The sequence below is a fragment of the Citrobacter sp. wls829 genome (genome assembly GCF_005280825.1).
Lineage (GTDB): Bacteria > Pseudomonadota > Gammaproteobacteria > Enterobacterales > Enterobacteriaceae > Citrobacter > Citrobacter gillenii.
Window position 1 is genome coordinate 1 of the sequence record NZ_SZWP01000054.1, and the last position, 57,671, is coordinate 57,671.

53 protein-coding genes and 3 tRNA genes (1 of these 56 running past the window's edge) are annotated in these 57,671 nt (G+C 52.8%); 19 read left to right on the forward strand and 37 right to left on the reverse strand.

The window, feature by feature from the left end; all coding sequences use genetic code 11:
* Positions 1 to 76 precede the first annotated feature (76 nt).
* The 14 genes from FDW88_RS08850 to cydA form a co-directional block, all read right to left on the reverse strand.
* Positions 77 to 152 (reverse strand) — tRNA-Lys (locus FDW88_RS08850).
* 49 nt (positions 153 to 201) lie between these two features.
* Positions 202 to 277, reverse strand: a tRNA-Lys gene (locus FDW88_RS08855).
* Between the two features lie 50 nt (positions 278 to 327).
* Positions 328 to 403 (reverse strand) — tRNA-Lys (locus tag FDW88_RS08860).
* A gap of 165 nt (positions 404 to 568) precedes the next feature.
* Positions 569 to 1,357 (reverse strand): cell division protein CpoB, encoded by a 789-nt coding sequence (gene cpoB / locus FDW88_RS08865; protein WP_096757816.1) that lies wholly within the window; start codon positions 1,355 to 1,357, stop codon positions 569 to 571.
* A 9-nt stretch (positions 1,358 to 1,366) separates the two neighbouring features.
* Positions 1,367 to 1,885, reverse strand: coding sequence for a peptidoglycan-associated lipoprotein Pal (gene pal / locus FDW88_RS08870; protein ID WP_006685431.1), 519 nt, complete (start codon positions 1,883 to 1,885; stop codon positions 1,367 to 1,369).
* Positions 1,886 to 1,919: 34 nt separating this feature from the next.
* Positions 1,920 to 3,212: a Tol-Pal system beta propeller repeat protein TolB gene (gene tolB / locus FDW88_RS08875; protein WP_096757817.1), complete on the reverse strand. Its 1,293-nt coding sequence runs from the start codon at positions 3,210 to 3,212 to the stop codon at positions 1,920 to 1,922.
* A gap of 130 nt (positions 3,213 to 3,342) precedes the next feature.
* Positions 3,343 to 4,611, reverse strand: coding sequence for a cell envelope integrity protein TolA (gene tolA / locus FDW88_RS08880; protein WP_137362408.1), 1,269 nt, complete (start codon positions 4,609 to 4,611; stop codon positions 3,343 to 3,345).
* 64 nt (positions 4,612 to 4,675) lie between these two features.
* Positions 4,676 to 5,104 carry a colicin uptake protein TolR gene (gene tolR / locus FDW88_RS08885; protein WP_005125437.1) on the reverse strand — a complete coding sequence of 143 codons (429 nt, stop codon included), beginning with the start codon at positions 5,102 to 5,104 and terminating at the stop codon, positions 4,676 to 4,678.
* Positions 5,105 to 5,107: 3 nt separating this feature from the next.
* A complete protein-coding gene (gene tolQ / locus FDW88_RS08890; protein WP_096757819.1) occupies positions 5,108 to 5,800 on the reverse strand; it encodes a Tol-Pal system protein TolQ in 693 nt (230 codons plus the stop codon).
* The gene (gene ybgC / locus FDW88_RS08895) at positions 5,797 to 6,201 is read right to left on the reverse strand and encodes a tol-pal system-associated acyl-CoA thioesterase (protein ID WP_045441116.1); all 405 of its coding nucleotides are present in this window, start codon (positions 6,199 to 6,201) and stop codon (positions 5,797 to 5,799) included. The genes tolQ and ybgC overlap by 4 nt, the downstream gene beginning before the upstream one ends.
* 275 nt (positions 6,202 to 6,476) lie before the next feature.
* Positions 6,477 to 6,770, reverse strand: coding sequence for a cyd operon protein YbgE (ybgE, locus tag FDW88_RS08900; protein ID WP_096757820.1), 294 nt, complete (start codon positions 6,768 to 6,770; stop codon positions 6,477 to 6,479).
* Positions 6,770 to 6,883 carry a cytochrome bd-I oxidase subunit CydX gene (gene cydX / locus FDW88_RS08905; RefSeq protein WP_096757821.1) on the reverse strand — a complete coding sequence of 38 codons (114 nt, stop codon included), beginning with the start codon at positions 6,881 to 6,883 and terminating at the stop codon, positions 6,770 to 6,772. Before cydX ends, ybgE begins: the two co-directional genes overlap by 1 nt.
* A 14-nt stretch (positions 6,884 to 6,897) precedes the next feature.
* Positions 6,898 to 8,037, reverse strand: coding sequence for a cytochrome d ubiquinol oxidase subunit II (cydB, locus tag FDW88_RS08910; protein ID WP_115259034.1), 1,140 nt, complete (start codon positions 8,035 to 8,037; stop codon positions 6,898 to 6,900).
* 15 nt (positions 8,038 to 8,052) lie between these two features.
* Positions 8,053 to 9,621: a cytochrome ubiquinol oxidase subunit I gene (gene cydA, locus FDW88_RS08915; protein ID WP_096757823.1), complete on the reverse strand. Its 1,569-nt coding sequence runs from the start codon at positions 9,619 to 9,621 to the stop codon at positions 8,053 to 8,055.
* A 1,226-nt stretch (positions 9,622 to 10,847) separates the two neighbouring features.
* Between cydA and glmS the strand changes: the two genes are divergently transcribed.
* The 10 genes from glmS (at position 10,848) to cobO (ending at position 22,095) form a co-directional block, all read left to right on the forward strand.
* Positions 10,848 to 11,297: a methylaspartate mutase subunit S gene (gene glmS, locus FDW88_RS08920; protein ID WP_096757824.1), complete on the forward strand. Its 450-nt coding sequence runs from the start codon at positions 10,848 to 10,850 to the stop codon at positions 11,295 to 11,297.
* The gene (gene glmL, locus FDW88_RS08925) at positions 11,297 to 12,685 is read left to right on the forward strand and encodes a methylaspartate mutase accessory protein GlmL (RefSeq protein WP_115259035.1); all 1,389 of its coding nucleotides are present in this window, start codon (positions 11,297 to 11,299) and stop codon (positions 12,683 to 12,685) included. Before glmS ends, glmL begins: the two co-directional genes overlap by 1 nt.
* 18 nt (positions 12,686 to 12,703) lie before the next feature.
* Positions 12,704 to 14,149 carry a methylaspartate mutase subunit E gene (locus tag FDW88_RS08930; RefSeq protein ID WP_137362409.1) on the forward strand — a complete coding sequence of 482 codons (1,446 nt, stop codon included), beginning with the start codon at positions 12,704 to 12,706 and terminating at the stop codon, positions 14,147 to 14,149.
* Positions 14,149 to 15,390, forward strand: a complete 1,242-nt coding sequence (locus FDW88_RS08935) for a methylaspartate ammonia-lyase (protein WP_117342261.1) — start codon at positions 14,149 to 14,151, stop codon at positions 15,388 to 15,390. Before FDW88_RS08930 ends, FDW88_RS08935 begins: the two co-directional genes overlap by 1 nt.
* A gap of 3 nt (positions 15,391 to 15,393) precedes the next feature.
* Positions 15,394 to 16,764: an acyclic terpene utilization AtuA family protein gene (locus tag FDW88_RS08940; RefSeq protein ID WP_096757828.1), complete on the forward strand. Its 1,371-nt coding sequence runs from the start codon at positions 15,394 to 15,396 to the stop codon at positions 16,762 to 16,764.
* Complete coding sequence (locus FDW88_RS08945; protein ID WP_115259037.1) at positions 16,761 to 17,078, forward strand: DUF4387 domain-containing protein; 318 nt, start codon at positions 16,761 to 16,763, stop codon at positions 17,076 to 17,078. Before FDW88_RS08940 ends, FDW88_RS08945 begins: the two co-directional genes overlap by 4 nt.
* A 168-nt stretch (positions 17,079 to 17,246) precedes the next feature.
* A complete protein-coding gene (locus tag FDW88_RS08950; protein ID WP_137362410.1) occupies positions 17,247 to 18,551 on the forward strand; it encodes a dicarboxylate/amino acid:cation symporter in 1,305 nt (434 codons plus the stop codon).
* Positions 18,552 to 18,705: 154 nt separating this feature from the next.
* Positions 18,706 to 19,707 carry a glutaminase A gene (gene glsA, locus FDW88_RS08955; protein ID WP_137362411.1) on the forward strand — a complete coding sequence of 334 codons (1,002 nt, stop codon included), beginning with the start codon at positions 18,706 to 18,708 and terminating at the stop codon, positions 19,705 to 19,707.
* Between the two features lie 123 nt (positions 19,708 to 19,830).
* Positions 19,831 to 21,483, forward strand: a complete 1,653-nt coding sequence (locus FDW88_RS08960; protein WP_137362412.1) for a class I fumarate hydratase — start codon at positions 19,831 to 19,833, stop codon at positions 21,481 to 21,483.
* Positions 21,484 to 21,492: 9 nt separating this feature from the next.
* Complete coding sequence (gene cobO, locus FDW88_RS08965; protein ID WP_137362413.1) at positions 21,493 to 22,095, forward strand: cob(I)yrinic acid a,c-diamide adenosyltransferase; 603 nt, start codon at positions 21,493 to 21,495, stop codon at positions 22,093 to 22,095.
* Positions 22,096 to 22,137: 42 nt separating this feature from the next.
* Here the strand turns inward: cobO and FDW88_RS08970 are convergent, their stop codons facing one another.
* A complete protein-coding gene (locus FDW88_RS08970; RefSeq protein ID WP_117342257.1) occupies positions 22,138 to 23,040 on the reverse strand; it encodes a LysR substrate-binding domain-containing protein in 903 nt (300 codons plus the stop codon).
* 405 nt (positions 23,041 to 23,445) lie between these two features.
* Between FDW88_RS08970 and cobA the strand changes: the two genes are divergently transcribed.
* On the forward strand, positions 23,446 to 24,234 hold the full coding sequence (cobA, locus tag FDW88_RS08975) for a uroporphyrinogen-III C-methyltransferase (protein WP_135912379.1): 789 nt from the start codon (positions 23,446 to 23,448) through the stop codon (positions 24,232 to 24,234).
* Here cobA and FDW88_RS08980 read toward each other — a convergent pair.
* The 9 genes from FDW88_RS08980 to sdhC form a co-directional block, all read right to left on the reverse strand.
* Positions 24,213 to 25,106 carry a PocR ligand-binding domain-containing protein gene (locus FDW88_RS08980; RefSeq protein WP_137362414.1) on the reverse strand — a complete coding sequence of 298 codons (894 nt, stop codon included), beginning with the start codon at positions 25,104 to 25,106 and terminating at the stop codon, positions 24,213 to 24,215. The genes cobA and FDW88_RS08980 overlap by 22 nt on opposite strands.
* Positions 25,107 to 25,332: 226 nt before the next feature.
* A complete protein-coding gene (gene sucD, locus FDW88_RS08985; RefSeq protein ID WP_115259045.1) occupies positions 25,333 to 26,202 on the reverse strand; it encodes a succinate--CoA ligase subunit alpha in 870 nt (289 codons plus the stop codon).
* The gene (gene sucC / locus FDW88_RS08990; protein WP_096757838.1) at positions 26,202 to 27,368 is read right to left on the reverse strand and encodes an ADP-forming succinate--CoA ligase subunit beta; all 1,167 of its coding nucleotides are present in this window, start codon (positions 27,366 to 27,368) and stop codon (positions 26,202 to 26,204) included. The genes sucD and sucC overlap by 1 nt, the downstream gene beginning before the upstream one ends.
* 91 nt (positions 27,369 to 27,459) lie before the next feature.
* Positions 27,460 to 28,683, reverse strand: coding sequence for a 2-oxoglutarate dehydrogenase complex dihydrolipoyllysine-residue succinyltransferase (gene odhB, locus FDW88_RS08995; RefSeq protein ID WP_117342254.1), 1,224 nt, complete (start codon positions 28,681 to 28,683; stop codon positions 27,460 to 27,462).
* Between the two features lie 14 nt (positions 28,684 to 28,697).
* Positions 28,698 to 31,499 (reverse strand): 2-oxoglutarate dehydrogenase E1 component, encoded by a 2,802-nt coding sequence (sucA, locus tag FDW88_RS09000; protein ID WP_117342253.1) that lies wholly within the window; start codon positions 31,497 to 31,499, stop codon positions 28,698 to 28,700.
* Positions 31,500 to 31,884: 385 nt separating this feature from the next.
* Entirely contained in the window at positions 31,885 to 32,601 is a 717-nt protein-coding gene (gene sdhB / locus FDW88_RS09005; protein WP_115259048.1) for a succinate dehydrogenase iron-sulfur subunit SdhB, read from the reverse strand.
* A 15-nt stretch (positions 32,602 to 32,616) separates the two neighbouring features.
* Entirely contained in the window at positions 32,617 to 34,383 is a 1,767-nt protein-coding gene (sdhA, locus tag FDW88_RS09010; protein WP_115259049.1) for a succinate dehydrogenase flavoprotein subunit, read from the reverse strand.
* Entirely contained in the window at positions 34,383 to 34,730 is a 348-nt protein-coding gene (sdhD, locus tag FDW88_RS09015) for a succinate dehydrogenase membrane anchor subunit (protein ID WP_115259050.1), read from the reverse strand. Before sdhD ends, sdhA begins: the two co-directional genes overlap by 1 nt.
* Entirely contained in the window at positions 34,724 to 35,128 is a 405-nt protein-coding gene (gene sdhC, locus FDW88_RS09020) for a succinate dehydrogenase cytochrome b556 subunit (RefSeq protein WP_161959010.1), read from the reverse strand. The genes sdhD and sdhC overlap by 7 nt, the downstream gene beginning before the upstream one ends.
* A gap of 694 nt (positions 35,129 to 35,822) precedes the next feature.
* Between sdhC and FDW88_RS09025 the strand changes: the two genes are divergently transcribed.
* Together FDW88_RS09025 and FDW88_RS09030 are read left to right on the forward strand one after the other, a co-directional pair.
* On the forward strand, positions 35,823 to 37,106 hold the full coding sequence (locus FDW88_RS09025) for a citrate synthase (RefSeq protein ID WP_096757844.1): 1,284 nt from the start codon (positions 35,823 to 35,825) through the stop codon (positions 37,104 to 37,106).
* Positions 37,107 to 37,280: 174 nt separating this feature from the next.
* Complete coding sequence (locus tag FDW88_RS09030; RefSeq protein ID WP_137362415.1) at positions 37,281 to 38,330, forward strand: AbrB family transcriptional regulator; 1,050 nt, start codon at positions 37,281 to 37,283, stop codon at positions 38,328 to 38,330.
* 9 nt (positions 38,331 to 38,339) lie between these two features.
* On the opposite strand, the gene FDW88_RS09035 is transcribed toward FDW88_RS09030, so the two are convergent.
* The 9 genes from FDW88_RS09035 to ybgI all read right to left on the reverse strand — a co-directional run bounded on the left by FDW88_RS09035 (position 38,340) and on the right by ybgI (position 45,277).
* Positions 38,340 to 38,756 carry a hypothetical protein gene (locus FDW88_RS09035; protein WP_137362416.1) on the reverse strand — a complete coding sequence of 139 codons (417 nt, stop codon included), beginning with the start codon at positions 38,754 to 38,756 and terminating at the stop codon, positions 38,340 to 38,342.
* A gap of 86 nt (positions 38,757 to 38,842) precedes the next feature.
* Positions 38,843 to 39,634 carry an endonuclease VIII gene (gene nei / locus FDW88_RS09040; protein WP_137362417.1) on the reverse strand — a complete coding sequence of 264 codons (792 nt, stop codon included), beginning with the start codon at positions 39,632 to 39,634 and terminating at the stop codon, positions 38,843 to 38,845.
* Positions 39,635 to 39,648: 14 nt separating this feature from the next.
* Complete coding sequence (gene pcp / locus FDW88_RS09045) at positions 39,649 to 40,293, reverse strand: pyroglutamyl-peptidase I (protein WP_137362418.1); 645 nt, start codon at positions 40,291 to 40,293, stop codon at positions 39,649 to 39,651.
* 9 nt (positions 40,294 to 40,302) lie between these two features.
* On the reverse strand, positions 40,303 to 41,298 hold the full coding sequence (locus tag FDW88_RS09050; protein WP_096757849.1) for a DUF979 domain-containing protein: 996 nt from the start codon (positions 41,296 to 41,298) through the stop codon (positions 40,303 to 40,305).
* Positions 41,295 to 42,017 (reverse strand): DUF969 domain-containing protein, encoded by a 723-nt coding sequence (locus tag FDW88_RS09055; RefSeq protein WP_096757850.1) that lies wholly within the window; start codon positions 42,015 to 42,017, stop codon positions 41,295 to 41,297. Before FDW88_RS09055 ends, FDW88_RS09050 begins: the two co-directional genes overlap by 4 nt.
* A gap of 180 nt (positions 42,018 to 42,197) precedes the next feature.
* Positions 42,198 to 42,932, reverse strand: a complete 735-nt coding sequence (pxpA, locus tag FDW88_RS09060) for a 5-oxoprolinase subunit PxpA (RefSeq protein WP_137362419.1) — start codon at positions 42,930 to 42,932, stop codon at positions 42,198 to 42,200.
* Positions 42,922 to 43,854 (reverse strand): 5-oxoprolinase subunit PxpC, encoded by a 933-nt coding sequence (gene pxpC / locus FDW88_RS09065; RefSeq protein ID WP_115259062.1) that lies wholly within the window; start codon positions 43,852 to 43,854, stop codon positions 42,922 to 42,924. Before pxpC ends, pxpA begins: the two co-directional genes overlap by 11 nt.
* Positions 43,848 to 44,504, reverse strand: coding sequence for a 5-oxoprolinase subunit PxpB (gene pxpB / locus FDW88_RS09070; protein WP_137362420.1), 657 nt, complete (start codon positions 44,502 to 44,504; stop codon positions 43,848 to 43,850). Before pxpB ends, pxpC begins: the two co-directional genes overlap by 7 nt.
* Before the next feature lie 29 nt (positions 44,505 to 44,533).
* Positions 44,534 to 45,277, reverse strand: a complete 744-nt coding sequence (gene ybgI / locus FDW88_RS09075) for a radiation resistance protein YbgI (protein ID WP_137362466.1) — start codon at positions 45,275 to 45,277, stop codon at positions 44,534 to 44,536.
* A gap of 288 nt (positions 45,278 to 45,565) precedes the next feature.
* Here ybgI and dtpD point away from each other — a divergent pair, with 288 nt between their 5' ends.
* Positions 45,566 to 47,047, forward strand: coding sequence for a dipeptide permease DtpD (dtpD, locus tag FDW88_RS09080; RefSeq protein ID WP_137362421.1), 1,482 nt, complete (start codon positions 45,566 to 45,568; stop codon positions 47,045 to 47,047).
* A gap of 52 nt (positions 47,048 to 47,099) precedes the next feature.
* Here dtpD and FDW88_RS09085 read toward each other — a convergent pair whose 3' ends face one another.
* The 4 genes from FDW88_RS09085 to FDW88_RS09100 form a co-directional block, all read right to left on the reverse strand.
* Positions 47,100 to 48,026 (reverse strand): Rpn family recombination-promoting nuclease/putative transposase, encoded by a 927-nt coding sequence (locus FDW88_RS09085; RefSeq protein WP_137362422.1) that lies wholly within the window; start codon positions 48,024 to 48,026, stop codon positions 47,100 to 47,102.
* Positions 48,027 to 48,187: 161 nt separating this feature from the next.
* Positions 48,188 to 49,606, reverse strand: a complete 1,419-nt coding sequence (gene phrB / locus FDW88_RS09090; protein ID WP_137362423.1) for a deoxyribodipyrimidine photo-lyase — start codon at positions 49,604 to 49,606, stop codon at positions 48,188 to 48,190.
* A gap of 18 nt (positions 49,607 to 49,624) precedes the next feature.
* Positions 49,625 to 50,194 (reverse strand): DUF1722 domain-containing protein, encoded by a 570-nt coding sequence (locus FDW88_RS09095; protein WP_135912387.1) that lies wholly within the window; start codon positions 50,192 to 50,194, stop codon positions 49,625 to 49,627.
* Positions 50,195 to 50,290: 96 nt separating this feature from the next.
* Positions 50,291 to 50,497 (reverse strand): YbfA family protein, encoded by a 207-nt coding sequence (locus tag FDW88_RS09100; protein WP_096757857.1) that lies wholly within the window; start codon positions 50,495 to 50,497, stop codon positions 50,291 to 50,293.
* A gap of 307 nt (positions 50,498 to 50,804) precedes the next feature.
* Between FDW88_RS09100 and kdpF the strand changes: the two genes are divergently transcribed.
* The 5 genes in view from kdpF to kdpD are tightly spaced (at most 20 nt apart) and all read left to right on the forward strand, a layout consistent with a single transcriptional unit that may run on beyond the window.
* Complete coding sequence (kdpF, locus tag FDW88_RS09105; RefSeq protein ID WP_008456132.1) at positions 50,805 to 50,894, forward strand: K(+)-transporting ATPase subunit F; 90 nt, start codon at positions 50,805 to 50,807, stop codon at positions 50,892 to 50,894.
* On the forward strand, positions 50,894 to 52,573 hold the full coding sequence (gene kdpA / locus FDW88_RS09110) for a potassium-transporting ATPase subunit KdpA (RefSeq protein WP_137362424.1): 1,680 nt from the start codon (positions 50,894 to 50,896) through the stop codon (positions 52,571 to 52,573). Before kdpF ends, kdpA begins: the two co-directional genes overlap by 1 nt.
* A gap of 20 nt (positions 52,574 to 52,593) precedes the next feature.
* Positions 52,594 to 54,642, forward strand: a complete 2,049-nt coding sequence (kdpB, locus tag FDW88_RS09115; protein ID WP_115259068.1) for a potassium-transporting ATPase subunit KdpB — start codon at positions 52,594 to 52,596, stop codon at positions 54,640 to 54,642.
* An 8-nt stretch (positions 54,643 to 54,650) separates the two neighbouring features.
* Positions 54,651 to 55,217, forward strand: coding sequence for a potassium-transporting ATPase subunit KdpC (gene kdpC / locus FDW88_RS09120; RefSeq protein ID WP_115259069.1), 567 nt, complete (start codon positions 54,651 to 54,653; stop codon positions 55,215 to 55,217).
* 10 nt (positions 55,218 to 55,227) lie between these two features.
* On the forward strand, positions 55,228 to 57,671 hold the 5' portion of the coding sequence (kdpD, locus tag FDW88_RS09125) for a two-component system sensor histidine kinase KdpD (protein ID WP_137362425.1). Its footprint extends 241 nt past the window's final position; only the first 2,444 of its 2,685 coding nucleotides appear in the window; its start codon is at positions 55,228 to 55,230; the stop codon falls past the right edge of the window.

Consider the following 57,671-nt stretch of genomic DNA (forward strand, 5'->3'; position numbering starts at 1 on the left):
AACTGCTCTACCAACTGAGCTAACGCCCCCATATGGGGTTTACTGCTTTACTCTTTTCAGGAACCCACCGCGATATTGGTGGGGCGTGCAGGATTCGAACCTGCGACCAATTGATTAAAAGTCAACTGCTCTACCAACTGAGCTAACGCCCCATACGGGTGTTGCCTGAAATATTTTTTACTCGGAACCACCAAAAATAATTGGTGGGGCGTGCAGGATTCGAACCTGCGACCAATTGATTAAAAGTCAACTGCTCTACCAACTGAGCTAACGCCCCACTTTTTTTGCCGCTGATACTACGCTGGATACTGCTTACTGCTAAGTTAGTGGTGGGGCGTGCAGGATTCGAACCTGCGACCAATTGATTAAAAGTCAACTGCTCTACCAACTGAGCTAACGCCCCACTTTTTTTGCCGCTTTCGGGCTGTTTGATATCCCTTGGCAACGGCGGCATATATTACTGATTTCAGATTTTAGCGCAACAAAAATTTCGATGTAAATAACTCAACTGCTTAGGAATCACACGACGCGACCAGAAATAACACGATTTCTGGTCGCATGGTGCGCATTACATCGCGCCGAGGCGTTTTTGCGCTTGTTTCGCGCCATCAGTACCAGGGTATTTAGTGATAACCTGTTGATAAACCGCTTTGGCTTTTTCTTTATCACCTTTGTCCTGCATGATGACGCCAACTTTGTACATCGCGTCTGCAGCCTTCGGTGATTTCGGGAAGTTTTTAACTACCGATGCAAAATAGAACGCCGCATCATCTTTTTTACCCTTGTTGTAATTCAACTGTCCCAGCCAGTAATTCGCGTTCGGCAGGTAGGTGGAATCAGGGTAATTTTTGATGAAGTTCTGAAATGCTTCAATCGCGTCATCCTGGCGGGATTTATCCTGCACCAGCGCAATTGCCGCATTGTAATCGGTATTCGCATCGCCAGAGCTTGCTGGAACGCCTGACGTCGCTGCTGCGCCTGCACCCGACGCAGGGGCCGCAGCCCCGCTCTGGTCGCCCGCTGCTGGTTGCGCCGCTGGCGTACCACCGCTGCTAAGACTGTCCATCTGCGTCAAAATCTGCTTCTGGCGCTCAACAACCTGATTCAGTTGATACTGACTTTCCTGAATTTGACCACGCAGGGAATCAATATCGGACTGGTTATCGGAGAGTTGTTGCTGGAGTTGGGTTAAAAGCTGACTGTGAGCGTTAGAAATACGCTCGAGTTGAGTGACACGGTCTTCGACCGAGCCTGAGCCGACACTACTGATTGGCGCCTGTGCAAAAGCGGCCCAAGGGGCCGCTATGCCAACCAGTAACGACAGACTCAACAGGTGATGTCTGAAGTTACTGCTCATGCAATTCTCTTAGTAAACCAGTACGGCACGACGGTTTTTGGAGTAAGCCGCTTCGTCATGACCCAGTACTGCAGGTTTTTCTTTACCGTAAGAAACGATGGAGATCTGGTCAGCAGAAACGCCTTTACCCTGCAGGTACATCTTAACGGCGTTCGCACGACGCTCACCCAGGGAAATGTTGTACTCAGGAGTACCACGTTCGTCCGCATGACCTTCTACGGTGACTTTGTAAGACGGGTTGCTACGCAGGAAGTTAGCGTGCGCATCCAGCATTGCAGCGAAGTCAGAACGGATATCGTACTTGTCCAGATCAAAGTAAACGATGTTGTTCTGCTGCAGCTGTTGCATCTGCAGACGCGCTTGCTCTTCGGAGGACATGTTGCCGCTGCCGTTTGCATCCATACCAGTGCCGGCACCCAGCATGCCTTCGCTGCCGTCATTGCTGGCGTTCTTGTTAGAAGAACATGCCGCAATAGCCATAACAGGCAGAGCAATCATCAGCCCTTTCAGCACTTTGTTCAGTTGCATTTCAATGATTCCTTTATTAATCAATTATTTATTATCACAGATACGGCGACCAGGCAGGGAATTTAACCTGACCATCGGTTGCCGGAAGACGCGCCTTGAAACGCCCATCTGTAGAAACCAAATTCAGCACGGATCCCATCCCCTGAGAAGAGCTGTAGATTACCATAGTGCCGTTAGGTGCCAGACTTGGCGTTTCATCCAGGAACGTTGACGACAGAACTTGTACGCCACCCGCTACCAGATCTTGTTTGGCAATGTGTTGCTGCCCACTGTTTGAGCTTACCATTACCATAAATTTACCGTCGCTGCTGACATCCGCATCCTGGTTTTGCGAACCTTCCCAGGTTATGCGCTGCGGAGCACCGCCGTTGACATTAACTTTGTATACCTGCGGACGCCCGGCCTGGTCAGACGTGAAGGCCAGGTTTTGGCTGTCCGGGAACCAGGTTGGTTCCGTGTTGTTGCTGCGACCATCAGTGACCTGACGGATTTGGCCAGAGCCAATGTCCATCACATACAGATTCAGACTACCGGTTTTAGACAGGGCAAATGCCAGTTTGCTGCCATCCGGAGAGAATGCTGGCGCACCGTTGTGACGCGGGAACGACGCAACCTGACGCACAGCGCCGTTAGACAGCGTCTGGATAACCAGTGCAGAACGACCGCTTTCAAAGGTTACGTAGGCCAGTTTAGACCCGTCCGGAGACCATGCCGGAGACATCAACGGCTGCGGAGAACGGTGAACCACAAACTGGTTGTAGCCATCGTAGTCAGACACGCGTAATTCATACGGGAACTGGCCGCCGTTAGTCTGAACAACGTACGCGATACGGGTACGGAATGCGCCCTTAATACCGGTCAGTTTTTCAAACACTTCGTCACTGGCAGTATGGCCCGCGTAACGCAGCCACTGTTTGTTCACTTTGTAGGTGTTCTGTGCCAATACGGTACCCGGTGCACCACCGGTATCCACCAGCTGATAAGCCACGCTGTAGGAACCGTCCGGATTCGGCGTAACCTTACCGACTACTACGGCATCAATACCCAGCGCAGACCATGCCGCAGGCTGAACTTCAGCCGCAGTGCCCGGCTGCTGAGGCAGACGAGACCGGTCTAATGGGTTGAATTTACCGCTGTTACGCAGGTCAGCGCCCACGATACCACCGATATCTTCAGGTGCAGCACCCGGCCCTGCCCACTGGAACGGGACAACACCAATCGGGCGCGCCGAGTCCACCCCTTGGGTGATCTCGATACGTACTTCTGCATGCAGCACCGCTGCCCACAGCATCAGAAAACCAAATGCTACTCGTAATGCCTGCTTCATCATATCTCCCTTATCTGGACCAAAAGCCCACGATAATTTAGCAGAATGTTAACAAACTCAAATACACAAAACTACCAGAACTCTGTCTCAACCTTAGACTGTTTTCGTCCGAAAATACGGAAAAACAGGTTTAAGGTTTAAAGTCCAGCGGTGCGTTTTTAAAGACTTCATATACTGCCTGGCTCGGTGGCTTAGGAATCTTAGCCTGTCGAGCTGCCGCAAGTGCAGCCTGACAGAGCGCAGGATCGCCGCCTTCCGACTGAATACTCAGTAACATCCCGTCAGGAGCCAGTTTTATACGCAACGAACAGGTTTTACCTGCATAGGATGATGCGTCGTAAAACTTACTCTCGATAGCCGTTTTAATCTGCCCGGCGTAGTTACTGATCTCAGCGCCTGATGCACCATTATTTTTAGTATTACCACTCCCCGCCGGAGCAGCGTTACTACCTTTCGCGCCACCACCTGATTTCGGTGCATTCTTACCGGAGCTTAAATCACCTAACAGATCGTCAACGCCAGAGGCGGAGGCAGCTTTCTCCGCCGCGGCTTTTTTAGCAGCTGCAGCTTTATCAGCAGCAGCTTTCTTGTCTGCGGCGGCCTTTTCTGCAGCGGCGGCTTTCTTGTCTGCTGCCGCTTTTTCGGCTGCTGCTTTCTTATCAGCAGCGGCCTTTTCAGCGGCGGCAGCTTTCGCGGCTGCGGCTTTCTCTGCAGCTGCAGCCGCCTTCTCTGCTGCGGCCTTCTCGGCAGCAGCTTGCTTAGCGGCTTCTGCTTGTGCTTTTTTCGCTGCATCTGCAGCAGCCTTGGCGGCTTGCGCCTCGGCAACTTTCTTCGCATCAGCGGCGGCTTTTGCTGCGGCGTCAGCCTCTGCTTTTTTCGCCGCGTCAGCGGCGGCTTTCTTCGCAGAATCTGCAGCTTGTTTCGCCTGAGCGTCCGCCTTGGCTTTGGCGTCTGCAGCAGCTTTCGCCGCCGCTTCTTCAGCCTGCTTCTGTTGCTCCTGCGCTTTCGCGGCCGCAGCTTCAGCCTGTTTTTGCTGTTCCGTCTGTTCGCGCACTTTTTCCTGCGCGGCTAAACGTTCTTTCTCTAGCTGCTTCAGTCGTTCCTGCTCGGCCGCCTGCTTCTCACGAAGTTCCTCGGCCTGCTGCTGCGCCTGCTTTTCACGCTGTTCTTCTGCGCGTTTCGCACTTGCCTGCTGCTGCTGTTGCCTGTCGTACTGTTGAACAACGGCACCAGGATCGACCATGACGGCGTCAATAGACGAACCGCCACCGCCGCCTGAAGCATCAATGTGCTCATCGAACGAACTCCAGATCAGTACCGCAAATAAAATGACATGCAGCACCGCTGAAATAATTATCGCCCGTTTGAGCTTGTCGTTTTGTTCGGTTGCCTTTGACACTCTGGGTTCCCAAAAAACTGTTCGCCTGTTACGCGCTATCTTTCAAGCCAGGAATACGCAGACATCAGATTGGCTGCGTCATCAAGCCAACCGATTTCACGCCTGCGCTGTGTAACAGATTCAGCGCTTTAATTATTTCATCATAAGGCACGTCTTTCGCACCACCGATTAAGAAGACCGTTTTCGGATTGGTCTGCAGGCGGCTTTTCGCTTCCGCGATAACCTGCTCCGGCGGCAGTTGATCCATTCTGTCTTTCTCAACCACCACGCTGTACTGCCCAACACCGGAAACTTCAATAATGACCGGTGGTTCGTCGTTACTGCTGACGGCCTGCGATTCGGTCGCATCCGGCAGATCGACTTCCACGCTCTGGGTAATGATCGGCGCCGTTGCCATAAAGATCAGCAGCAGCACCAGCAGTACATCGAGCAGCGGTACAATATTGATTTCGGACTTAAGTTCGCGACGACCTCGTCCACGCGTTCTGGCCATGGTTTACCCCTTGTTGCTCTCGCTAACGGTAAACGCCTGGCGGTGCAGAATCGCGGTGAACTCTTCCATGAAGTTGTCGTAATTCAGTTCCAGCTTATTCACACGCTGATTCAGTCGGTTGTACGCCATTACCGCCGGGATTGCCGCAAACAGACCGATTGCGGTGGCAATCAGTGCTTCTGCGATACCCGGAGCAACCATTTGCAGGGTTGCCTGTTTTACCGCACCGAGGGCGATAAACGCATGCATGATCCCCCAAACGGTACCGAACAGACCGATATACGGACTGATGGAACCGACGGTGCCGAGGAACGGAATATGCGTTTCCAGTGTTTCCAGCTCACGGTTCATGGAGATACGCATCGCACGGGATGCCCCCTCAACCACCGCTTCCGGTGCATGGCTATTAGCCCGATGCAATCGCGCAAATTCTTTGAATCCGCTATAGAAAATTTGTTCAGAACCCGTCAGGTTATCACGACGCCCCTGACTTTCCTGATACAGGCGCGATAATTCGATGCCGGACCAAAACTTGTCTTCAAACGCTTCTGCTTCACGTGAAGCCGCATTCAGTATACGGGTCCGCTGGATAATAATGGCCCAGGATGCGATTGAGAAACCAATCAAAATCAACATGATAAGTTTAACCAGAAGGCTTGCCTTCAGGAACAAATCAAGGATATTCATGTCAGTCACTGCTTAAACTCCGCGACAATAGACTTGGGAAGCGCACGAGGCTTCATCTTGAGTGGATCAACGCAAACAATCAGAACTTCGGCTTCATTCAGCACGGTGTTCTCTGCGTTGACAATGCGTTGCGTGAAAACCAATGAGGTGCCACGCATTGACGTAATTTCGGTTTGGACTTCGAGCATGTCGTCGAGCCTGGCTGGCGCAAAATATTCCAGGGTCATCTTGCGCACCACAAAGGCTACACGTTCGGCCAGCAGCACTTGCTGACTAAAGTGATGATGACGCAGCATCTCTGTGCGTGCTCGTTCATAAAAAGCGACGTAACTGGCGTGGTAAACCACCCCACCGGCGTCGGTGTCTTCATAATAGACACGAACCGGCCATCGAAAAATATACTTATTCATTCTTACTGCCTCTTTGTTGGCTTCGCCCACTCACACCGGTTACTTACTTTTGTAAGCGCCAGGTGACTCGCGTTCTTGCCGCCGCGATGCTTCAAGAATGTCGTTTGTATATCGCGTTGTATTCACTTTACATCCCAGTAATGCAACAAAAGTTAGAGCTTTTAACCGGTGCTACTATACGCGCGGGAATGATGCTTTGGAATGGGGGAAAGTAAACGGAGAGTAAAAAATTATGGGCTTATGCAAGCCCATAAATATTTAAGGATGTTTCTTATTCAAAAGAAGAAGAAAATCAGACCAACCACCAGCACGATGTCGGCTATCAGCGGGCAGAAGATGCCCTGCCAGTGCACCGCGCGAGGACGAAACCCGACGCCATGGATAATGCCAGCGCAGACCGCCCACATCAGCAGAAGGCCATGCCAGATTTCAAGCTCGCTGGTTTTTGCTGCGAAGCGTGAGGGATCCCAAAAAATACATCCTGCCAACACTAACGCCATGACTAAAGAAAGCGCCCGCAAGGGGCGCTTATCCATCGCGTTATATAACATCGCGATAACGTTGGTCATTAGCTTTCTTCTGGCCCTGCTTTGCCTGCTTCGACATGCTCAAGCGCCAGCGCTGTGATTATCCCAAATGCACAGGCAAGAAGCGTTCCCAAAATCCATGCGAAATACCACATTTTAAGCTCCTTACTTAGTACAGAGAGTGGGTGTTGTTTTCAATATCTTCTTTGGTGATACGACCGAACATTTTCCAGTAACACCAGCTGGTGTAGAGCAGAATGATCGGTACAAACACCGCCGCAACCCAGGTCATCAGGTTCAATGTTCTCTGGCTGGAGGTAGCATCCCACATGGTCAGGCTGGCATTCATCATGGTGCTGGATGGCATCACAAATGGGAACATTGCGATACCCGCAGTCAGGATGATGCAGGCCAACGTCAGTGAAGAGAAGACGAACGCCCAGGCCCCTTTCTCCATACGAGACGTCAGGATGGTCAGCAGCGGCAGGGCTACACCCAGAGCCGGAACCAGCCACAGGATAGGTGCATTGTTAAAGTTCACCATCCATGCGCCCGCAACTCGCGCGACTTCTTTGGTCATCGGGTTAGAGGCAGCGTGGTGATCCAGTGCAGAGGTCACAACATAACCGTCAATACCGTACATCACCCAGACACCGGCCAGCGCGAAGCACACCAGAGTAACCAGCGCGGCAACCTGTGAAGTAGCACGTGCACGCAGGTGCAGTTCACCTACAGTACGCATCTGCAGATAGGTCGCGCCCTGAGTGATGATCATGCCCACGCTTACTACACCGGCCAGCAGACCAAACGGATTCAGTAACTGGAAGAAGTTACCGGTGTAGTACAAACGCATGTACTCATCCATATGGAACGGAACCCCTTGCAGCAGGTTACCGAACGCCACACCAATGACCAGCGGCGGTACGAAGCTACCAATGAAGATGCCCCAGTCCCACATGTTGCGCCAGCGCATGTCTTCAATCTTAGAACGGTAATCAAAACCGACCGGACGGAAGAACAAGGACGCCAGTACCAGAATCATCGCCACATAGAAGCCGGAGAACGCAGCGGCATACACCATCGGCCAGGCCGCAAATAATGCGCCGCCCGCGGTGATGAGCCAAACCTGGTTACCATCCCAGTGTGGGGCGATGGAGTTAATCATAATTCGACGCTCGGTATCATTACGACCGAGGAAACGGGTGAGCATGCCCACCCCCATGTCGAAACCATCAGTGACTGCAAAACCAATCAGCAGAATGCCAACCAGCAGCCACCAGATAAAACGCAATACTTCATAATCGATCATTTGACGACTCCTGTCTTAGCGTGCCGGCTGAGAAGTCACAGTGGACTGCTCGTAGTGATAACGACCGGTTTTCAGGCTGCTCGGGCCAAGGCGTGCGAACTTGAACATCAGGTACAGTTCAGCCACCAGGAACAGGGTATACAGGCCGCAAATCAACAGCATCGAGAAGATCAGGTCGCCCGCAGTCAGTGACGAGTTCGCCACGGCTGTCGGTAGCACTTCACCTATCGCCCACGGCTGACGCCCGTACTCTGCAACAAACCAACCGGACTCAATCGCAATCCATGGCAGCGGAAGCGCATACAGCGCCGTGCGCAGCAGCCATTTTTTCTCACCGATACGGTTACGAATGACGGTCCAGAAGGAAACCGCGATGATAGCCAGCATCAGAATGCCGCACGCCACCATGATACGGAACGCAAAGTACAGCGGAGCGACACGAGGAATAGAATCTTTCGTTGCCTGCTGAATTTGTGCTTCGGTCGCGTCGGTCACTTTGTCGGTATAGCGTTTCAGCAGCAGACCATATCCCAGGTCTTTCTTCATGCTGTTGAACTGGTCACGAACGGCCTGATCGGTGGAACCCGCACGCAGTTCTTCCAGCAGCTGATACGCTTTCATCCCGTTACGGATACGCTCTTCGTGCTGCACCATCAGGTCTTTCAGACCAATGACCGGCGTATCAACAGAGCGGGTGGCAATGATGCCCAGCGCGTAAGGGATTTGAATCGCAAAATGGTTTTCCTGCGCATCCTGGTCCGGAATACCGAACAGCGTAAAGGATGCCGGTGCAGGCTGGGTTTCCCACTCTGCTTCAATCGCGGCAAGTTTGGTTTTCTGCACGTCGCCCATTTCGTAACCGGACTCATCACCCAGAACGATAACAGACAGAATGGCAGCCATACCGAAGCTGGCAGCGATGGCAAAAGAACGCTTAGCAAATGCGAAGTCACGACCGCGCAGCATATAGTAAGAGCTGATACCCAGAACGAACATCGCGCCGCAGACATAACCAGACGCTACAGTGTGAACAAATTTCACCTGTGCAACCGGGTTAAGCACCAGTTCAGAGAAGCTCAGCATCTCCATGCGCATGGTTTCGAAGTTGAAATCCGCTGCAATTGGGTTTTGCATCCAGCCGTTCGCCACGAGGATCCACAGCGCAGACAGGTTAGAACCCAATGCCACCAACCAGGTGACGCACATATGCTGGACTTTACTCAGACGGTCCCAGCCGAAGAAGAACAGACCTACAAAGGTGGATTCGAGGAAGAAGGCCATCAAACCTTCGATCGCCAGCGGCGCACCGAAAATATCCCCGACATAGTGGGAATAGTAAGACCAGTTAGTCCCGAACTGGAACTCCATGGTCAGACCGGTAGCCACACCCAGAGCGAAGTTGATACCAAACAACTTGCCCCAGAACTTGGTCATATCTTTATAAATCTGTTTGCCGGAAAGGACGTAGACCGTTTCCATGATGGCCAACAAAAACGCCATACCCAGCGTTAGTGGCACAAAAAGGAAGTGGTACATCGCGGTCAAGGCAAACTGTAAGCGCGACAGTTCGACTATATCTAACATCATGACTCCTTGCTCATCGCATGAAGACTCCGAGAGTGAACCCCGTTAGAAAGGGTCACACGCATGCCCCAATACAAATTTATTTGCGTCCTTCCACCGTCGCTCTTTCTTCTCATTTGAAGAAAGGACAATGATGAAAAGTTACAAACATGTTAATAAAACACTCAAATTGATCCCGCAATTATATTACGCCGTAAAATCCTTACAATAAACAGGTTTTTATCGAGACAAATTTGCATTTTTCGATAGTGATCAATTTATAGCTAATTTACCACTTTCAAACCAATTTGATCTGCAGCAATTTAACCTCATTTGATGAGGTTTACCAAGTTTTAAACATTGATTTAAATCAATTTACAGATTTAATGTTAATGATGTTTACCGATAACATGACTAGTGAATTTCATGTTAATTTCTTGTTTTACAATAAGTAATCATAGTTACCATAAATGATAGGTTATTAATTAAAATCCACACGATCTTTTAAGCCATCAAGATGGCAACGGTCAGGAGGTAGATAAAGAGTCACTCTTGCTGGGTAGCTCACAGTTTTTTTTTAGCAAGCCATAACATTGTTATTTTATACAAATAATTCATTTTATTTTCACTTATAATTAACACCGGAATGTAACTATCTCAATCAGAAGTGAAATGCGGCTGCATTCAGTGACTCTACTGAGGCGGGATCACCGCCGCGCGCCGAAACCCAAACATCATCGCCCAAAACATCACTATAAGTTATAGGTCATTCCTTCTCTATGCTTATGCGACAAAGATTAAATATGTTCCGAACAATCTATTATCATTTTTATCTTAAATTTAACAAAAAATATTTCTGCCATATAAGATATATAAATAAAAAAACGTTATGTCGTTCACAAGTTATTTAGTGAGCCTACCTTTTTATATTATTAAAAATCGCACATTAAAACCTCGCATAACAAAATAAGATTTTGATCACAAAGATGGCAAGTCATTTATTAGTGAAATTACTAACAAAATGACAATGCGACAAAAACAACCACGCAACTAATTGAATTATCACAGATTTACTAAAATGCAATTATAACAATCATTTTAATCAGGATATTTTGAAAATAGATCAATTGCTTCCTTTTCAGCTTCCACAGAAACTCCGACTCTATTAAGAGGTTGTCACAATCCATGTTCTAAATATTAAAAAATAATTTTTACTTATTGACCATCAGCCCTACAGAGGATTCCCCATGAAGAAATCTACACTTGTTATTGGCGTTATCGGTGCTGACTGCCATGCAGTAGGCAATAAAGTTCTGGATCGCGTTTTTACCTCCCACGATTTTCACGTAATCAACCTCGGGGTGATGGTGAGTCAGGATGAATATATTGATGCCGCGATTGAAACAGGCGCGGATGCCATCGTGGTGTCATCTATCTATGGCCACGGTGATATCGACTGCCTCGGCTTGCGTGAGCGCTGCATCGAACGTGGCCTCGGCGATATTCTGCTCTATGTCGGCGGCAACCTGGTTGTGGGTAAACATGACTTTGCAGACGTCGAAGTGAAGTTTAAAGAAATGGGCTTTAACCGCGTCTTTGCACCAAGCCACGACCTGGAAGATGTTTGTGCGCTTATCACCAATGACATTCACCAACACAATGGCCTCGAGCAGCGTTGCCTGGAAGAGGCTATCTGATGCAAACAGTTTCTGTCGATATCGGCTCGACATGGACCAAGGCAGCCCTCTTCGCACATGAAGGTGAAGAATTAACGCTGGTAAACCATGTCCTGACCCCAACCACCACACATCATCTGGCAGACGGTTTTTTTGCCAGCCTGAATCAGGTGCTAAATGTTGCCGATGCTCGCCCGTTACTGAAAAGCGGTGAAGTGCAGTTGAAATACTCCTCGTCAGCCAAAGGTGGACTCGCAGTTGCAGCAATGGGGCTGGTGCCTTCCATTACGCTGGAATCGGCCAAAGTAACCGCCCATTCGGCTGGCGCAAAAATCGCGCAATATTATTCGTACAAACTTAACCGCCATGACATTCAGGAGCTGGAATCATCACCACCAGACATCCTGTTGTTTACCGGCGGCACGGATGGCGGTGAAGAAAGCTACGGTCTGGCTAATGCGCGTGCGCTGGCCGAGTCAAAGCTTGATTGCGCCATTATCTACGCTGGTAACCGCGACATTCAGGACGATGTGCAAACTCTCCTGGGACATAAAGATCTGACTACGGTAGATAACATCCTGCCCGATCTCGACCACCCTAATCCGTTTGCTGCTCGTCAGGCCATTTGCGATGTGTTTTTGTCCCGCATCGTCAAAGGCAAAGGACTGGACGTTATTGTCGGCGAAACCGGTGAAGAGCCGATGCCCACGCCGTGGACGGTGTATGAACTGGTAAAAGCGATTAGCGACTACGACAGCGCATGGAAGGAATTCATGCTGATCGACATGGGCGGCGCCACCACGGATGTCTATTCAGCCAGCGCGAATACCCTCTCCCCTGACACCGTACTGCACGGCGTCCCAGAACCCTTCGTCAAACGTACTGTTGAAGGCGATCTGGGGATGCGAGTTTCCGCCGTTGTCGTCGGAGAAAGCACGCAGGAAATGGTGAAAGTTATCTTTGCCCAACAGCCACAGCGCGAAGAGGCGTTTTACCGCTATCTGCGCCATCTGGTTGGGCAGCCGGATTACCTGCCACTCAGCGAGGAAGAGAAATATTTCGACACCCTGCTGGCAGGTTTGTGCGTGGGCTATGCCACTGAGCGCCACGCGGGCACTAAAAAGCAGGTTTGCACCTGCGTAGGTAACGTGGATTTACAGATGGGTCGCGATCTCACCACCGTACGCAAAGTTGTCGGTTCAGGGGGATGGCTCTCGCGCGCCAGCCAGTTTGATATTCATAACTGGCTCAAATATCGGGAGTTGGACGACCAGGGTAAAAGAATTCTGTTACCGAATCAGTTTGAGTATTACCGCGATTCACATGGCCTGCTCCCTCTACTGGCAAACGTCGCCAGGCTGTACCCGCAAGCCGCTGCTCGCACCAGCATTCAGTGTTTAACCCTATAAAACATAAGGCAGCTACGAATGGAACTTCGAAATAAAAAACTGACCCATGACGAATTTATGACCGAAAGGCTGCAGGTGTTACAAACCTGGAAAACCGGCAAAGACGTTGAGAACTTCGAAGATGGCGTGAAGTACCAACAAACAATTCCAGACCAGAAGCGCTTCTCCCTCGCGCTGTTGAAGGCCGATCAGGAAGGTAAAACCCTGAGCCAGCCGCGTGCAGGCGTTGCATTAATGGATGAGCACATTGCGCTGCTCAAAACATTGCAGCAAGAGTGCGACCTGCTGCCCAGCACCATCGATGCTTATACCCGTCTGAACCGTTATGAAGAAGCCGCCGTCGGGATCCAGAAATCTATCGAAGCGGGTACGTCCAAGCTGAATGGTTTACCGGTCGTCAACCACGGGGTTGCTGCCTGCCGCCGGATGACGGAATCCCTGGAGAAACCTATCCAGGTTCGCCACGGTACGCCAGATGCGCGCTTGCTGGCAGAAATTGCCATGGCCAGTGGTTTTACCAGCTACGAAGGTGGCGGTATCTCTTACAACATCCCTTACGCCAAGCGCGTCACCCTGGAAAAATCCATCCGTGACTGGCAGTACTGCGACCGTCTGATGGGACTGTACGAAGAAAACGGGATTCGCATTAACCGTGAACCCTTTGGTCCGCTGACCGGCACCCTGATTCCGCCATTCATGTCTCACTCCGTCGCGATCATCGAAGGTCTGCTGGCGCTGGAGCAAGGCGTGAAGTCCATTACGGTGGGCTACGGCCAGGTCGGTAGCCTGACGCAGGACATTGCTGCGATTCAAGCGCTGCGTGAACTGTCACACGAATACTTCCATAACTACGGCTTCGACGACTATGAGCTGAGCACCGTATTCCACCAGTGGATGGGCGGATTCCCGGAAGACGAAGCGAAAGCTTTCTCCGTCATCGCCTGGGGTGCGGCAGTGGCTGGCATGTCTGGCGCAACAAAAGTGATCACCAAGAGCCCGCATGAAGCATTTGGTATCCCGACTGCGGCAGCAAACGCCCAAGGCCTCAAAGCGTCACGTCAGATGCTGAACATGGTTAGCGACCAGAAATTCCCGCAGTGCGCAGCCGTGGAGCAGGAAGTAGAACTGATTAAGAGCGAAGTCCACGCAGTGCTGAAGAAAGTCTTCGAACTGGGTAATGGCGACATTGCACGCGGTACCGTGCTGGCCTTTGAAGCAGGCGTACTGGACGTGCCTTTCGCACCTGCAGCCTGTAATGCTGGCAAAATCCTGCCGGTTCGCGATAACTCAGGCGCAATCCGTATTCTTGAAGCCGGCTCCGTACCGTTGCCGAAAGATATTCTCGCCCTGCACCACGACTACGTCGCAGAGCGCGCCCACTTTGAAGGCCGCAAGCCTTCTTTCCAGATGGTCATTGATGACATCAACGCCGTATCCCACAGTAAATTAATAGGAAGACCATAATGAAAATTAAACAGGCCCTTTTCACAGCTGGCTACTCCTCATTTTATTTTGACGACCAGCAGGCCATTAAAGACGGCGCAGGTCACGATGGGTTCATCTATACCGGCACGCCGGTAACGCCTGGATTTACTTCTGTTCGCCAGGCGGGTGAATGCGTTTCGGTTCAGCTGATTCTGGAAAACGGCGCGGTAGCGGTCGGTGATTGTGCGGCCGTACAGTATTCCGGTGCGGGCGGTCGTGACCCGCTGTTCCTGGCAGAGAACTTCATTCCGTTCCTCAACGATCACATCAAACCGCTGCTGGAAGGCCGCGATGTCGATGCGTTCCTGCCAAACGCCCGTTTCTTCGACGAACTGAGCATTGACGGTCGTCTGCTGCATACCGCCGTTCGCTACGGCCTGTCTCAGGCGCTGCTGGATGCCGCTGCGCTGGCGACCGGTCGTCTGAAAGCAGAAGTCGTTTGTGACGAATGGCAGCTGCCATGCGTTCCGGAAGCGATTCCTTTATTCGGCCAGAGCGGCGATGACCGTTATATCGCCGTAGACAAAATGATCCTCAAAGGTGTGGACGTTCTGCCGCACGCGTTGATCAACAACGTCGAGCAGAAGCTGGGCTTTAAAGGTGAAAAACTGCGTGAGTATGTGCGCTGGTTATCCAACCGCATCTTAACCCTGCGCACCAACGAAGCGTATCAGCCTACGCTGCACATTGATGTGTACGGCACCATCGGTCTGATTTTCGATATGGATCCGGTTCGTTGCGCCGAATACATCGCCAGCCTGGAAGTTGAAGCACAGGGCCTGCCGCTGTACATCGAAGGTCCGGTTGATGCCGGTAACAAACCGGATCAGATCCGCATGCTGACTGAGATCACCAACGAGCTGGCTCGTCTGGGCTCCGGCGTGAAAATCGTGGCCGATGAATGGTGTAACACCTATCAGGATATCGTCGACTTCACCGATGCGGGCAGTTGCCACATGGTGCAAATCAAGACCCCGGATCTGGGTGGTGTTCACAACATCGTTGATGCAGTGCTGTATTGCAACAAACACGGAATGGAAGCCTATCAGGGCGGCACCTGTAACGAAACCGAGATCAGTGCACGTACCTGCGTACACGTCGCGCTGGCCGCGCGTCCAATGCGCATGCTGATCAAACCGGGTATGGGTTTCGATGAAGGTCTCAACATCGTGTTTAACGAAATGAACCGCACCATCGCGCTGTTGCAGACTAAGGATTAAGAGATGGCACGCACATTTAAGATCTTATCGCCTACGGCTATCCTGGGTTATGGCTTCCCGGAAGAAAGTTTTCGTAAAGCCATGGAAGAGTCACCGGATCTTATTGCTGTTGACGCGGGTTCCTCCGATCCTGGCCCCCACTACCTCGGGGCAGGTAAACCGTTTACCGACAGGGCCGGCGTAAAACGCGATCTGCGCTATATGATCGTAGCAGGCGTTAAGAACAACATCCCGGTGGTCATCGGCACAGCCGGTGGTTCAGGTGCTGCTCCGCATCTGGAGTGGTGTCGCCAGATTATCCATGAGATTGCGCAGGAAGAAAAACTGTCCTTCTCTATGGCGCTGATCCCGTCTGATGTCGACAAAGAGGTCGTTCATCAGGCGCTGGATAACGGCAAAATCACCGCCCTGGATTTTGTCCCTGAACTGACTCACGAGGCGATTGAAGAGAGCACCTACATCGTCGCACAGATGGGCGTCGAGCCTTTCCAGCGTGCGCTGGAAGCCGGTGCGCAGGTGGTACTGGGCGGACGAGCCTACGATCCGGCCTGCTTCGCCGCACTGCCGATTATGCAGGGCTTTGATGAAGGTCTGGCGCTTCACTGCGGTAAGATCCTTGAGTGTGCTGCTATTGCCGCCACCCCGGGCTCCGGCTCAGATTGTGCGATGGGGATCATTGACGACAACGGCTTTACGCTGAAAGCGTTCAATCCAAAGCGTAAGTTCACTGAAACTTCCGCCGCAGCGCACACTCTGTATGAGAAGTCCGATCCGTACTTCCTGCCGGGACCGGGCGGCGTGCTGAACCTGAAGGCGTGTACCTTCACGCAGGTAAACGACGGCGAAGTGTATGTCAGCGGCTCACGTCATGAAGAGACGCCGTATGCGCTGAAACTGGAAGGTGCACGTCAGGTTGGCTTCCGCTGCCTGACCATCGCCGGGACACGCGACCCGATTATGATTGCCGGAATTGACACCATTCTTGAAGAGGTACAGGCAAGCGTAGCACGTAACCTTTCACTGAATGATGACAGTATCCGCATGACGTTCCACCTGTACGGGAAGAACGGTGTGATGGGCAATCATGAGCCGATTAAAACCGCCGGTCACGAACTGGGGATTTTACTGGACGTGGTCGCACCGACGCAGGATATCGCCAACAGCGTCTGCTCGCTGGTGCGCTCTACCCTGCTGCACTACGGCTATGAAAATCGCATTGCGACTGCGGGCAACCTCGCTTTCCCGTTCTCGCCATCTGATATTCAGAGTGGTCCGGTGTATGAGTTCTCAATCTATCACCTGATTGAAGCAAGCGATGCACTGCGTTTTGATTTCCACATTGAACAGGTCACGCCAGAAGGAGTTCAGGCATGAAACACTCAATTTGTTCACTGGCGCAGGTCATCCGTTCCAAAAATGCCGGACCGTACGAACTGGTTTTAGATATTTTATTTAAAACCAAGGAAGACTATCAACGAGTGAAAGCGTCCGAGCAATTAACACCGCAACTGATTGCTGGATTATATAATGTCGAGCCTGACTTTATTCATAACATTGTCTGGTTTGACCCGGCAAATGCGGTAAAGATCGTCATGCCTCGCGATATTATTTCCGGCAACGTCGGTGACAATGATGTTTATGGCGCGCAGCAACATGCTCCATTATTAAGTATTGAGTTCGATTTGTAATAAAAAACAAAATAACAACCATTGGAGCACAGAATTCAGCAGTATCACAGTGCTTCGAAGTATTCATGCGGTTGGTCACAACAGGCGTGCGCCTGAGCTACTGTTCCAGCTCAGGTGCCCGCCACCCTACACAATTTTCATTACCAGCCTTTATCCGATGGAGTACACATGAAGAAAATTAGTTTAACGAAGATGATCATATTAGGCCTGATACTCGGCATGATTGCCGGGGTGGCCATAAATAATATGGCTGCGGCTGAAACAGCAAAATCTTATGCAGCGGATATTTCTATTTTCACCACTATATTCTTACGTATGGTGAAAATGATTATCGCGCCATTGGTTATCTCCACACTGGTTGTTGGTATTGCCAAAATGGGCGATGCCAAAACGCTGGGACGTATATTTTCTAAAACCTTTTTCCTGTTTATTTGCGCCTCTCTGGTGTCAATTGCGCTGGGTCTGGTTATCGTTAACATCTTCCAGCCAGGTGCGGGCATCAACTTTGTTCCGCATGACGTCGGTGCTGTCGCAGCCGTTAAGTCAGAGCCGTTCACGCTGAAAGTATTTATCTCGCACGCGGTACCGACCAGTATCGTTGACGCGATGGCACGTAACGAAATCCTGCAGATCGTGGTGTTCTCAATTTTCCTCGGTTGCAGCTTGGCCGCCATTGGCGAAAAAGCCGATCCTATCGTGAAGGTACTGGACTCGCTGGTACACGTGATGCTGAAGCTGACTGGCTACGTCATGCTGTTCGCACCGCTGACCGTTTTTGCTGCGATTTCCGGTCTGATTGCCGAACGTGGTCTGGGTGTGATGGTGAGCGCCGGGATCTTCATGGGTGAGTTCTACCTGACGCTGGGTATGCTGTGGGCCATCCTGATTGGTCTGTCAACGCTGCTGATTGGTCCTTGCATCAGCCGTCTGACCAAATCCATTCTCGAACCGGCTCTGCTGGCCTTTACCACCTCCAGTTCTGAAGCGGCCTTCCCAGGCACGCTGGATAAACTGGAGAAGTTTGGCGTCTCTTCCAAAATTGCCAGCTTCGTACTGCCTATCGGTTACTCGTTTAACCTGGTCGGCTCCATGGCCTACTGCTCCTTTGCCACCGTCTTTATTGCCCAGGCGTGCAACATCGAACTGAGCATGGGTGAGCAAATCACCATGCTGTTGATCCTGATGCTGACCTCTAAAGGGATGGCGGGTGTACCGCGTGCGTCCATGGTAGTTATCGCCGCTACGCTGAACCAATTCAACATTCCGGAAGCCGGTCTGATCCTGCTGATGGGCGTCGATCCGTTCCTCGATATGGGTCGTTCTGCCACTAACGTAATGAGTAATGCCATGGGTGCTGCCATCGTGGGTCGTTGGGAAGGTGAACACTACGGCCAGGGTTGTCGCGGAACTGCACCAGTGAAAACCCCGGAACAGGATCGTCCGGTTACTGAAACGGAAGTTGCTTTGTCTTAATCATTTGATAACTGCGATCTGTAGACCGGGTAAGGCGTTTACGCCGCTATCCGACAAGAGAGCCACACCTGATGGCGACGCGAAGCGTCTTACCAGGTCGATAAGGTTTTTCCGGTCTACGGATCTTTTTTCACAACACCACCAGGAAAACACAATGAATAAAACACTTCTCGGCGTAAGTCTCTTTTCTTTCAGCGTCTTGTTTAGCGCAACCACGTTCGCGCAAACCACGCCGGATTACGCCAAATTGATCGAACAGGCACACCAGAAATTTAAAAGTAACAATGACGGAAAAGTCGCCGACTATATCCCTGCTCTGGCGACCTATAGCCCGAAAAATTTTGCCATCACCATTGCCACCGTTGACGGCAAAATCTACCAGGTTGGCGATGTCAACAAACCCTTCCCGATGGAATCCCTGAGCAAAGTTTTCACCATGGCATTGGCTATGGAGCAGCATGGCCCACAGGTGGTTCTGGATAAACTCGGCGCCAATGCCACCGGCATGCCATTCAACTCAGGCTTAGCCGTTGAACTGACCAAAGGCGCACCGGAAAACCCGCTGGTTAACGCCGGCGCAATGAGCACCGTTAGCCTGATTGAAGCCAAAGACAAAACCGATCGCTGGAACAAAATCCTCGATAACCTGAACGTCTGGGCAGATGCCAAACTGACCGTGAACGAACCGGTGTTCAAATCTGAAATGGATACCAACCAGCACAACCAGGCGCTGGCGAAGCTGATGGAATCCTACAACAGCTTCTATGGCAACACCGACGAAGCCGTTGAAATTTATACCCGTCAATGCTCAGTCGATATCACCGTTGAGCAACTGGCCAAAATGGGTGCTGTCCTCGCCAACAAAGGAAAGTCTCCGTTTAACGGCAAGCAACTGTTGAACGAAAAATATGTGCCGCAAGTATTGGCTGAAATGGCGATTGCCGGGTTGTACGACGGCAGTGGCAAGTGGCTGTATACCGTCGGCCTGCCGGCGAAAAGCGGCGTTGGCGGCGGAATGGTTGCTGTTGTCCCGGGTGAATATGCGATAGCTGTTTATTCTCCGCCGCTGGATGAAGCCGGTAACAGCGTTCGTGCCCAGAAAACTATCGAATATGTCGCCGAAGCGACAAAAGCCAACGTCTTTTTAGCGAAATAAGCCCGTGCCGGATAGCGCTAACGCGTATCCGGCCTCCTCGCTAAAACTTCTCCGGCCAGCAAAGTTTGCTTTTTTGTTGGCCGGAACCGACGTTACCTAAAAACCTAAAGGTGAGAAGTAAAAATGTCTAAACCATTTGTCTGGCAGGAACTCTTTGTTCAGAGTAAAGATAATACAGAATATGAATTACTCACTAACCAATACGTTACGGTAACTGAGTTAGACGGAGAGGAAGTGATCAAGGTGGCGCCTGAGGCGTTAACCTTGTTGGCACAGCAGGCATTTTATGAAGCGTCCTTTTTCCTGCGCGCCGGACATTTGAAGCAAGTAGCCAGCATTTTGCACGACCCGCAGGCCAGCAGTAACGATAAATATGTCGCACTTCAACTGCTGCGCAATGCGGAAGTTTCCGCCAAAGGCGTACTGCCCAACTGCCAGGATACCGGCACCGCAACGATTGTTGCCAGCAAAGGACAGCAGGTCTGGACCGGCGGCGATGACGCGGAAGCATTAAGCAAAGGCGTGTATACCACCTTCACGGAAAATAACCTGCGCTATTCGCAAAATGCCCCGTTGGATATGTACACCGAGGTCAATACCCAAACGAACCTGCCTGCGCAAATCGACATCAGTGCAACTCCGGGTAACGAATACCGCTTCCTGTTCGTCAATAAAGGCGGCGGCTCGGCCAACAAAGCGGCGCTGTATCAAGAAACCAAGTCCATTCTGCAGCCAGAAAAACTCACCGCCTTCCTGATCGAGAAAATGAAATCACTGGGCACCGCTGCCTGTCCGCCGTATCACATTGCGTTCGTCGTGGGCGGGCTCTCTGCCGATCAATCGCTGAAAGTGGCTAAGCTGGCTTCAACAAAATATTACGATAACCTGCCAACCAGTGGCAACGAACTGGGTCAGGCGTTCCGCGATACCGCACTGGAGGCGGCGTTGCTCAATGCCAGCCGCGAGTTTGGTATTGGCGCACAGTTTGGCGGTAAATACTTCGCGCACGACATTCGCGTCATTCGCCTGCCACGCCACGGTGGCTCCTGCCCTATCGCCATGGCCCTCTCCTGCTCTGCAGACCGCAATATTAAAGCCAAAATTAATAAGCACGGTATTTGGCTGGAGAAACTTGAACATAATCCGGGAAAATTTATTCCCGATTCTCAGCGCGTAGAAAACAGCGGTCAGACCGTACAACTGAATCTGGATCGTCCGCTGCGCGAGATCATGCAGGATCTGTCCGCACTGCCGATTGGCACCCGACTGTCACTCAGCGGCCCAATTGTCGTTGCCCGCGATATCGCCCATGCCAAGATCAAAGAACGTCTGGATAACGGCGAACCGATGCCGGAATACATGAAAAATCACATTGTGTATTACGCCGGTCCCGCCAAAACGCCTAACAATCTGGCCTGCGGTTCAATGGGCCCCACTACCGGCGGGCGCATGGACGGTTATGTCGATGCTTTCCAGGCAGCAGGCGGCAGTTTGATCATGTTGTCAAAAGGCAATCGCAGCAAGCAGGTGACCGATGCTTGTCAGAAGCATGGTGGATTTAACCTTGGCAGCATCGGCGGCGCAGCGGCGCTGCTGGCCCAGCAGTATGTGAAGAGCCTGCATTGTCTTGAATATCCTGAACTGGGTATGGAAGCGGTGTGGATGATGGAAGTGAAAAATATGCCCGCCTTTGTATTAGTGGATGACAAAGGCAACAACTTCTTTAGTCAGTTTGAGCAGCAGCATCGCTGCACAACCTGCCCTGCAGGACATTAAGGAGCAACAATGGAAGTGCGAGCCAATGACGACAGGCACCGCCAGCGTCAGCAGAAACTGAAAGATCAGGTTGATACCCGCGTGGCGGCGGCAACGGAAAAGAAAGGGATTTTGATTGTCTTCACCGGCAACGGTAAAGGAAAATCCACTGCCGCCTTTGGTACCGCGACGCGCGCGGTCGGCCATGGAAAAACCGTTGGCGTCGCGCAGTTTATTAAAGGCCAGTGGGATAATGGCGAATACAACACGTTACAACCGCTCGGCGTTGAATTCCATATTATGGGCACCGGCTTCACCTGGGAAACCCAGAACAAGGAAGCGGACATTGCGGCAGCAACGGTGGTCTGGCAGGAAAGTAAGCGCATGCTCGCCGATGCGCACTACGATCTGGTCGTACTGGATGAACTGACGTATATGTTGGCGTATCACTATCTGGATACTCAGGAAGTGATCGCTGCCATCGAGAATCGTCCAGCCGAACAGAGCGTAATTGTCACGGGCCGCGGATGCCACACGCTTTTACTGGAACTTGCCGATACGGTCAGTGAGATGCGTCCGGTCAAGCACGCGTTTGATAGCGGTATTCAGGCACAAGTTGGGATTGACTGGTAGGAAAAACACGCCGGCCTACAATATTGTAGGCCGGCGTTGTCATCACGTCACTGACACCACAGATTTACCGAGTAACCAGTTACGGAAAGTCTGTAAATGCGGAGATTCCGCCTTCTCTTCACGCCACGTCATAATGAACCGGTTGCCGGTACGCATCGGGACATCGCAGGGAATCACCATATCACCGCAGTCCAGATCGTGCTGAATAGCAAATCGGGGTAACAACGCGACGCCCAAATTCGAGCGTACCGCCGCGATCAGCATCGAGAGCAAATCAAAGCGCGGACCTTTATTGACTAACGGACTGCTGACATCAGACAACGCAAACCATTCCTGCCAGCCTTTGATACGCGTACTTTGGTGCAACAGAGGAAACTCATTCAGCAGATCGGTTACCGCCAGCTTGCGATCGGCTTCGTTCAGCAGGCATCTGCTGCATACGGGTAAAATTTCCTCTTCGAAAAGGTACTCCACCCCAGACCATGGCGAGTAAAAATCTTCCCGCATGATTGCCGCGTCGTATTCACGATTGAGAAAATCGCCGATATTCGCCAAAGAGTGAATATTAACGATAATATCAGGGTTAAGTTTATTGAACTCACGTAAGTTAGGAATCAGCCAGTGCGTACTAAACGTAGGATTAACCGCCAACTCAATAACCTGCACGGTCGGTTGCCAGGTCATTATGGTGGTGGTGTCACGTTCCAGTTTGTTAAGCGTTTCCTTGACGATAGTTAAATAATGCTTCCCTGCCGCATTTAAGAAAATTCGCTTTTTGGCATGATTAAATAGCGCTGTATTTAGAAAGTCCTCCAGCGCATTCACCTGGCGAAAAACAGCACTTTGTGTCAACGCAAGCTCTTCTGCTGCCCGGGTATAACTTTCGTGACGCGCAACCACTTCAAAAGTTACCAGCAACTCCGTCTTCGGTATTTTTCCTCTCATAACCTCTTCCATATGCAGCGTACAAAATAAGTTTAATTTATAAAATAAATTTCATTACACCCAGACAAGCATCGAAAGTTATATTTTATTTTGTCCATTGATGTCATTGATCCAATCCATGATTTACTCACACTGAGGCGGATAAATATTAACCAATAATACGCAAGCCGGGCAATAAACACAATTTAAATAAGGTTAAACATGGGCAAATAGTGCTTATAAGTTCTTAATAATTTTTCAAATGATCTTGTTTATTGCAGAAAAAACTATGCGAGTTTAATCAATATTATTGCTGCGATATTTTAGGATAATTTAGTGTTATAACCACCCGGCAAACGACTGCTTTTAATCATTCCTTGATGTAGTTTCTGCCATTCTAATGTTAGACGTGATAAAGGACACAATGTGAAAACTTTCGGAAAGGTCTGGCTCGTTGGCGCCGGTCCCGGTGATATATCGTTACTCACCCTCAAAGCAATGATGTGCATTAAGCAGGCCGATGTCATTATTTACGACAGGCTGGTCAATCCTAAAATTTTGGAATGGGCGGCACCTGATTGCCAGCTCATCAATGTCGGCAAAAATCCGGGCTTTCATTGTGTGCCACAGGATGAAATCAACGCGCTGCTGGTCCAGTATGCTGAAACCCATCACCATATCGTGCGCTTAAAAGGCGGCGATCCTTACGTGTTTGGCCGGGGGGCTGAAGAAGTTGAGGATCTCGTGGAAATCGGCATACCTTTTGAAGTCGTACCCGGCATCAGTTCCACTATTGGCGGCCTGACCTGCGCCGGTATTCCAGTCACGCATCGCGATTATGCTTCAGGATTTCACGTGGTCACCGGTCATACGCGTGAAGGAAATCAGCAGCAGGACTGGCGTCAGCTGGCCAAACTCAACGGTACGCTGGTTATCGTGATGGGGATCGCCAATCTGGCGTTTATTTGTGAAGAGTTGCTCATGGGGGGAAAATCTGCCGACACCCCCGCCGCTATTATCATGTCTGCTACGCGGGAGAATCAGCGCCGACTGACTTGTACATTGGGGTCATTACTGAACAAAGCGCAGGAAGCGAACATCGTGCCACCCGCGCTGATCGTTATCGGTGAGGTTGTGACCCTAAGCGACAGACTGTCTTTTATTCCTGAAGCCCTCACGCTACCGGAAAGCCTCTACTGCGAAAGTCTCGCGTGACGAAAAGACTGGGGTGACGTTTGATGCGCCGCCCGGAAAACACGGCAAAAGTAACTGGTTTGCGCGTACTGAAGTTTCCGGGCAATGCTGTCTATTGAATGCACAGGATCATGCAATAACTCGCCAGCTTTTTGCATTTTCTTCTGATTCACCCATGTTTTAAAATTCACTCCCTGACGTTTCTTAAAGAAGCGGCTAAAATAGTTAGCGCTCAAACAAACATGCGCTGCCACGGATTCAAGAGATAGCTCACTATATAAATTCTCATCAATATAACGTAGCGCTTCCATGAGTTTCTTTTCATGCCGGGAAAGCTCAGTAAAATAAATCTGCGGGGTACTTACTTTAGGATTATTAACCATTTCATCTACCGTATCCTTTTGTTCATAATTATTAACAATAAAGTTCAGTAAGTTTGCCGACGCGGTCAATATATTATTATCCACAACAATCACGCGTTCCCATGCAGCCTTTATTTCAGGGTCGCTCATCCATTGTGATTGCTCATCTATAACTATTGTTTTATATTCCTGATATTTGGCTCGTACTTGGCCACAGATAATAAAACCGCAAAGATTCCCTTCATTAATGAGTGGCATTGAGAAGAGGCTTAATCCTGCATAACAGCAGAGTATTCTTGGTTTTAGCTGTTTTAACCCTTCAAAAGCGCAATACTTATCACACTTTTGACAACTCGCTCGGTACTGTTCATTGGTACGCATGAGTGTACAGAATGCGTTAAAATTATGGCAATCCGATATCACCTTGCCTGTAACATCAATCACTACCGTCGCTAATCCTGTCGCTCTGGCAAAAACATCGGCGATGGAGAAAAAACACTGTAAGTCGTCATCCTTAATTTTCAGCGGCACGCCATCCTCCGGCAATGTTGATATTAAAGCCGGTAATATGCAGAATTTAGTCTAAAGAAAGAATGATGCTGACCGCAAAAAATAATCTCATTTGTGAAGATGATTGTGATCAAATTTCAAGATGGTGGATTGCAGAAAATAAAAAAGGCCATCATCAGATGGCCAACCATGTCGAAACGGGAACAGCCCTTGACCATATTGATAGTCAGGGCTGTTTTTTTACTTATTACTTAATCACGGTCTTCAGCGCTTCGCCGATATCAGCCAGGCTGCGTACGGTTTTCACACCAGCGGCTTCCAGTGCAGCGAACTTCTCATCCGCCGTCCCTTTACCACCAGAGATAATCGCGCCCGCATGGCCCATACGTTTGCCTTTCGGCGCGGTCACGCCAGCGATGTAGCCGACAACCGGTTTGGTCACATGATCTTTAATGTAGGCTGCGGCTTCTTCTTCCGCGCTGCCGCCGATCTCACCGATCATGACAATCGCTTCGGTTTGCGGATCTTCCTGGAACAGCTTCAGAATGTCGATAAAGTTAGAACCAGGGATTGGATCCCCACCGATGCCCACACAGGTGGACTGGCCGAAACCGTAGTCAGTGGTCTGCTTAACCGCTTCATAGGTCAGCGTACCGGAACGGGAAACGATGCCCACTTTGCCCGGTTTGTGAATGTGACCCGGCATGATACCGATTTTGCATTCGCCCGGGGTGATAACGCCTGGGCAGTTCGGGCCAATCATACGCACGCCTGCTTCATCCAGCGCCACTTTCACGGTCAGCATATCCAGCGTCGGAATACCTTCGGTGATGGTGATGATCAGTTTGATGCCCGCGTTGACAGCTTCCAGAATGGAGTCTTTGCAGAACGGTGCCGGTACGTAGATAACTGACGCAGTCGCGCCGGTCGCTTCTACCGCTTCACGTACGGTGTTGAACACCGGCAGACCCAGATGGGTGGTGCCGCCTTTGCCCGGCGTAACGCCACCGACCATTTGTGTACCGTAAGCAATCGCTTGTTCTGAGTGGAATGTCCCCTGGCTGCCGGTGAAGCCCTGGCAGATTACCTTGGTATCTTTATTAATTAAAACGGACATTATTTCCCCTCCACTGCGGCAACAACCTGCTGAGCTGCATCCGTCAGACTTTTCGCTGCAATAATATTCAGGCCGCTGTCAGCCAATTTTTTCGCGCCGAGTTCGGCATTGTTGCCTTCCAGACGGACAACAACAGGTACGTTAACGCCCACTTCCGCTACCGCGCCGATGATACCGTCAGCGATCAGGTCGCAACGTACGATACCGCCGAAGATGTTAACCAGAACGGCTTTAACATTGTCGTCAGAAAGGATGATTTTGAACGCTTCGGTCACGCGCTCTTTGGTCGCGCCGCCGCCAACGTCGAGGAAGTTAGCCGGTTCGCCGCCGTGCAGCTTAACGATGTCCATGGTGCCCATCGCCAAGCCCGCGCCGTTAACCATGCAACCGATGTTGCCATCCAGCGCAACGTAGTTCAGCTCCCACTGTGCTGCCTGCGCTTCACGCGGATCTTCCTGAGACTGGTCGCGCATTTCGCGCAGGTCAGCCTGGCGGAACAGTGCGTTGCCGTCAGCACCCAGTTTGCCGTCGAGGCAAATCAGGTCGCCTTGCTTGGTGACAACCAACGGGTTGATTTCGATCAGCGCCAGGTCACGCTCAAGGAAGATGGTCGCCAGACCCATAAAGATTTTGGTGAACTGCTGAACCTGTTTACCTTCCAGACCCAGTTTGAATGCCAGCTCACGTCCCTGATACGGCATTGGGCCCGCCAGCGGATCCAGTGCGACTTTGTGGATCAGGTGCGGGGTTTCTTCCGCGACTTTTTCGATTTCCACGCCGCCTTCGGTAGAGGCCATAAAGACCACGCGACGGGAGCTACGGTCAACCACAGCGCCGAGGTAAAGTTCTTTACCAATATCGGTCGCAGCTTCAACCAGAATCTGATTTACCGGTTGGCCATTGGCGTCCGTCTGGTAAGTGACCAGACGTTTACCCAGCCAGTGTTCAGCAAAAGCGCGAATGTCTTCTTTGCTGTTAACGACCTTCACACCGCCCGCTTTACCGCGGCCACCAGCGTGAACCTGACATTTTACTACCCATGGACCTGCGCCGATTTTAGAGGCAGCTTCTTCGGCTTCACGCGGAGTAGTACAGGCATAACCCACCGGTGCCGGTAAGCCATAGCGGGCAAAAAGTTGTTTTGCCTGATATTCATGTAAGTTCATGTGTTCTGTCCATCCTTCAGGTAATCGTTATCTTATAACCCGTAGGCCTGATAAGGCCGCAGACCTACGGGGCAGGTGATACTCTTTATAGTTACACGTCTAACAGCAGACGCGTTGGATCTTCCAGCAACTCTTTAATGGTCACCAGGAAGCCCACTGACTCACGACCATCGATCAGACGGTGGTCATAAGACAGCGCCAGATACATCATCGGCAGGATTTCAACCTTGCCGTCTACCGCCATCGGCCTGTCTTTGATGGCATGCATACCCAGGATGGCGCTCTGCGGCGGGTTGATGATCGGCGTAGACATCAAGGAACCGAACACACCACCGTTAGTGATAGTGAAGTTCCCGCCCGTCAGATCCTCGACCGTCAACTTGCCGTCGCGACCTTTCACTGCCAGTTCTTTGATATTTTTCTCGATGTCAGCCATACCCAGCAGGTCAACATTGCGCAGAACCGGAGTCACCAGGCCGCGCGGCGTAGAGACCGCCATGCTGACATCAAAGTAGTTGTGATACACCACGTCATCGCCATCGATAGAGGCGTTGACTTCCGGGAAGCGTTTCAGCGCTTCAACCACGGCTTTCACGTAGAACGACATAAAGCCCAGACGGATACCGTGACGTTTTTCAAACGCATCACCGTACTGCTTACGCAGATCCATGATTGGCTTCATGTTGACTTCGTTGAAGGTCGTCAGCATCGCGGTGGAGTTTTTCGCTTCCAGCAGACGCTCGGCCACGCGTTTACGCAGACGGGTCATCGGAACACGTTTCTCACCACGCGCACCCAGTGCAGGTTGAGCGGCAGGTGCGGCTGCCGGTGCTTTGGCTTCCGCTTTCGCTGCCGGAGCTTTAGCCAGATGTTTTTCAACATCTTCACGAGTGATGCGGCCGCCGACGCCGGTACCATTAATGGCGCTGGCTTCGAGGTTATGCTCACCCAGCAGGCGACGAATCGCCGGGCTCAGGGCATCGTTATTCTGCTCGGAGAGCGAGGCCTGCTGGCGCTGCGCCGGAGTAGAATCTTTTTCTTCAGACTTGGCGCTGGTCTCTTTCCCGGCGCTGTTACCTTCACGCAGGCGACCGAGGATCTGGCGAGACGTGACGGTTGTCCCTTCATCTTCCAGAACCGCATCAAGAATACCGTCCGCTGATGCCGGTACTTCCAGTACCACTTTGTCAGTTTCGATTTCTACCAGCACTTCATCGCGCTTAACGCTATCGCCCGGTTTTTTATGCCAGGTCGCTACGGTTGCGTCAGCCACAGATTCAGGCAGGTCGGGAACAAGAATATCTACGCTACTCATTATTTATCCTTTATTTAATCGACGTTCAGCGCGTCATTTACCAGATCTTGTTGCTGCTTCTGGTGAACGGACATATATCCTACTGCCGGTGAGGCAGAGGCCGGGCGACCTGCGTAACGCAGAGCAGACCCAAATGGAATCACTTCACGGAAATGGTGCTGGCTGCAGTACCATGCGCCCTGGTTGAGCGGCTCTTCCTGGCACCAGACAAAATCATGTACGTGAGCGTACTGTTTTAACACGTCCTGCATCGCTTTATGCGGGAACGGATAAAGCTGTTCGATGCGCACAATGGCAACATCTTTCTGACCATTCTTGCGGCGTTGCTCCAGCAGGTCGTAATAAACCTTACCAGAACACATTACAACGCGCTTCACGCCTTTCGGATCCAGTTCATCAATCTCGCCAATGGCTGGCAGGAACGCACCGTTAGCCAGTTCGTCCAGCGTGGACACCGCCAGCGGATGACGCAGCAATGACTTCGGTGACATCACCACCAGTGGACGGCGCATACCGCGCAGCGCCTGACGACGCAGCATGTGGTACACCTGAGCCGGGGTAGACGGGACGCAAACCTGCATGTTCTGCTCGGCGCAGAGTTGTAGATAACGTTCCAGACGCGCGGAAGAGTGCTCCGGACCCTGACCTTCATAGCCGTGCGGCAGCAGCATCACCAGACCACACATGCGGCCCCATTTCTGCTCGCCAGAGGAGATGAACTGGTCGATAACCACCTGTGCGCCGTTGGCGAAGTCGCCAAACTGTGCTTCCCAGATGGTCAGCGTGCGCGGCTCAGCCGTGGCGTAGCCGTATTCAAATGCCAGCACCGCTTCTTCAGACAGAACGGAGTCCCATACGCGGAACGTGCCCTGACCGTTATGCACGTGCTGCAATGGGGTGTAGGTTGAACCGTTCGCCTGGTTGTGGATCACCGCATGGCGGTGGAAGAAGGTCCCGCGACCAGAGTCTTCACCCGACAGACGAACCGGAATGCCTTCGTCTACCAGCGTGGCGTAGGCCAGATTCTCAGCGCCACCCCAGTCGAACAGCTTCTCGCCGGCAGCCATTGACTGACGGTCACCGTAAATCTTGGCGACGCGCGACTGCATTTCAACCGCTTCAGGTACGGTACTGATGCGTTTTGCCAGTTCCTGCAAACGCTTCATTTCAACCTTGCTCGGGTAGTTCTCATCCCAATCGTGGTTAAGGTACGGTGACCAGGTGAAGGAGTGCATGTTCATTGGACGCCACTCTTTCACCACGCATTCACCCGCATCTAACGCATCACGATACAGGTTGACCATTTCGGTCGCGTCTTCCAGCGTAACAACTTTATCGGTTTCCAGTTTGTCAGCGTAGATTTTGCGCGGCGTCGGGTGTTTTTTGATTTTCTGATACATCAGCGGCTGGGTTGCGCTCGGCTCGTCGGCTTCGTTATGGCCGTGACGGCGGTAGCACACCAGATCAATGAACACATCGCGTTTAAAGGTATTACGGAAATCCAGCGCCAGACGCGTCACGAAAGCGACCGCTTCCGGGTCATCCGCATTGACGTGGAAAATCGGCGCCATCACCATCTTACCAATGTCGGTGCAATACGGCGTGGAACGCGCATCCAGTGGGTTAGAGGTGGTGAATCCGACCTGGTTGTTGATAACGATACGAACGGTGCCGCCGACTTCGTAGCCGCGCGCTTTCGACATGTTCAGGGTTTCCTGAACCACGCCCTGCCCGGTTACCGCTGCGTCACCGTGAATGGTGATCGGCAGAACTTTATTGCTGCTCGGCTCATCCAGTCTGTCCAGACGCGCACGAACGGAACCGATAACCACCGGGCTGACGATTTCCAGGTGCGACGGGTTAAACGCCAGCGCCAGGTGAACGAGACCGCCTTCGGTTTCGATATCCGATGAGAAGCCCATGTGGTACTTCACGTCACCGGTACCGAGGTGTTCTTTATGTTTGCCCGCAAATTCGTCGAACAGTTCTTGTGGACGTTTACCCAGCACGTTCACCAGCACGTTCAAACGACCACGGTGCGCCATGCCCAGAACCACTTCACGCGTGCCGCTGTTGCCGGCATGGCGAATCATCTCTTTGAGCATCGGAATTAACGCATCGCCGCCTTCCAGCGAGAAGCGTTTAGCACCCGGGAACTTGGCCCCCAGGTAGCGCTCCAGACCTTCAGCTGCGGTCAGTTCACTGAGGAAACGTTTTTTCTCTTCGCCACTGAACGCCGCGCGACCGGATTCGATACGCTGTTGAAGCCAGCGTTTCTCTTCGGTGCTGGTGATGTGCATGTACTCGGCGCCAATCGGGCCGCAGTAAGTTTGCTTCAGTGCTTCCAGTAACTCGCCCAGCTTCATCGTATCTTTGCCACCGGCAAAAGAACCGACGTTAAAGCTTTCCTGAAGATCGGCTTCGGTCAGATCGTGGAAAGACGGATCCAGATCGGCCACGTTTTCTTGCTGCCACAGTCCCAGCGGATCGAGATTCGCATGCTGATGGCCGCGGAAACGGTATGCGTTGATGAGCTGCAGGACTTTAACCTGCTTCACATTGGCATCAGGGTCGGAAATAGAAGAAGAGTAACGTGGGGTAGCCAACGCCTGACGACGGAAATAATCACGCGTTTTTGAATGGAGTTGATCCGGTTTGACTCCGGTACCAGGTAACTGCTGGAACGTCGAACGCCAGTTAGCATCTACCGAGTCAGGGTCGGTTAAGAAGTCTTCATAGAGCTGTTCTATCCAACTCTGGTTCGAACCAGAGAGGTAAGAAGAGTCCAACCAGGCTTTCAAAGCGCTGTTCTGCATCGTGATCCCTTAAGCATCTTTTCTGCTTATTTAATACTCTAAATAGTTCACGTTTCAGGAAGGCGGCAAGCTTGCGAATCCCTGGGAGCTTACAGCCAGTAAGTGACCGGGGTGAGCAAGTGCAGCCAACGCACATGCAACCTGAACTATGACGAGCATTTCGCCGTGGATACTACCACGCATACGCGTATGCGTGCCGGGGTTCACTTGCGAGCTCTTTTTGTTTGGCTCGCGAAGGAACCTTTAAAAACTGTCAGAGATAAGAGGCAGTTTTTAGAGGTTTCCTGCATTAACGATTTGCCTGATGGCGCTTCACTTATCAGGCCTACAGGATTGTACCTGTAGGCCTGATAAGACGTTTACGTCGCCATCCGGCAACAACGACTTATGCACTACGCTTCAGCAGCATCGACTTAATATGGCCGATAGCGCGCGTCGGGTTCAGCCCCTTAGGACATACACTGACGCAGTTCATGATGCTATGGCAGCGGAATACGCTGAAAGCGTCACTTAAACCTTCCAGGCGACTGTCGGTCTCGGTATCGCGACTGTCAATCAGGAAGCGATACGCAGCCAGCAGACCCGCCGGGCCAACAAACTTGTCCGGATTCCACCAGAATGACGGGCAGGACGTTGAGCAGCATGCACATAAAATACATTCATACAGCCCATCGAGCTTCTCACGCTGCTCAGGCATTTGTAAATGCTCACGAGCCGGTGGATTTTTCCCATTATTCAACAAGTAAGGTTTAATCTTCTCATACTGTGCGTAGAATTGCCCCATGTCTACCACCAAATCGCGCACCACCGGTAAACCCGGCAACGGGCGGATGACAATTTTTTTGCCCGGCTGATTCAGCGCAGAAATAGGTGTGATACAGGCCAGACCATTTTTGCCGTTCATGTTCAGGCCGTCGGAGCCACAAACGCCTTCACGGCAAGAGCGACGGAACGACAGTGACGGGTCTTTTTCCTTCAGCTGCATCAACGCATCCAGCAGCATCATGTCGCGACCTTCTTCCGCTTCCAGGGTGTAATCCTGCATATGCGGAGCATCGTCTACGTCCGGGTTATAACGATAAACTGAAAACTCGAGTTTCATTGTCCTGTCTCCGCATTAATAAGTACGAATCTTCGGCGGGAATGCCGGGCGCAGTTTCGGTTCCATGTTGACCTGACGTCGTGTCATGGATTCCGATTCTGGCAGGTACAGGGAATGGCACAGCCAGTTTTCATCGTCACGTTCCGGGAAGTCGAAGCGGCTATGCGCGCCACGGCTTTCGGTACGGAAGTTTGCAGACACCGCCGTGGCGTAAGCAGTTTCCATCAGGTTATCCAACTCCAGACACTCAACGCGCTGGGTGTTGAACTCGCTGGAGGTATCATCCAGACGGGCATTTTTCAGGCGCTCACGAATCACCTTCAGCTCTTCAAGACCCTTCGCCATCGCGTCACCTTCACGGAATACCGAGAAGTTATGCTGCATACATTCCTGCAGCGCTTTACGGATGACCACAGGATCTTCGCCGTCACGGTTGCCGTTCCAGCGGTTCAGTCGTTCCAGAGAAGCATCAATCTCGTCTTCTGTTGCATCGCGAAGGTCACCCTGCTCGGCGATAGATTCCTGCAGATGCAGACCCACCGCACGACCGAACACCACCAGATCCAGCAGCGAGTTGCCGCCCAGACGGTTGGCGCCGTGAACCGATACGCAGGCGATTTCGCCCACCGCAAACAGCCCAGGAATCACTACGTCTTCGCCCTGCTCGTTCACGGTCAGCGCCTGGCCGGTCACTTTGGTCGGCACGCCGCCCATCATGTAGTGGCAGGTTGGGATAACCGGAATAGGTTCTTTCACCGGGTCAACGTGAGCAAAGGTACGGGAGAGTTCAAGGATGCCCGGCAGACGGGACTCAAGAACCTCTTTACCCAGATGGTCGAGTTTCAGCTTGGCGTGTGGGCCCCATGGACCGTCACAGCCACGACCTTCACGGATTTCGATCATGATAGAACGCGCCACCACGTCACGACCCGCCAGGTCTTTCGCATTCGGGGCATAACGCTCCATAAAGCGCTCGCCGTGTTTGTTCAGCAGGTAACCGCCTTCACCACGGCAACCTTCAGTGACCAGAACCCCTGCCCCGGCGATACCGGTTGGGTGGAACTGCCACATTTCCATATCCTGCACCGGTACACCGGCACGGATTGCCATGCCAACGCCGTCACCGGTATTGATATGCGCGTTGGTGGTGGACTGGTAAATACGGCCTGCGCCGCCGGTCGCCAGCACGGTGGCGCGGGCTTTGAAGTAAACCACTTCACCGGTTTCGATACACAGGGCGGTACAGCCGACCACTGCGCCATCGGCGTTTTTCACCAGATCCAGCGCGTACCACTCAGAGAAAATGGTGGTATGGTTTTTCAGGTTCTGCTGATACAGCGTGTGCAACAGCGCATGACCGGTACGGTCAGCTGCTGCTGCAGTACGTGCCGCCTGCTCGCCGCCGAAGTTTTTCGACTGGCCACCAAACGGACGTTGATAGATAGTGCCATCGTCAAGACGCGAGAACGGCAGGCCCATATGGTCCAGTTCCAGAATCGCTTCCGGGCCGGTCTTACACATATATTCAATCGCGTCCTGGTCACCAATGTAATCCGACCCTTTAACGGTGTCGTACATGTGCCATTCCCAGTTATCTTCATGGGTATTACCGAGCGCAACGGTGATGCCACCCTGCGCGGAAACGGTATGGGAACGGGTTGGGAACACTTTGGAGAGCAGCGCACAGGTCTGGCCGCTCTGGGAAATTTGCAGCGCCGCGCGCATACCTGCGCCACCGGCACCAATCACAACAGCATCAAATTCTCTGACTGGCAGTTTCATTACACACCCCACACCACAACGAATCCATAAATGACGTAAACCACCAGTGCAACGACAATCGCCAGTTGCAGAATCAGGCGCACGGCCAGTGGTTTAACGTAGTCGGTCAACACCTGCCACATGCCGATCCAGGCATGAATCAAGATAGAAAACAGTGCCAGCAGGGTGAAGACTTTGGTGAATGCCGATGAGAAGAAACCGGTCCAGATTTCCCAGGTCAGCGTGCCACTGGTGGCGAAGAAGCCGACCATATAGATGATGTATAACGTCAGAACGATAGCGGTAGCACGGACCAGAATGAAGTCATGTACGCCGTTGCGTCCTAATGCGGAGGCGTTGCTTACCATACGAGGACTCCTGCGAGAAGTGAAAGCACGACAATGATAACAAAAGAAATTTTGGCAGAACGCGTCCCTGCTTCGAGGGTTTCTTCGATGTAGCCAAAATCCATCAACAGATGGCGAATGCCCATGACGGCGTGGTAGGCCAGCGCTATCAGAATTCCCCACAGAATTAACTCCACAAAGAAGTTATTCATAATGGAAGACGCCGCGAGGAAACCTTCAGGGGAGGAAAGGCTGGTACCCAATAACCACAACAGTATCCCGACCGCCACGAAGGTGATCACTCCAGATACGCGATGGAGAATGGACGCTATCGCCGTGATTGGGAACCGAATCGTTTGCAGATCCAGATTGACAGGTCTTTGTTTTTTCACATTTCTTATCATGAATAACGCCCACATGCTGTTCTTATTATTCCCTTTAGACTTCGGGTACAGAAGATGAAGACTCCTGTTGCCTGAAAGACGACGGGATTTCCTTCCTCCGGTCTGCGTGCGGGTCAGACAGCGTCCTTACTATAACTACGCGTCATATAAAACACTGCTTCCAGTTGCTAAAACGACACGTTACAACGCTGGTTGGCTCGGGATTGCAGGGTATTCCGGAGACCTGGCGGCAGTATAGGACGTTCACAAAATCATTACAATTAACCTACATATAGTTTGTCGGGTTTTATCCCGAACAGTGACATAGGTCACGATAACAACATTATTTTAATTTTTAATCATCTGATTTGACAATCATTAAACAAACTTGTTACAAACGACACCAGAAAAAGCATATAATGCGTAAAAGTTATGGGGTCACTCTTTCACCGATGAGTAAGTTATGTAACAGTGTGGAAAGGTTGACCAATGAATTCAGGACAGTTATTAGTGTAGACAGGTTTAATAATTCGGATTGCTAAGTTGTTGATTTGTTGCTAATTCACCATGAGTTAACTGATTTACCTGCAAGCGCCCATTGCTCTGTACCCTGGTTTTCTCCTCTTCGCAGAGCGGCGAGCCGAATAACAAAGTGGTAACGGTTAATTGATGAGTTGAAACAGATCTCACCTGAGTAGTCTTAAGCAATAAGGCGCTAAGGAGACCGTAAATGGCTGATACTAAAGCAAAACTCACTCTAAACGGTGATATTGCTATCGAACTGGATGTGCTAAAAGGCACGCTCGGTCAGGACGTTATTGATATTCGTAGCCTTGGCTCAAAAGGCATGTTTACTTTTGACCCAGGTTTCACCTCTACCGCATCCTGCGAATCCAAAATTACGTTCATCGACGGTGACGAAGGTATTTTGCTGCATCGCGGCTTCCCGATTGACCAGTTGGCAACCGAATCTAACTATCTGGAAGTGTGTTATATCCTGCTGTACGGTGAAAAACCGACGCAGGAAGAGTACGACGAGTTCAAAACCACGGTCACTCGCCATACCATGATCCACGAGCAGATCACCCGTCTGTTCCACGGTTTCCGCCGCGACTCCCACCCGATGGCCGTGATGTGCGGTGTCACCGGGGCGCTGGCTGCGTTCTACCACGATTCTCTGGACGTGAATAATCCGCGCCATCGTGAAATTGCCGCCTTCCGTCTGCTGTCCAAAATGCCGACCATGGCCGCAATGTGCTACAAATACTCCATCGGCCAGCCGTTTGTTTACCCGCGCAATGATCTGTCTTACGCCGGTAACTTCCTGAACATGATGTTCTCCACGCCGTGCGAAAAATACGAAGTGAATCCGATCCTGGAACGCGCAATGGACCGTATTCTGATCCTGCACGCCGACCACGAACAGAACGCCTCAACCTCTACCGTACGTACCGCGGGCTCTTCCGGCGCTAACCCGTTTGCCTGTATCGCTGCCGGTATTGCTTCCCTGTGGGGACCGGCACACGGCGGCGCAAACGAAGCTGCACTGAAGATGCTGGAAGAAATCAGCTCGGTTAAACACATTCCAGAATTTGTGCGCCGCGCGAAAGACAAAAATGACTCTTTCCGCCTGATGGGCTTTGGTCACCGTGTTTACAAAAACTATGACCCGCGCGCCACCGTGATGCGTGAAACCTGCCATGAAGTGCTGAAAGAACTGGGCACTAAAGATGATCTGCTGGAAGTGGCGATGGAGCTTGAGCACATCGCGCTGAACGACCCGTACTTCATCGAGAAGAAACTGTACCCGAACGTCGACTTCTACTCCGGTATCATTCTGAAAGCGATGGGCATTCCGTCTTCCATGTTCACCGTAATCTTTGCCATGGCGCGTACCGTTGGCTGGATTGCTCACTGGAACGAAATGCACACCGACGGCATGAAAATCGCCCGTCCTCGTCAGCTGTACACCGGCTACGACAAGCGCGACTTTAAGGCTGATATTAAGCGCTAATTCTCTGCCGGATGGCGCTATCGCTTATCCGGCCTACGTTTTTATTTCCGTAGGCCGGATAATCCGCATCTTGCTATGCCCGGCACATTCTTTCTTTTTCTTGACTCCCGTTGTTTTCATCCAGCTTTCTCTATGATTTACTGAGTGTTACTTAATGATACTCAGGAGCATGGGATGCCTGTTTTGCAGTGGGCCGCATTGTTTGTGCTGTCATTACTTCTTTCCCTGCTCTTTCTGTTTATCCATCTCCCTGGCCCCCTGCTGCTCGGGTCGATGATCGTCGGCATCATCTTCAGTATGCGCGGCATCACGCTGCATCCACCTCGCTGTACCTTTCTTGCTGCGCAGGCCATTCTCGGCTGTATGATTGCGCAAAATCTCACCGGCTCCATTTTTACAACGCTGGCGGCACACTGGCCGGTGGTGATTGCCATCCTGCTGGCGACACTTATCTCCAGCACCGCAATAGGCTGGCTGTTGGTTCGCTACAGTAAGCTGCCGGGCAATACCGGCGCGTGGGGATCTTCACCCGGCGGTGCGGCGGCAATGGTTGCGATGGCCCAGGAATATGGCGCCGATATCCGTCTGGTGGCGTTTATGCAGTATCTGCGCGTGCTATTGGTGGTTGGCGCTGCGGCACTGGTCACCCGACTGGTAATGGGCGATCGGGCGCAAGCGGTCAGCGAGCAAATGGTCTGGTTTCCGCCGCTGAGCAGCAATTTGTTCAGCACCCTGTTGCTGGCCGTGGCGGCTGGTACTGCCGGACGCTTACTGCGTATACCTTCAGGCGTGATGCTGCTGCCGATGCTGGCTGGCGCGCTGCTGAACGCAGGCGGCGTGATGGTGATTGAACTGCCGGAATGGCTGCTGGCGATAGCCTATATGGCCATCGGTTGGCAAATTGGTCTCGGTTTTGACAAGCAGATCTTTTTTATGGCGCTGCGCCCGTTGCCGCAGATCCTGTTGTCCATTTGTTCACTGATGGCGATTTGCGCCGCTATGGCCTGGGGACTGGCGCATTACATGCAGATAGATTTTCTCACTGCCTATCTGGCGACCAGCCCAGGCGGAGTGGACTCCGTCGCGGTGATTGCCGCAGGAAGCCACGCCGATATGGCGCTGATCATGGCAATGCAAACCCTGCGGCTGTTCAGCATTTTGCTCACCGGGCCGGCCATCGCCCGCTTTATCTCGGCACATGCGCCGAGAAAACCGCCGTCTTAACGCGGGGCGTTAATCCGGGTGCCCAATCTCCGTCACGGTCGTTCCGGATTTATCCACGGTAAACATAAACTCGGTCATACCACCCGGAAAATTCTGCGTAATATGCAGATTGTTTTTGCCTTTCCAGACATATTCCACGAGATCCGTATCCCCAAGATTTTCTATTTTACGATCCTTACCTGGGGTCAACGTGGGTGTCAGGTTTTGACGGTCCGACCGTGCTTTTCTCAGTGCCTGATACGTTTCTTCCAGCGTCATGGCAGGATAAAAACAACGAGTCTGGGCTCCATGTTCATAAATATATTCCATATCCCGCGGCCCGGACTCACATTGAGGGGTTACCGATTCAGCAGCACTGGCCGACGCGGCAAAGAAACCGGCTGTTGCGATAAGTAAGGCGGTACAAAAAAAACGATTAACATCCATATTCCACTCCTGCTCATCACCTTGAGAGATTCAGGTGGCCTTATTCGACATATCCCTCTGCATCACCGGGACCGCGTCATGTTATGTTATTTCTGACAACCCGGACACCAGTAAAATGGTCTTGACGACAGCATCGTTTTTTCAATAATCCCGCCGCATCGCTCGCAGGCTTCACCGTCGCGGTGAAAGACTTTAAAGCGAAACAGCGCCCCGTGATGCTTATTCTCCTCAGCCAGTCCACGAGTGTTATAGGATAAACGCGGAATATCGAGCAGCGCCTGCGCCAGCGCGTCCAACTGTTGTTCGCTCAGCTGCGACGCTTTATGTTGCCCCGTCAGCCCAACCTGCCAGAGGATCTCTACCCGCAGGTAGTTACCCAATCCCGCGAGAAACGCCTGATCCAGCAGCAGGCCGGAAAACTGCCGATTGCGAAAACGCGGTGACAGCAGACGCGTTTTGACTTCAGCGGGTGTTAAGTGCAGATCCAGCACGTCCGGCCCTACCCGCTGCAGGAAGGGGTGGGTAGTGAGCTGTTCTGGCGTCAGTATTTTGATATCCGACGCGCTATAGAGCAGGATAGTTTTATCGGCGGTTTGCAACCTGACGCGCAACACGCGGGTAGTCTCCGGGATATTCCCCGTGTCCACTACCCGCCAGACGCCGTACAGTTGATTATGGCTATATAACGTCAGACCATTGGAAAAATGGGTGAGTAAGGCTTTACCCCGCGTTTCGAGCTGGGTAATACGCTGCCCAATCAGTTGAGATTGATACGGTTTTAACTGCTCAAAGGCAAACCAGACATCCGTCAACGGTTTGCCTTTGACTGCCGCCTCCAGGGTATCCGCCGCGCGGCGGATCTCCGGGCCTTCAGGCATAATACTGTCCTTTGTTAATGTGTTGCACCGCCCGTCACGGCGATATCGCGCTCCACCTGTAACGCCGTGACGATGGCGATTTCCAGCGCACGACGCACCGTATCACTCGCCATACTTGGCGCACCGGGATGGGCTGCGGCCTGCTGTGGAAGATAAGGGATATGAATGAATCCCCCCTTCACCGTCGGCGTATCTCGCAGTTTGTGCAGCAGCCCATACATCACGTGGTTACAGACGAAGGTACCTGCGGTTTGCGAAACCGATGCCGGAATACCAGCGCTGCGCATGGCCACCACCATGGCTTTGATCGGCAGTGTGCTGAACCACGCCGCCGGGCCATCAGCCACAATCGGTTCATCTACCGGTTGCTGGCCACGGTTATCCGCAATACGCGCATCGTCCACGTTGATGGCAACGCGTTCAACGGTGATGTCTGTACGACCTCCGGCCTGACCGACCGCCAGCACCAGCGACGGTGACAGCGTATCAATCGCACTATTGAGCACTGCCAGAGATTCGCCAAATATGCACGGCAGTTGGCGCGCCACGACGCGGCATCCAGCGATGATAGCATTGTCGAGCCCCGAGACCACTTCCCAGGAAGGGTTAACTGACTCGCCGCCAAAGGGTTCAAATCCGGTGATTAATACCGTTTTCATCCTTCCTCCTTACAGGAACATCAGGAAATACATCAGGAACACATTCACCAGCAACAGCAGGATGCCGGTCGGCACCTGCGCTTTAATCACCGCGTTTTTATCCGGCAGCTCCAGCAGCGCCGCTGGCACGATGTTAAAGTTTGCCGCCATCGGCGTCATCAGCGTTCCGCAATACCCGGAGAACATACCAATTGCCGCCATCACCGCCGGATTGCCACCGTGCTGCAAGACGAGAATTGGAATCCCAATCCCGGCGGTCACAATCGGGAAGGCGGCAAAGGCGTTACCCATAATCATGGTCAGCAACGCCATACCGATGGTATACACCGCCACCGCAATAAAGCGGCTGTCCACTGCCAGATATTCCTGCGTCAGATACGAAATGCCGCTGCCGACGCCCGCCGCCGTAAACAGCAGTCCGAGCGTGGCAAGAATTTGCGGCAGAATGAACGCCCAGCCGATGGAGTCCAGCAGACGACGCGCTTCCTGAATCGGCTGATGTGCCCGCTCATGGGTCATTTTAACCGCCATTGCCAGACCAATCAGCGAACCGGCGGTCATTGAAAATAGCGTCACCAGCGTGGCGTGATTCCCCGGCCCAAACAGCGCATTCTGTAAACCCGGAATATGATTGAACATCAGCACGCCGACAACAGTGACCACCGGGATCGCCAGCGCCGGGAAAAACAGCCGGTTGCCCAGTCGACTGGCGCTTTCTTCACGCTGTTGTTGCGTACGTTGATGGTAGCTGCCGAGCTTCACGCCGCCAAAACCGGCGATCAGCGCCAGTACGACCACCGCGATACCCACCGCGATATGCACCGTACGTTTATCGCCAAACAGTGAATAGGTCCAGTCACCCAGCAAAAACAGTAGACCATACACGCCCCAGAACAGACCGGTGGTTAAACGCCGGGGGTTCGCTTTGTCCTGCCAGGACATCACGGCCACAATCAACAAGACCGCACCCGCCAGCCAGTAGAGATAGCTTTGCTGAAAATTCATTTCGCTTCTCCTTTCGCTGCGGCATTCGCTTTCGCGACTTCTCGTTGCAGATAGCTATCCAGCCGCCACAAGCGCGCACCGTGGATCAGGAAGGCACAAATCGCCGTTGGGATCCCCCACAGGGCAATGTGCAACGGCTCGGTCTGGATCCCGCCGGACTCCAGCATAAAGTTGTGCATGAAGATGATTGCCCCAAAGGCAACAAAGATATCTTCGCCGAAAAACAGCCCAACGTTATCGGTCGCCGCTGACATCGCACGCAGGCGATAGCGTACAGAGCCTGGCAGTTCACCGTGATTTTTCTCAGCGGCCCCTTCTGCCATCGGCGCCAGCAGCGGACGCACCATTTGCGGATGGCCACCCAGACTGGTTAGTCCCAGCGCGGCGGTCGCTTCACGAATAAACAGATAGACAATCAGCAAACGGCCGCTGGTGGCGCTACGGATTTTCGCGATCCACGCCTGGGCGCGTTCTTTCAGGCCATGCCGCTCCAGCAGGCCGATGACCGCCAGCGGAATCAATAAGATAAACGGCAGGTTGCGGGTGTTGAGAAAACCTTCACCCAGTTTTTCGAGGATAGTGGCGATCGGCATATGCGCCGCCAACCCGGTGACGATCCCGGCAATGATAACCACCAATACCGGGTTAAAACGTAAAAGAAATCCGACCACGATGACGGCGATCCCCGTCAATGGCCAAAGCGAAATTACCTCTTCCATAATTCATTCCTGTTAAAACTCGTCATACTTCAAGCTGCAGGTGCGTTGACTGCCTTCGTTCACCCCAGTCACTTACTTCTGTAAGCGCCTGGGAACTCACTCACTGGTCATCTTCCTGCAACTCAAATTATTTAGAGTTTATGTTGTTGTGTAATATATTATTGTTTTGTATGGTAAATCTTATGCGATAATTTCAATATTGCATGCATTAAACGCGCTGCACAAACGGCGGGCAAAAGCGAGTGCGTGCTCACCATCACCATGAATACAGACCGTCTGTGCCGTGACGTTGGCCCATTCTCCAGTTTGGCTTTTTACTCTCCCGGACCGCACCATTTGTAAGGTTTGCGCCAACGCCTGCTCTTCGTCTTCAATCAGCGCCCCCGGCTGACTACGCGGAACCAGACTGCCATCCGCCTGATAGCCGCGATCGGCAAACACCTCCTGACGCGTCTGCAGACCATAATGCTCGCCGGCCCGAATCAGTTCGCTACCCGCCAGCCCCACCAGCACCAGCGACGGATCGCAGGCATGTACCGCCCTGGCGATGGCATCGGCTAACTGTGGATCCCTGGCGGCCTGGTTGTACAACATGCCGTGCGGTTTGACGTGGCGCATCACGCCACCTTCCGCCCGGGTTATCGCCGCCAGCGCACCGATTTGATACAGCGTCTGGGCGTAAACCGTGTCGACGGGTAGGGTCATGGCGCTACGGCCGAAGTTTTCCCGATCCGGAAAACTGGGATGCGCCCCCACTGCTACGTCATTTTTTAACGCTTCACGCACGCTTGCCAGCATGGTTTGCGCATCGCCGGCGTGAAATCCGCAGGCAATGTTGGCAGAAGACACCAGTTGCAGCAGCGCGGCGTCATTTGCGCAGCCTTCACCGAGGTCTGCATTCAGATCAATTTTCATCGTTAAGTCGCCATGTTAATTGTTCCAGATAACGCTGCTGGTCGTGACGCGCCTTTAGCGCTTCCTCCAGCGAGCACTGAACAAAATGAATTGGCTGGCCGAGGGGAATTTGTGCCAGATGGTACATATCCGCCTCAATGATACAGGCGATGCGTGGATAGCCCCCCGTGGTCTGGGCGTCGTTCATCAGCACAATAGGCTGGCCGTTATGCGGCACCTGCACCACGCCGGGAAGCAGACCGTGCGACAACAGTTCTCGATCGGTAGTGCGTGTTAGCGGTTGTCCCTGCAGGCGATACCCCATGCGGTTACTCTGCGGGCTGAGTTGCCATGGCGAACGCCAGAATGACGCCTGCGAAGCTTCATCAAACTCATGATACTCAGGTCCGGGTAACGCACGAATGCGGTTCCCCCACATGAGCTGTTTTACCCCCTGCGGTCCGCTGAACCGTCGCGTGGAAACGCCCACCGCCAGCCTGTCTCCATCGCGTAACAGACGCCCTTCCAGACCACCGATGCCGACTTTCAGGTCGGTGCTGCACGACCCCATGACCTCGGGAACATCAATGCCACCCGCTATTGCCAAATAACTGCGCATGCCATGTTGCGGACGTTTTAGCGTCAGGCGTTGCCCAGCCTTCACCGGAAGTCGCCATCCGCTCCACACCGGGTTACCGTCTAAATGTGCATCACACCCCGCGCCGGTTAAGGCAAACCAGCTATCTGCGTCAAACTCCACAACCAACTGGCCGAGCGTTATCTCCAGCGCGGCGGCATTTGCATCGTTGCCCACCAGCAGGTTGGCAACGTTCAATGCGGGCTTATCCAGCGCCCCACAGTGGCTGATTCCTGACTGGCGAAAACCGTGACGACCGCCGTCCTGGACGGAGGTGTACATACCGGCACGAATGATAGTTAACATACTCCCTCCTTCTGCGGTACAAAGCGCACGGTATCTCCTGGTCGTAACAGGATGGGTTCATCCCGGCGGGGATCAAACAACTTAATGGCGGTATGCCCTATCAGCTGCCATCCCCCCGGTGTGGCGAGCGGATAGATACCGGTTTGTGAGCCGCCGATACCGACCGAACCTGCTGGAACAATCAGACGCGGTTCCGCACGTCGTGGAGTATGCAGTTGTTCCGGTAAGCTCCCGAGATAGGGGAACCCTGGCTGAAAGCCTAAAAACCAGACCACATAGTCAACAGAAGCATGCAATTCAACGACCTGCTTTTCGCTTAATCCACTGTGTTGTGCGACATCGGCCAGATCCGGTCCCTGCTTTCCGCCGTAGGTCACCGGAATTTCAATAAAGCGCGACTCCGGCTCCAGTGCTTCACTCTCCTCCCACCAGCGTTGCAGACGTTCAATGGCATCCAGCGCCAGGGTTTGCGGATTACGCAGCGTCACCGTGATATTGTTCATACCCGGGATCACTTCAAGCACATTCGGGGCATCAACCAGGCGCTGAGCCAAACCCCAAATACGTTTCTGGGTCGCCAGCGTAATGGGGGGTTCCAGTTCCAGAACCACCGCAGTTTCACCTAACAGATAACAACGCGCTCGCTGCACTTTCGTCCCTCTTTTTACAACCTGATTCATTAGGCGGGGTTAGGAATATCGATAAACGATACATCCAGCTCGGTATTTTCATTCAGCCATTCACTTAACGCCCGGATACCGCCGCGTTCGGTGGCATGGTGTCCAGCGGCGTAGAAATGCAGCCTCTGCTCACGGGCTGAGTGAATAGTTTGCTCTGAGACTTCGCCGGTAATAAATGCATCAACACCAAAACGGGCCGCGCTATCAATGAAGCTCTGCCCTCCCCCGGTGCACCAGGCAACGCGCTGAATTTTTTCCGGCCCGCTATCGCCACACCACAATGGTTTACGCCCTAAACGCGCCTCAATCCACGAGGCAAATTCCAGCCCCGGCACTGGCATGGCAAGTTCACCCCACGGTACCAACGGCTCGATTTCACCCATCACGGTAATGCCCAACAGCGCCGCCAGCTGTGCGTTGTTACCCAGCTCCGGGTGAGCATCCAACGGCAGGTGCCAGCCATACAGGTTGATGTCATTTTCCAGCAGCGTTTTCAGACGATGGCGCTTCATGCCACGAATTACCGGAGATTCGCCTTTCCAGAAGTAACCGTGATGAACGATGACCGCATCAGCGCCCAGGCGCACAGCCTCATCCAGCAATGCCTGGCTTGCGGTCACTCCGGTCACGATTTTATGCACCGTCTCTTTGCCCTCAACCTGCAAACCATTCGGCGCATAGTCGCTAATCGCGGCACTGTTCAGTTTGTCGTTGATCAGTTGTTCCAGCTCGGTGTTTTTCATCATCGCCCTCGTTGTCATAATTTCTGCCTGTCCAATCAGCAATACTGCTTATGTAAAATAGCGTCCCCGCCTCCATTCGTCGATAACCATTTCACTGACACATCAAGAAACACTCACTCGCCGTTTGAACGTAAATTGCTTACCACTACGTGATTTTATTCATGTATATTTATGCAATCAGACAGCATATTGCAAAAATAATCAGATCTGTATCAAAGTTATAACTTCAAGGAAACACGCTCACGCAGTACGTTCATCCTGGCGTGAGGCATTTACTTCGAGAATAGAATGAATAAACACGCATCTCAGCCACGCGCAATTTATTACGTCGTCGCGCTGCAAATTTGGGAATACTTCAGTTTTTACGGCATGCGCGCCCTGCTGATCCTGTATCTCACCAACCAACTCAAGTACAACGATACTCATGCGTATGCGTTGTTCAGCGCTTACTGTTCGCTGGTGTATGTCACGCCTATTCTTGGCGGATACCTGGCGGATAAGGTCCTTGGTAACCGTATGGCGGTGATGATTGGCGCATTGTTAATGGCGGTTGGACATCTGGTACTGGGTGCCAGTGAAATGGCGCCAGCGTTCCTATATTTATCTTTGGCGATCATTGTCTGCGGCTACGGTCTGTTTAAATCCAACATTAGCTGCCTGCTGGGTGAACTGTATCACACCGACGATCCGCGCCGCGACGGCGGGTTCTCACTGCTCTACGCCGCCGGAAATATCGGTTCGATTATCGCCCCCATTGCCTGTGGCTATGTGCAGGAAGAATACAGCTGGGCGATGGGCTTCGCGCTGGCCGCAATTGGTATGCTGGCAGGACTGGTGATTTTCCTGCGCGGCAACCGGTATTTCGCCCACACCACCGGCGTCAACAAAGCGGTCCTGTGTGCCAGAACGTTTGTTCTGCCAAACTGGGCCTGGCTGTTAGTGCTGCTGGTCGCCGCACCGCTGCTAATTACCGTTCTGTTCTGGAAAGAGTGGTCCGTGTATGCGCTAATCGTCGCCACCGTCATTGGTCTGGTCGTTCTGGCAAAAATTTACCGTCAGGCACAAACGCAAAAGCAGCGCAAAGAACTGGGGCTTATCGTCACGCTAACGTTCTTCAGTCTGTTATTCTGGGCCTTTGCACAGCAAGGCGGCAGCTCCATCAGCCTGTATATCGACCGCTTTGTGAATCGCGATATTCTGGGATATTCCATTCCTACCGCCATGTTCCAGTCGGTTAACGCCTTTGCCGTGATGCTGTGCGGCATCGTGCTGGCCTGGGTAGTCAAAGAAAGCGTCAGTGGTAATCGTACCGTGCGCATCTGGGGAAAATTTGCCCTCGGCCTGGGGTTGATGAGCGCCGGATTCTGTATTCTGACCTTAAGCGCCCGCTGGTCCGCCGCTTACGGCCACTCCTCGATGCCGCTGATGGTATTGGGGCTGGCGGTAATGGGATTTGCCGAACTGTTTATCGACCCGGTCGCCATGTCGCAGATTACGCGCATTGAGATCCCTGGCGTCACCGGCGTGTTAACCGGAATCTATATGCTGCTGTCCGGCGCTATTGCCAACTATCTGGCGGGGGTGATTGCCGACCAGACGTCACAAGGCGCGTTTGATGCCTCCGGGGCCATCAACTATTCCATCAACGCGTATATTGACGTCTTTAGCGAAATTACCTGGGGTGCGTTGGCCTGCGTGGCGCTGGTGCTGCTGATTTGGCTGTACCAGTCACTTAAATTTAAAAAACGCGCGCTGGCGCTAGAGTCCTGAGTTAACAGGCCCGATGATGTCATATGAGTCGGGCCTGTTTTTTATCAGACGGTTACGCATTATTCGCTGCCAAATCCTCTTCAGCCAAACCGGTAATCAGTATTACCATTTCGCGATCTATTCCTTGTGCCAGCATGGTTAGCGCAATACGCAACGCGGCTTCTTGCTTACCTTGCTGTAGTCCTTGTTGCAGCCCTTGTTGCAGTCCTTCCTGTACTCCATCTAACCGTAACCGCTCCGCAATAGTCATCAGCCTCTCCTTGTGTTGGGGGATCCGTTGCGTCATCTCTTGCATAAATTCAGTAAAACGAGATTCATCGCCGGATTGCAGAATGTAATTAAACATCGCCTGTAGCTGCGTGTCATTAGTGCAACCTGTTAGTAGCAGTGTGCTCAGTTGCTCTACCAGCCCCATCAAATCCCGCTGACGGATATGCTTTTGCATCAGTTCCAGCAACGCCATTCGCCTGTGAGCCATGATGTCGTCATCTGGCACAACCGTTATATCCACCAGAGGAAATGCGCTGGCATAAAGTTGCTTTGCCGCCACGGGATCGGCGAACGCATCCAGCCAGCATAGTGAATACGGGTACGGGCTTCGACAGCCATGATAAAACAACATCGGAATAACCAGCGGTAATTCCTTGTGCCCGGCGTCCAGATGGCGCTGCATAGCTGCCATCGCATAACGCAACAGACGAAAAGCCATATGCGGATCGGCTGAACTCTGATGCTCTATAACAACATAAACATAACCATCGCCTTCGCGTGTGTGTAAAGACCAGAGCACATCGGAGTAGCGGGAACGTAAATCAGCGTCGATAAAGCTCTCTGACTCCAGTTTCAGCGTGGATAAATCGCAAAGCGTCCGCAGAGAAGCCGGAAGGTGAATGTCGAGGAAATCGCGCGCTGTTTCGGGATGGCGTAAAAATGTTTTGAATACCGCATCATGCGGTGTGGACGTCGCTGGCGTTGTCATCGTATTCCGTCACCTGAAAGAAGATGACGGGACTTTACTGCCCGAGCGTGACGCGTGCATCCAGGCATTCACAGCCTTGCGTACACGCTCCAATTCTAAATGCGCCCGGCAGCAACGCATTCATGCTACCGGATGGTAGTACGCAGAAATAAACCGCACGCTCACCCCTTGCGTGCCGCCTCGTAGGCCGCCAGCGTCGCTAGCCTGGCCTGTTTATGATCTACAATCGGACGGGGATAATCGAGGGTAACCTGCGCTTTTTCTGCCCACGTCCACGGGTCGTGGATTGCTTTACCAGGTACCTCGTGCAACTCGGGAACCCACCGGCGGATAAACTCACCGTCGCGGTCGAATTTCTCCCCCTGAGTTGTAGGGTTAAAAATGCGGAAATACGGTGCAGCATCGGTTCCGGTAGACGCAGCCCACTGCCAGCCACCGTTATTGGCCGCCAGGTCGCCGTCGATCAGTTGCGACATGAAGTACTGCTCCCCTTTACGCCAGTCAATCAGCAGATCTTTTACCAGGAAGCTGGCGGTGATCATGCGTAAACGGTTATGCATCCAGCCGGTAGTGTTAAGCTGGCGCATCGCGGCATCAACAATGGGGTATCCCGTATTTCCCGTCTGCCACGCCTGAAGATGCACCGCGTTGTTCTGCCATTGCACGCGGTCAGTCCAGCGAATAAACGGTTGATACCGACACAGCGCCGGATACCAGGTCATTAAATGTCGGTAAAATTCACGCCAGATAAGTTCATTTAGCCATACGCTCCCGGCACCGCCCTCTAGCGCCTTCGGCTGTTCGGCTAACAGACGGTTCAGGCATTGACGCGGCGACAACCCGCCCGTGGCCAGACTCGCAGACAAGCGACTGGTGCCTTCAATGGCCGGGTAATCACGCTGTTGTTCATAGTCACTCGCGGCCTGCTGACAAAACTGGCGTAACTGCGCGATAGCCCGTTTTTCTTGCGCCGGGAAAAGTGCTGCATCAAAATCCTGCTGCGGATAATTCAGCGTGAGTGGCGTTAACGGCGCGGTGAGCGCCCCACTATCCCGCACCATTGGCGCGCTAACACATTCCGGAATGCCGTCTTTAATTCGCTTCAGCCAGGCATTTTTAAACGGCGTAAAGACTTTATACATTTCATGATTGCCGGTCATAACCGCGCCCGGGGGTAAGATCACACTGTCGTCAAAGCCTTCGCACACGACGTCAGGCAACTGCTTCTCGACCCTTGCATCACGCTGCCGTTCATTGATTTCATACTGATAGTTATAAAACAGTCGGCTGACGTCATGCTGTGCGCAAACACGTTTTACTGTCTCCACGCTGGCAGCAAAATCGGCAACTTCATGAAACAGCAGCGGGATCCCTTTTTCTGCCAACTCCGCATGTAGCGCATTCAACTGCACGCTGATAAACGCCGCCTGACGCGCAGACATATCATGCGCCGCCCATTGTTCTGGGGTGGAGATATATAGCGCCAGCACCCGGGCTGAACGATCCCGACACGCCGCCGCAAGAGCAAGATTGTCATGCAGGCGCAAATCACGCCGAAACCAGACCAGATGCGTGGTCATAAAACTCCCGCAGATAAATTAATTTTTGCCGCGCAAATCCAGAATTGCCGGCCAGAGTTCAAAATAACGTTGCCCGGACAGCCAGGTGTTCGGGTGCTCGGCCATATAGTGTTTGATGAGCTTTAACGGTGCAAGCAGTGGCTGCGCTTCACGTCGATAGCTATCGATTATCGAGGTCAGTTCCTGACGTTGATGCAGATCGAGTTGATTGCGGAAATAACCCTGAACGTGCATCAGGACATTGGTGTGATTACGTCGGGTTGCATTATTGAACAGCAAATGCGTCAGTCGTAAGCGGTACTCATTAAAAAACGCCTCAAGACTTTGCCATTCGTGGATGGCCGCAACGAAGGGGCCAAGTTCACGATACTCTGGCTGGGAATGCGCCAGCAGGATCAGTTTGTAGCGGGTGTGATAGTCAATCAACGCTCCGCGCGTTAGCCCCCGCTGGTGAAGCTTATACAGTTCATGCAATGCATAAATACGCACCAGGGTACTGTCGTCAAACGGGCAGGCTTCTCTGGCAGAACAACCAACCGCAGGCGCCGTAACACAGGTGTGGATACCCACAGGAATTCTCTTGCTCATCACGACTCCTTATCCGTTATTCGGGTAAGTGTAGACGTCCGTGCATAAAAAAACCGCCACATTGCTGTTGGCGGGTTTTTTAGCAATTACGATGACTTAATAGAAATCGCAGGTCGCTTTTTCAGCCTGATCCATCCACACCGGTTTATCACTGGTTTTCGACCAGACGCGGTGCAGGTAGCTGTAAAAACGGGCACGGTCTTTCCAGAACAGCATGACCGGCAGCGCCAGCACGCCCGCCACGACGGCGAAAGTACGGCGTAATAAGACAATGTGCGCTGGATATTCTTTATACAAGTCCATAATCCTCTCCCCTATATCTGTTCGGTGAATAGCACCGGAAAATAAATTTGGTTAACTGATGAAAATAATACCGCCTTGTGTGTAATTTTGCTACTCATCCGACCACTTATTTTTATCTATTGATGCTCCGTTTAGCCTGAAACTGTAATTAGGTTACATAAAAGTTAAATTAATACCAATCATTAGTTAAATAACGGTCTTTGCCATTTTTATACTTTTTTTACACCCCACCCGCCAATTTTTGCGAAATCTTTGCAACCAAAAACCTACGCTCTGGTTATCACATTGATGTCACAGGAGGTGCACCGTGAGTGCAGGCGTGATAACTGGCATTGTGCTGGTTTTTTTATTACTCGGTTATCTGGTGTATGCCCTGATTAAGGCGGAGGCGTTCTGATGGCGGCACAAGGATTTTTACTCATCGCCAGTTTCTTACTGGTGTTATTTGTCATCGCCAGACCGCTGGGTGCCGTGCTGGCACGACTCATCACCAACATCCCCCTTCCGGGCGTAACCGGTGTTGAGCGTATTCTCTGGCGCGGGTTAGGCGTTTCACAACATGAGATGAACTGGAAACAGTACCTGCTGGCGATCCTGATGCTCAATATCCTGGGTCTGCTGGTGCTGTTTTCCCTGCTGATGGCGCAAAACTTGTTACCACTGAATCCTCAGCAGCTACCGGGGCTGTCATGGCATCTTGCGCTGAATACCGCCGTGAGTTTTGTCACCAATACCAACTGGCAGTCTTACAGTGGCGAAACCACCTTAAGCTACTTTAGCCAGATGGCTGGCTTAACCGTGCAGAATTTTCTGTCTGCGGCGACCGGTATTGCGGTGATTTTTGCCCTAATCCGCGCCTTTACGCGCCAGAGTATGAATACCCTGGGCAATGCGTGGGTGGATCTGGTGCGCATTACGCTGTGGATCCTGCTCCCTCTTTCTCTGCTTATTGCCCTGTTCTTTATTCAGCAAGGCGCACTGCAAAACCTGCTGCCCTATCAGTCATTCACCACCCTTGAAGGCGTCAAGCAGCTGTTACCAATGGGACCGGTTGCCTCGCAGGAGGCCATTAAAATGCTCGGTACCAACGGCGGCGGCTTCTTTAATGCTAACTCATCGCATCCGTTTGAAAACCCAACCGCCTTGACCAATATGGTGCAGATGTTGGCTGTCTTTTGCATTCCTGCCGCCCTGTGCTTTGCCTTTGGCGATGTCGTGGGCGATCGCCGTCAGGGACGCACCTTACTGTGGGCCATGTCGCTGATTTTTGTCATCTGCGTGGCGATTGTGATGTGGGCGGAAGTTCAAGGAAACCCACATCTGCTGGCATTTGGCGCAGACAGCAGTCTCAATATGGAAGGGAAAGAGAGCCGCTTTGGCGTACTGGTCAGCAGTCTGTTCGCGGTCGTCACAACGGCGGCCTCCTGTGGGGCGGTCATCGCGATGCACGACTCCTTCACCGCACTGGGCGGGATGGTACCAATGTGGTTGATGCAGATTGGCGAAGTGGTGTTCGGCGGCGTGGGCTCCGGTTTGTACGGCATGCTGCTGTTCGTCCTGCTGGCGGTGTTTATCGCCGGACTGATGATCGGGCGCACGCCGGAATATCTGGGTAAGAAAATCGACGTGCGGGAAATGAAAATGACCGCGCTGGCGATTCTGGTGACGCCTGCGCTGGTGCTGCTCGGTACAGCGATAGCCATGATGAGCGACGCCGGACGCAGCGCCATGCTCAACCCCGGCCCGCATGGTTTCAGCGAAGTACTGTACGCCGTGTCATCTGCCGCCAACAACAACGGCAGCGCCTTTGCCGGGTTAAGCGCTAACAGCCCCTTCTGGAACTGCCTGCTGGCGTTGTGCATGTTCTTCGGCCGCTTCGGGGTCATTATTCCGGTGATGGCAATTGCCGGTTCGCTGGTGGCTAAAAAGAGCCAACCGGCAAGCCAGGGGACGCTCCCCACTCACGGCCCACTGTTTGTCGGGTTGTTGATCGGTACGGTGTTACTGGTTGGCGCCCTCACCTTTATTCCTGCACTGGCGCTTGGCCCGGTCGCAGAATACCTCTCTTTACGTTGAGCGATGCGGAGCACATTGTTATGAGTCGCAAACAACTGGCACTGTTCGAACCGTCTCTGGTCGCACACGCGCTGATGGACGCAGTCAAAAAGTTAAGCCCACATACTCAGTGGCGCAACCCGGTGATGTTTATCGTCTGGCTGGGCAGCCTGCTGACAACCTTGTTAACCGTTGCAATGGCAACCGGGCACATGACAGGCAATCCCCTGTTTACCGGTGCGATAAGCCTCTGGCTGTGGGTCACCGTCCTTTTTGCCAATTTTGCCGAAGCGCTGGCGGAAGGACGCAGTAAAGCTCAGGCCAACAGCCTGAAAGGCGTTAAGAAGACGGCGTTTGCCCGCAAATTGCGTGAACCGAAATACGGTGCAGAAATGGATCATGTTCCCGCAGAGGAACTACGCAAAGGCGATATCGTGCTGGTGGAAGCAGGCGATATTATTCCCTGCGACGGCGAGGTGATTGAAGGCGGCGCATCGGTGGACGAAAGCGCCATTACCGGGGAATCTGCGCCGGTTATCCGTGAGTCCGGCGGTGATTTTGCTTCCGTAACCGGCGGGACCCGCATTCTTTCCGACTGGCTGGTTATCGAATGCAGCGTGAACCCCGGTGAAACCTTCCTCGACCGGATGATCGCCATGGTTGAAGGCGCCCAGCGGCGTAAGACGCCCAACGAAATCGCGCTGACAATCCTGCTGATAGCCCTGACCATCGTCTTTTTACTGGCAACCGCCACCCTGTGGCCGTTCTCGGCCTGGGGCGGCAGTGCAGTTAGCGTCACGGTGCTGGTTGCCCTGCTGGTGTGCCTGATCCCGACAACTATTGGTGGGCTACTCTCGGCGATTGGCGTGGCCGGTATGAGCCGAATGCTCGGCGCGAACGTGATCGCCACCAGCGGGCGGGCGGTCGAAGCAGCAGGTGACGTCGACGTACTGTTGCTGGATAAAACCGGCACCATTACGCTGGGTAACCGTCAGGCATCAGATTTTATTCCCGCCCACGGTGTCGACGAAAAAACGCTGGCCGACGCGGCGCAGCTTTCATCACTGGCGGATGAAACGCCGGAAGGTCGCAGCATCGTGATTCTGGCAAAACAGCGCTTTAATCTGCGCATACGCGATGTGCAATCGCTGCACGCCACGTTTGTGCCGTTCACCGCTCAAAGCCGGATGAGCGGCATTAACATCGACAACCGCATGATCCGTAAAGGCTCGGTCGACGCCATTCGTCGTCACGTTGAGGCCAACGGCGGACACTTCCCTGCAGATGTCGAACAGAAAGTGGAAAACGTTGCCCGTCTTGGCGCGACGCCGCTGGTGGTTGTCGAAGGTTCGCGCGTTCTGGGCGTCATTGCCCTGAAAGATATAGTCAAAGGCGGGATCAAAGAACGGTTTGCCCAGCTACGCAAAATGGGTATCAAAACGGTGATGATTACCGGCGATAACCGTCTGACTGCCGCCGCGATTGCAGCGGAGGCCGGGGTGGACGACTTTTTAGCCGAAGCCACACCGGAAGCTAAGCTGGCGCTGATTCGTCAGTACCAGGCGGAAGGCCGTCTGGTGGCAATGACCGGTGACGGTACGAACGACGCCCCCGCACTGGCGCAGGCAGATGTTGCGGTCGCCATGAACTCCGGGACCCAGGCGGCTAAAGAAGCGGGCAACATGGTGGACCTTGATTCTAACCCCACCAAGCTTATCGAAGTGGTCCACATTGGCAAACAGATGCTGATGACGCGCGGTTCACTGACCACCTTCAGTATTGCCAACGACGTCGCCAAATATTTTGCCATTATTCCGGCGGCGTTTGCCGCCACCTATCCGCAGCTCAACGCGCTTAACGTGATGCGTCTGCATTCGCCGGATTCGGCAATCCTCAGCGCGGTTATCTTCAATGCGCTGGTGATTGTCTTTCTGATCCCACTGGCACTGAAAGGGGTGAGCTACAAACCGTTGTCCGCCTCCGCCATGTTACGCCGCAATCTGTGGATTTACGGCCTCGGCGGCCTGGTCGTGCCATTTATCGGCATTAAAGTGATTGATTTACTGCTGACCCTGCTGGGTCTGGTGTGAGGTTTCAGATGAGTGGATTACGTCCTGCATTATCAACATTATTTTTCCTGATGCTTATTACCGGCGGGGTCTACCCGCTGTTGACCACCGCACTGGGGCAGTGGTGGTTTCCCCATCAGGCCAACGGGTCGCTCATCCGCGAAGGTCAGACGATCCGCGGTTCTGAACGCATCGGGCAACACTTCACCGCCGCCGGATATTTTCAAGGACGCCCGTCAGCAACGGCGGAAATACCCTATAATCCAATGGGTTCGGGTGGCAGTAATCTGGCCGCCAGCAACCCGGAACTGGATAAGCAACTACAAAGCCGGATCGCTGCGCTGCGTGCCGCCAACCCGCAGGCCAGCCCTGTCGTTCCTGTGGAGTTAGTAACCGCATCCGCCAGTGGGCTGGATAATAACCTGACGCCAGAGGCCGTTGCCTGGCAGATTCCACGCGTGGCACATGCGCGCAACCTCAGCGTTGAAGAGGTTACGCAGTTGGTTGCACAATACACGCAAAAGCCGCTGGTCAGTTTTATCGGTCAACCGGTGGTGAACCTGGTGGAACTTAATTTAGCGCTGGATAAGCACTGAGACAAAGGACATGCATAGCGAACCCTTACGCCCCGATCCGGACCGTTTACTGGAACAAACGACCGCCCCGCATCGTGGAAAACTGAAAATTTTCTTCGGTGCCTGTGCCGGCGTGGGTAAAACCTGGGCCATGCTGGCAGAGGCCCAGCGGCTGCGGGCGCAAGGCCTGGATGTGTTGATCGGTGTGGTGGAAACCCATGGACGCAAAGAGACCGCCGCGCTGCTGGACGGTCTCGCCGTGCTGCCGTTAAAACGTCAGACTCACCGCGGACGACGCATCAGCGAGTTCGATCTTGATGCGGCCCTCGCCCGCCGCCCGGCGCTGATATTAATGGACGAACTGGCGCACAGTAATGCGCCAGGCTCGCGCCATCCCCGCCGCTGGCAGGACATTGAAGAGCTGCTGGAAGCGGGCATTGATGTCTTTACTACCGTTAACGTGCAGCATCTGGAAAGCCTGAACGACGTGGTCAGCGGCGTGACCGGTATTCAGGTGCGTGAAACCGTCCCCGATCCCTTTTTCGATGCTGCCGATGATGTGGTGCTGGTCGATCTGCCGCCTGACGACTTACGCCAGCGCCTCAACGAAGGCAAGGTCTACATCGCCGGTCAGGCGGAACGGGCAATCGAACATTTCTTTCGCAAAGGTAATTTAATCGCCCTGCGCGAACTGGCCCTACGCCGTACCGCCGATCGAGTAGACGATCAAATGCGCGCCTGGCGAGGACGACCGGGAGAGGAAAAAGTCTGGCACACCCGCGACGCTATTTTGCTGTGTATTGGACACAATACCGGCAGTGAAAAGCTGGTACGCGCCGCCGCACGTCTGGCTGCTCGCCTTGGCAGCGTGTGGCACGCGGTGTATGTCGAAACCCCGGCGCTGCATCAGCTCCCGGAAAAACAGCGCCGTGCGATCTTAAGCGCGCTACGGCTGGCACAGGAACTGGGTGCGGAAACCGCCACCCTTTCCGATCCCGCCGAAGACAAGGCGGTGATTCGCTACGCCCGGGAGCATAACCTGGGAAAAATTGTGCTGGGACGGCCAACCACGCGCCGCTGGTGGCGCAGCGATTCCTTTGCCGACAAGCTGGCTCATCGTGCCCCGGATCTCGATCTGATGATTGTCGCGTTGGACGAGCCTCCACCACGCGCGGCAGCCCAAACCATGGATACCCGCACCTTTAAGGATAAATGGCGGGTACAAATTCAGGGCTGTGTGGTGGCCGCCGCGCTGTGCGCCATCACCACGCTGATTGCCATGCAATGGCTGGTTACCTTTGATGCCGCCAATCTGGTGATGCTCTATCTGTTAGGCGTGGTGGTTATCGCCCTGTTTTATGGTCGTTGGCCCTCGGTAGTGGCGACCATGATCAACGTCGCCAGCTTCGATCTGTTCTTTATTGCGCCACGCGGGACGCTTGCCGTCTCAGACGTCCAGTATCTGCTCACTTTTGCGGTCATGTTAACGGTTGGTCTGGTTATTGGGAATCTGACCGCAGGCGTACGCTATCAGGCGCGGGTCGCGCGTTATCGGGAGCAGCGAACGCGTCATCTGTATGAGATGTCCAAAGCGCTGGCCGTGGGACGTAGCCAGAAAGATATCGCCACCACCAGCGAACAGTTTATCGCCTCCACCTTTCAGGCCCGCAGCCAGGTGTTATTGCCGGATGAGCACGGAAAGCTGGCACCGCTGACAGAGCAGCAGGGCATGACGCCGTGGGATGACGCCATTGCCCAATGGAGTTTTGATAAAGGACAACCGGCAGGTGCCGGCACCGATACCCTCCCCGGCGTGCCGTATCAAATCTTGCCGCTGAAAAGCGCTGACAAAACGCACGGGCTGCTGGTAGTGGAGCCGGGAAACCTGCGTCAGTTGATGATCCCGGAACAGCAGCGTCTGCTGGAAACCTTTACCCTGCTGGTTGCCAGTGCGCTCGAACGCCTGACGCTGACCGCCAGCGAAGAACTGGCGCGATTGGCCAGCGAACGAGAGAGCATCCGCAATGCCCTGCTGGCGGCCCTCTCCCATGATTTACGCACGCCACTCACGGTGCTGTTCGGTCAGGCAGAGATTTTAACACTGGACCTCGCCAGCGAAGGTTCTCCCCACGCCCGCCAGGCCAGCGAAATTCGCCAGCACGTGCTCAATACCACCCGGCTGGTCAATAATTTGCTGGATATGGCGCGGATCCAATCTGGCGGCTTTAATCTTAAGAAGGAGTGGTTAACGCTGGAAGAAGTAGTAGGTAGCGCCCTGCAAATGCTGGAACCTGGTTTAGCCGCGCCGATTAATCTGTCGCTTCCGGCGCCGTTGACGCTGATTCACGTTGACGGTCCACTGTTTGAACGGGTGCTGATTAACCTGCTGGAAAACGCCATTAAGTACGCAGGTCCACAGGCGCAAATCGGCATTGATGCGCAGGTAGAAGGTGAGCATTTGCTTCTGGATGTATG

Coding starts and splice junctions, on each gene's coding strand:
- cpoB (WP_096757816.1), bottom strand. CDS start 1,357: ATGAGCAGTAACTTCAGACATCACCTGTTGAGTCTGTCGTTACTGGTT.
- pal (WP_006685431.1), bottom strand. CDS start 1,885: ATGCAACTGAACAAAGTGCTGAAAGGGCTGATGATTGCTCTGCCTGTT.
- tolB (WP_096757817.1), bottom strand. CDS start 3,212: ATGAAGCAGGCATTACGAGTAGCATTTGGTTTTCTGATGCTGTGGGCA.
- tolR (WP_005125437.1), bottom strand. CDS start 5,104: ATGGCCAGAACGCGTGGACGAGGTCGTCGCGAACTTAAGTCCGAAATC.
- ybgC (WP_045441116.1), bottom strand. CDS start 6,201: ATGAATAAGTATATTTTTCGATGGCCGGTTCGTGTCTATTATGAAGAC.
- ybgE (WP_096757820.1), bottom strand. CDS start 6,770: ATGACCAACGTTATCGCGATGTTATATAACGCGATGGATAAGCGCCCC.
- cydX (WP_096757821.1), bottom strand. CDS start 6,883: ATGTGGTATTTCGCATGGATTTTGGGAACGCTTCTTGCCTGTGCATTT.
- cydB (WP_115259034.1), bottom strand. CDS start 8,037: ATGATCGATTATGAAGTATTGCGTTTTATCTGGTGGCTGCTGGTTGGC.
- cydA (WP_096757823.1), bottom strand. CDS start 9,621: ATGTTAGATATAGTCGAACTGTCGCGCTTACAGTTTGCCTTGACCGCG.
- glmS (WP_096757824.1), top strand. CDS start 10,848: ATGAAGAAATCTACACTTGTTATTGGCGTTATCGGTGCTGACTGCCAT.
- glmL (WP_115259035.1), top strand. CDS start 11,297: ATGCAAACAGTTTCTGTCGATATCGGCTCGACATGGACCAAGGCAGCC.
- FDW88_RS08930 (WP_137362409.1), top strand. CDS start 12,704: ATGGAACTTCGAAATAAAAAACTGACCCATGACGAATTTATGACCGAA.
- FDW88_RS08935 (WP_117342261.1), top strand. CDS start 14,149: ATGAAAATTAAACAGGCCCTTTTCACAGCTGGCTACTCCTCATTTTAT.
- FDW88_RS08940 (WP_096757828.1), top strand. CDS start 15,394: ATGGCACGCACATTTAAGATCTTATCGCCTACGGCTATCCTGGGTTAT.
- FDW88_RS08945 (WP_115259037.1), top strand. CDS start 16,761: ATGAAACACTCAATTTGTTCACTGGCGCAGGTCATCCGTTCCAAAAAT.
- FDW88_RS08950 (WP_137362410.1), top strand. CDS start 17,247: ATGAAGAAAATTAGTTTAACGAAGATGATCATATTAGGCCTGATACTC.
- glsA (WP_137362411.1), top strand. CDS start 18,706: ATGAATAAAACACTTCTCGGCGTAAGTCTCTTTTCTTTCAGCGTCTTG.
- FDW88_RS08960 (WP_137362412.1), top strand. CDS start 19,831: ATGTCTAAACCATTTGTCTGGCAGGAACTCTTTGTTCAGAGTAAAGAT.
- cobO (WP_137362413.1), top strand. CDS start 21,493: ATGGAAGTGCGAGCCAATGACGACAGGCACCGCCAGCGTCAGCAGAAA.
- FDW88_RS08970 (WP_117342257.1), bottom strand. CDS start 23,040: ATGAGAGGAAAAATACCGAAGACGGAGTTGCTGGTAACTTTTGAAGTG.
- sucD (WP_115259045.1), bottom strand. CDS start 26,202: ATGTCCGTTTTAATTAATAAAGATACCAAGGTAATCTGCCAGGGCTTC.
- sucC (WP_096757838.1), bottom strand. CDS start 27,368: ATGAACTTACATGAATATCAGGCAAAACAACTTTTTGCCCGCTATGGC.
- odhB (WP_117342254.1), bottom strand. CDS start 28,683: ATGAGTAGCGTAGATATTCTTGTTCCCGACCTGCCTGAATCTGTGGCT.
- sucA (WP_117342253.1), bottom strand. CDS start 31,499: ATGCAGAACAGCGCTTTGAAAGCCTGGTTGGACTCTTCTTACCTCTCT.
- sdhB (WP_115259048.1), bottom strand. CDS start 32,601: ATGAAACTCGAGTTTTCAGTTTATCGTTATAACCCGGACGTAGACGAT.
- sdhA (WP_115259049.1), bottom strand. CDS start 34,383: ATGAAACTGCCAGTCAGAGAATTTGATGCTGTTGTGATTGGTGCCGGT.
- sdhD (WP_115259050.1), bottom strand. CDS start 34,730: ATGGTAAGCAACGCCTCCGCATTAGGACGCAACGGCGTACATGACTTC.
- sdhC (WP_161959010.1), bottom strand. CDS start 35,128: ATGTGGGCGTTATTCATGATAAGAAATGTGAAAAAACAAAGACCTGTC.
- FDW88_RS09025 (WP_096757844.1), top strand. CDS start 35,823: ATGGCTGATACTAAAGCAAAACTCACTCTAAACGGTGATATTGCTATC.
- FDW88_RS09030 (WP_137362415.1), top strand. CDS start 37,281: ATGCCTGTTTTGCAGTGGGCCGCATTGTTTGTGCTGTCATTACTTCTT.
- FDW88_RS09035 (WP_137362416.1), bottom strand. CDS start 38,756: ATGGATGTTAATCGTTTTTTTTGTACCGCCTTACTTATCGCAACAGCC.
- nei (WP_137362417.1), bottom strand. CDS start 39,634: ATGCCTGAAGGCCCGGAGATCCGCCGCGCGGCGGATACCCTGGAGGCG.
- pcp (WP_137362418.1), bottom strand. CDS start 40,293: ATGAAAACGGTATTAATCACCGGATTTGAACCCTTTGGCGGCGAGTCA.
- FDW88_RS09050 (WP_096757849.1), bottom strand. CDS start 41,298: ATGAATTTTCAGCAAAGCTATCTCTACTGGCTGGCGGGTGCGGTCTTG.
- FDW88_RS09055 (WP_096757850.1), bottom strand. CDS start 42,017: ATGGAAGAGGTAATTTCGCTTTGGCCATTGACGGGGATCGCCGTCATC.
- pxpA (WP_137362419.1), bottom strand. CDS start 42,932: ATGAAAATTGATCTGAATGCAGACCTCGGTGAAGGCTGCGCAAATGAC.
- pxpC (WP_115259062.1), bottom strand. CDS start 43,854: ATGTTAACTATCATTCGTGCCGGTATGTACACCTCCGTCCAGGACGGC.
- ybgI (WP_137362466.1), bottom strand. CDS start 45,277: ATGAAAAACACCGAGCTGGAACAACTGATCAACGACAAACTGAACAGT.
- dtpD (WP_137362421.1), top strand. CDS start 45,566: ATGAATAAACACGCATCTCAGCCACGCGCAATTTATTACGTCGTCGCG.
- FDW88_RS09085 (WP_137362422.1), bottom strand. CDS start 48,026: ATGACAACGCCAGCGACGTCCACACCGCATGATGCGGTATTCAAAACA.
- phrB (WP_137362423.1), bottom strand. CDS start 49,606: ATGACCACGCATCTGGTCTGGTTTCGGCGTGATTTGCGCCTGCATGAC.
- FDW88_RS09095 (WP_135912387.1), bottom strand. CDS start 50,194: ATGAGCAAGAGAATTCCTGTGGGTATCCACACCTGTGTTACGGCGCCT.
- FDW88_RS09100 (WP_096757857.1), bottom strand. CDS start 50,497: ATGGACTTGTATAAAGAATATCCAGCGCACATTGTCTTATTACGCCGT.
- kdpA (WP_137362424.1), top strand. CDS start 50,894: ATGGCGGCACAAGGATTTTTACTCATCGCCAGTTTCTTACTGGTGTTA.
- kdpB (WP_115259068.1), top strand. CDS start 52,594: ATGAGTCGCAAACAACTGGCACTGTTCGAACCGTCTCTGGTCGCACAC.
- kdpC (WP_115259069.1), top strand. CDS start 54,651: ATGAGTGGATTACGTCCTGCATTATCAACATTATTTTTCCTGATGCTT.